General features: G+C 64.7%; 54 protein-coding genes and 1 tRNA gene (1 of these 55 only partly in view). 27 read left to right on the forward strand and 28 right to left on the reverse strand.

Annotated elements, in window-relative coordinates; genetic code table 11:
• Positions 1-463: 463 nt before the first annotated feature.
• Both msrQ and msrP read right to left on the reverse strand, forming a co-directional pair.
• Entirely contained in the window at positions 464-1,060 is a 597-nt protein-coding gene (msrQ, locus tag CLN94_RS08795) for a protein-methionine-sulfoxide reductase heme-binding subunit MsrQ (RefSeq protein ID WP_096433305.1), read from the reverse strand.
• Positions 1,060-1,983 (reverse strand): protein-methionine-sulfoxide reductase catalytic subunit MsrP, encoded by a 924-nt coding sequence (gene msrP / locus CLN94_RS08800; protein WP_096433307.1) that lies wholly within the window; start codon positions 1,981-1,983, stop codon positions 1,060-1,062. Before msrP ends, msrQ begins: the two co-directional genes overlap by 1 nt.
• 161 nt (positions 1,984-2,144) lie before the next feature.
• On the opposite strand from msrP, the gene CLN94_RS08805 reads away from it, so the two are divergent.
• Both CLN94_RS08805 and CLN94_RS08810 read left to right on the forward strand, forming a co-directional pair.
• Entirely contained in the window at positions 2,145-2,591 is a 447-nt protein-coding gene (locus CLN94_RS08805; RefSeq protein ID WP_096433309.1) for a DUF302 domain-containing protein, read from the forward strand.
• A gap of 184 nt (positions 2,592-2,775) precedes the next feature.
• On the forward strand, positions 2,776-3,261 hold the full coding sequence (locus CLN94_RS08810) for a fasciclin domain-containing protein (RefSeq protein ID WP_096433311.1): 486 nt from the start codon (positions 2,776-2,778) through the stop codon (positions 3,259-3,261).
• 34 nt (positions 3,262-3,295) lie between these two features.
• Here CLN94_RS08810 and CLN94_RS08815 read toward each other — a convergent pair whose 3' ends face one another.
• Entirely contained in the window at positions 3,296-3,802 is a 507-nt protein-coding gene (locus CLN94_RS08815) for an ion channel (protein ID WP_096433660.1), read from the reverse strand.
• A 106-nt stretch (positions 3,803-3,908) separates the two neighbouring features.
• On the opposite strand from CLN94_RS08815, the gene smpB reads away from it, so the two are divergent.
• The 3 genes from smpB to CLN94_RS08830 all read left to right on the forward strand — a co-directional run bounded on the left by smpB (position 3,909) and on the right by CLN94_RS08830 (position 6,519).
• Positions 3,909-4,382, forward strand: coding sequence for an SsrA-binding protein SmpB (smpB, locus tag CLN94_RS08820; RefSeq protein WP_096433662.1), 474 nt, complete (start codon positions 3,909-3,911; stop codon positions 4,380-4,382).
• Positions 4,383-4,486: 104 nt separating this feature from the next.
• The gene (gene sseA / locus CLN94_RS08825; RefSeq protein WP_096433313.1) at positions 4,487-5,338 is read left to right on the forward strand and encodes a 3-mercaptopyruvate sulfurtransferase; all 852 of its coding nucleotides are present in this window, start codon (positions 4,487-4,489) and stop codon (positions 5,336-5,338) included.
• On the forward strand, positions 5,338-6,519 hold the full coding sequence (locus CLN94_RS08830) for an amino acid aminotransferase (RefSeq protein WP_096433664.1): 1,182 nt from the start codon (positions 5,338-5,340) through the stop codon (positions 6,517-6,519). The genes sseA and CLN94_RS08830 overlap by 1 nt, the downstream gene beginning before the upstream one ends.
• Positions 6,520-6,653: 134 nt before the next feature.
• Here CLN94_RS08830 and CLN94_RS08835 read toward each other — a convergent pair whose 3' ends face one another.
• Together CLN94_RS08835 and CLN94_RS08840 are read right to left on the reverse strand one after the other, a co-directional pair.
• Entirely contained in the window at positions 6,654-8,000 is a 1,347-nt protein-coding gene (locus CLN94_RS08835; protein WP_096433315.1) for an ammonium transporter, read from the reverse strand.
• Positions 8,001-8,022: 22 nt separating this feature from the next.
• Entirely contained in the window at positions 8,023-8,361 is a 339-nt protein-coding gene (locus CLN94_RS08840; protein WP_096433317.1) for a P-II family nitrogen regulator, read from the reverse strand.
• Between the two features lie 266 nt (positions 8,362-8,627).
• On the opposite strand from CLN94_RS08840, the gene CLN94_RS08845 reads away from it, so the two are divergent.
• Complete coding sequence (locus CLN94_RS08845) at positions 8,628-10,889, forward strand: transglycosylase domain-containing protein (protein WP_096433319.1); 2,262 nt, start codon at positions 8,628-8,630, stop codon at positions 10,887-10,889.
• Between the two features lie 46 nt (positions 10,890-10,935).
• Here CLN94_RS08845 and CLN94_RS08850 read toward each other — a convergent pair whose 3' ends face one another.
• Positions 10,936-11,544, reverse strand: a complete 609-nt coding sequence (locus tag CLN94_RS08850) for an MlaC/ttg2D family ABC transporter substrate-binding protein (protein WP_096433321.1) — start codon at positions 11,542-11,544, stop codon at positions 10,936-10,938.
• A complete protein-coding gene (locus CLN94_RS08855) occupies positions 11,534-12,289 on the reverse strand; it encodes an MlaA family lipoprotein (protein ID WP_096433323.1) in 756 nt (251 codons plus the stop codon). The genes CLN94_RS08850 and CLN94_RS08855 overlap by 11 nt, the downstream gene beginning before the upstream one ends.
• Before the next feature lie 196 nt (positions 12,290-12,485).
• Between CLN94_RS08855 and CLN94_RS08860 the strand changes: the two genes are divergently transcribed.
• Positions 12,486-14,237 (forward strand): type I secretion system permease/ATPase, encoded by a 1,752-nt coding sequence (locus tag CLN94_RS08860; protein WP_096433325.1) that lies wholly within the window; start codon positions 12,486-12,488, stop codon positions 14,235-14,237.
• On the forward strand, positions 14,234-15,553 hold the full coding sequence (locus tag CLN94_RS08865; protein WP_096433327.1) for an HlyD family type I secretion periplasmic adaptor subunit: 1,320 nt from the start codon (positions 14,234-14,236) through the stop codon (positions 15,551-15,553). The genes CLN94_RS08860 and CLN94_RS08865 overlap by 4 nt, the downstream gene beginning before the upstream one ends.
• On the opposite strand, the gene CLN94_RS08870 is transcribed toward CLN94_RS08865, so the two are convergent.
• On the reverse strand, positions 15,554-16,732 hold the full coding sequence (locus CLN94_RS08870; RefSeq protein ID WP_096433329.1) for a lytic murein transglycosylase: 1,179 nt from the start codon (positions 16,730-16,732) through the stop codon (positions 15,554-15,556). It abuts the gene before it with no gap.
• A 210-nt stretch (positions 16,733-16,942) separates the two neighbouring features.
• Here CLN94_RS08870 and CLN94_RS08875 point away from each other — a divergent pair, with 210 nt between their 5' ends.
• A complete protein-coding gene (locus CLN94_RS08875; protein WP_096433331.1) occupies positions 16,943-17,290 on the forward strand; it encodes a hypothetical protein in 348 nt (115 codons plus the stop codon).
• A 3-nt stretch (positions 17,291-17,293) separates the two neighbouring features.
• Here the strand turns inward: CLN94_RS08875 and CLN94_RS08880 are convergent, their stop codons facing one another.
• Together CLN94_RS08880 and CLN94_RS08885 are read right to left on the reverse strand one after the other, a co-directional pair.
• Positions 17,294-17,854 carry a L,D-transpeptidase family protein gene (locus CLN94_RS08880; protein ID WP_096433333.1) on the reverse strand — a complete coding sequence of 187 codons (561 nt, stop codon included), beginning with the start codon at positions 17,852-17,854 and terminating at the stop codon, positions 17,294-17,296.
• Positions 17,851-19,047 (reverse strand): MalY/PatB family protein, encoded by a 1,197-nt coding sequence (locus CLN94_RS08885; RefSeq protein WP_096433335.1) that lies wholly within the window; start codon positions 19,045-19,047, stop codon positions 17,851-17,853. The genes CLN94_RS08880 and CLN94_RS08885 overlap by 4 nt, the downstream gene beginning before the upstream one ends.
• A 130-nt stretch (positions 19,048-19,177) precedes the next feature.
• On the opposite strand from CLN94_RS08885, the gene def (CLN94_RS08890) reads away from it, so the two are divergent.
• The 7 genes from def (CLN94_RS08890) to CLN94_RS08915 all read left to right on the forward strand — a co-directional run bounded on the left by def (CLN94_RS08890) (position 19,178) and on the right by CLN94_RS08915 (position 22,834).
• A complete protein-coding gene (gene def / locus CLN94_RS08890; RefSeq protein WP_096433337.1) occupies positions 19,178-19,708 on the forward strand; it encodes a peptide deformylase in 531 nt (176 codons plus the stop codon).
• On the forward strand, positions 19,708-20,220 hold the full coding sequence (def, locus tag CLN94_RS08895; protein ID WP_096433339.1) for a peptide deformylase: 513 nt from the start codon (positions 19,708-19,710) through the stop codon (positions 20,218-20,220). Before def (CLN94_RS08890) ends, def (CLN94_RS08895) begins: the two co-directional genes overlap by 1 nt.
• Positions 20,220-21,116, forward strand: coding sequence for a methionyl-tRNA formyltransferase (fmt, locus tag CLN94_RS08900; RefSeq protein ID WP_096433341.1), 897 nt, complete (start codon positions 20,220-20,222; stop codon positions 21,114-21,116). Before def (CLN94_RS08895) ends, fmt begins: the two co-directional genes overlap by 1 nt.
• A 103-nt stretch (positions 21,117-21,219) precedes the next feature.
• On the forward strand, positions 21,220-21,459 hold the full coding sequence (locus CLN94_RS08905; RefSeq protein WP_096433343.1) for a GlsB/YeaQ/YmgE family stress response membrane protein: 240 nt from the start codon (positions 21,220-21,222) through the stop codon (positions 21,457-21,459).
• 3 nt (positions 21,460-21,462) lie between these two features.
• Positions 21,463-21,624 (forward strand): hypothetical protein, encoded by a 162-nt coding sequence (locus CLN94_RS13995; RefSeq protein ID WP_179300276.1) that lies wholly within the window; start codon positions 21,463-21,465, stop codon positions 21,622-21,624.
• Between the two features lie 56 nt (positions 21,625-21,680).
• Complete coding sequence (locus CLN94_RS08910) at positions 21,681-22,562, forward strand: SPFH domain-containing protein (RefSeq protein WP_096433345.1); 882 nt, start codon at positions 21,681-21,683, stop codon at positions 22,560-22,562.
• On the forward strand, positions 22,559-22,834 hold the full coding sequence (locus tag CLN94_RS08915; protein ID WP_342744542.1) for an NfeD family protein: 276 nt from the start codon (positions 22,559-22,561) through the stop codon (positions 22,832-22,834). The genes CLN94_RS08910 and CLN94_RS08915 overlap by 4 nt, the downstream gene beginning before the upstream one ends.
• A gap of 13 nt (positions 22,835-22,847) precedes the next feature.
• Here CLN94_RS08915 and pyrF read toward each other — a convergent pair whose 3' ends face one another.
• The gene (gene pyrF / locus CLN94_RS08920; protein WP_096433668.1) at positions 22,848-23,558 is read right to left on the reverse strand and encodes an orotidine-5'-phosphate decarboxylase; all 711 of its coding nucleotides are present in this window, start codon (positions 23,556-23,558) and stop codon (positions 22,848-22,850) included.
• A 221-nt stretch (positions 23,559-23,779) separates the two neighbouring features.
• On the opposite strand from pyrF, the gene clpB reads away from it, so the two are divergent.
• Positions 23,780-26,395: an ATP-dependent chaperone ClpB gene (gene clpB, locus CLN94_RS08925; protein ID WP_096433347.1), complete on the forward strand. Its 2,616-nt coding sequence runs from the start codon at positions 23,780-23,782 to the stop codon at positions 26,393-26,395.
• Positions 26,396-26,570: 175 nt separating this feature from the next.
• The gene (locus CLN94_RS08930) at positions 26,571-27,839 is read left to right on the forward strand and encodes a DNA polymerase IV (RefSeq protein WP_096433349.1); all 1,269 of its coding nucleotides are present in this window, start codon (positions 26,571-26,573) and stop codon (positions 27,837-27,839) included.
• On the opposite strand, the gene CLN94_RS08935 is transcribed toward CLN94_RS08930, so the two are convergent.
• Positions 27,840-28,706: an N-formylglutamate amidohydrolase gene (locus tag CLN94_RS08935; RefSeq protein ID WP_096433351.1), complete on the reverse strand. Its 867-nt coding sequence runs from the start codon at positions 28,704-28,706 to the stop codon at positions 27,840-27,842.
• 148 nt (positions 28,707-28,854) lie between these two features.
• Here CLN94_RS08935 and CLN94_RS08940 point away from each other — a divergent pair.
• From CLN94_RS08940 to CLN94_RS08950, 3 genes are all read left to right on the forward strand, one after another.
• Positions 28,855-28,929, forward strand: a tRNA-Val gene (locus tag CLN94_RS08940).
• 76 nt (positions 28,930-29,005) lie between these two features.
• Positions 29,006-29,131 carry a type B 50S ribosomal protein L36 gene (gene ykgO / locus CLN94_RS08945; protein WP_096433353.1) on the forward strand — a complete coding sequence of 42 codons (126 nt, stop codon included), beginning with the start codon at positions 29,006-29,008 and terminating at the stop codon, positions 29,129-29,131.
• A 213-nt stretch (positions 29,132-29,344) separates the two neighbouring features.
• Positions 29,345-31,123, forward strand: a complete 1,779-nt coding sequence (locus CLN94_RS08950; RefSeq protein WP_096433355.1) for a PHA/PHB synthase family protein — start codon at positions 29,345-29,347, stop codon at positions 31,121-31,123.
• Between the two features lie 103 nt (positions 31,124-31,226).
• On the opposite strand, the gene CLN94_RS08955 is transcribed toward CLN94_RS08950, so the two are convergent.
• The 8 genes from CLN94_RS08955 to CLN94_RS08990 form a co-directional block, all read right to left on the reverse strand.
• Positions 31,227-32,447: a phenylacetate--CoA ligase family protein gene (locus tag CLN94_RS08955; protein ID WP_096433357.1), complete on the reverse strand. Its 1,221-nt coding sequence runs from the start codon at positions 32,445-32,447 to the stop codon at positions 31,227-31,229.
• 87 nt (positions 32,448-32,534) lie between these two features.
• A complete protein-coding gene (locus tag CLN94_RS08960) occupies positions 32,535-33,365 on the reverse strand; it encodes an ABC transporter ATP-binding protein (protein ID WP_096433359.1) in 831 nt (276 codons plus the stop codon).
• Between the two features lie 57 nt (positions 33,366-33,422).
• On the reverse strand, positions 33,423-34,709 hold the full coding sequence (locus CLN94_RS08965) for an ABC transporter substrate-binding protein (protein ID WP_096433361.1): 1,287 nt from the start codon (positions 34,707-34,709) through the stop codon (positions 33,423-33,425).
• A gap of 75 nt (positions 34,710-34,784) precedes the next feature.
• Complete coding sequence (locus tag CLN94_RS08970) at positions 34,785-35,861, reverse strand: branched-chain amino acid ABC transporter permease (protein WP_096433363.1); 1,077 nt, start codon at positions 35,859-35,861, stop codon at positions 34,785-34,787.
• Positions 35,862-35,907: 46 nt separating this feature from the next.
• Positions 35,908-36,087 (reverse strand): hypothetical protein, encoded by a 180-nt coding sequence (locus tag CLN94_RS08975; protein WP_096433365.1) that lies wholly within the window; start codon positions 36,085-36,087, stop codon positions 35,908-35,910.
• A 201-nt stretch (positions 36,088-36,288) separates the two neighbouring features.
• Entirely contained in the window at positions 36,289-37,275 is a 987-nt protein-coding gene (locus CLN94_RS08980; RefSeq protein ID WP_096433367.1) for a branched-chain amino acid ABC transporter permease, read from the reverse strand.
• Between the two features lie 59 nt (positions 37,276-37,334).
• Positions 37,335-38,156, reverse strand: a complete 822-nt coding sequence (locus CLN94_RS08985) for an ABC transporter ATP-binding protein (RefSeq protein WP_096433369.1) — start codon at positions 38,154-38,156, stop codon at positions 37,335-37,337.
• Positions 38,153-40,318 carry an AMP-binding protein gene (locus CLN94_RS08990; RefSeq protein WP_245845161.1) on the reverse strand — a complete coding sequence of 722 codons (2,166 nt, stop codon included), beginning with the start codon at positions 40,316-40,318 and terminating at the stop codon, positions 38,153-38,155. Before CLN94_RS08990 ends, CLN94_RS08985 begins: the two co-directional genes overlap by 4 nt.
• Positions 40,319-40,513: 195 nt before the next feature.
• On the opposite strand from CLN94_RS08990, the gene CLN94_RS08995 reads away from it, so the two are divergent.
• Positions 40,514-42,418, forward strand: coding sequence for a hybrid sensor histidine kinase/response regulator (locus CLN94_RS08995; RefSeq protein ID WP_096433373.1), 1,905 nt, complete (start codon positions 40,514-40,516; stop codon positions 42,416-42,418).
• Positions 42,415-43,128, forward strand: coding sequence for a response regulator transcription factor (locus tag CLN94_RS09000; RefSeq protein ID WP_096433375.1), 714 nt, complete (start codon positions 42,415-42,417; stop codon positions 43,126-43,128). Before CLN94_RS08995 ends, CLN94_RS09000 begins: the two co-directional genes overlap by 4 nt.
• A 3-nt stretch (positions 43,129-43,131) precedes the next feature.
• On the opposite strand, the gene CLN94_RS09005 is transcribed toward CLN94_RS09000, so the two are convergent.
• The 3 genes from CLN94_RS09005 to CLN94_RS09015 form a co-directional block, all read right to left on the reverse strand.
• Complete coding sequence (locus tag CLN94_RS09005; RefSeq protein WP_096433377.1) at positions 43,132-43,782, reverse strand: RluA family pseudouridine synthase; 651 nt, start codon at positions 43,780-43,782, stop codon at positions 43,132-43,134.
• 36 nt (positions 43,783-43,818) lie between these two features.
• Positions 43,819-44,271, reverse strand: a complete 453-nt coding sequence (locus CLN94_RS09010; RefSeq protein WP_096433379.1) for a GAF domain-containing protein — start codon at positions 44,269-44,271, stop codon at positions 43,819-43,821.
• Between the two features lie 67 nt (positions 44,272-44,338).
• Positions 44,339-45,517 carry a thiolase family protein gene (locus tag CLN94_RS09015; protein ID WP_096433381.1) on the reverse strand — a complete coding sequence of 393 codons (1,179 nt, stop codon included), beginning with the start codon at positions 45,515-45,517 and terminating at the stop codon, positions 44,339-44,341.
• 91 nt (positions 45,518-45,608) lie between these two features.
• Here CLN94_RS09015 and CLN94_RS09020 point away from each other — a divergent pair, with 91 nt between their 5' ends.
• Positions 45,609-45,956, forward strand: a complete 348-nt coding sequence (locus CLN94_RS09020; protein ID WP_096433383.1) for an STAS domain-containing protein — start codon at positions 45,609-45,611, stop codon at positions 45,954-45,956.
• Positions 45,946-46,437, forward strand: coding sequence for an ATP-binding protein (locus CLN94_RS09025; RefSeq protein WP_096433385.1), 492 nt, complete (start codon positions 45,946-45,948; stop codon positions 46,435-46,437). The genes CLN94_RS09020 and CLN94_RS09025 overlap by 11 nt, the downstream gene beginning before the upstream one ends.
• A 7-nt stretch (positions 46,438-46,444) precedes the next feature.
• Here the strand turns inward: CLN94_RS09025 and hspQ are convergent, their stop codons facing one another.
• The gene (hspQ, locus tag CLN94_RS09030; protein ID WP_096433387.1) at positions 46,445-46,771 is read right to left on the reverse strand and encodes a heat shock protein HspQ; all 327 of its coding nucleotides are present in this window, start codon (positions 46,769-46,771) and stop codon (positions 46,445-46,447) included.
• Positions 46,772-46,941: 170 nt separating this feature from the next.
• Between hspQ and CLN94_RS09035 the strand changes: the two genes are divergently transcribed.
• A complete protein-coding gene (locus CLN94_RS09035) occupies positions 46,942-47,535 on the forward strand; it encodes a transglycosylase SLT domain-containing protein (protein ID WP_096433389.1) in 594 nt (197 codons plus the stop codon).
• Between the two features lie 4 nt (positions 47,536-47,539).
• Here CLN94_RS09035 and CLN94_RS09040 read toward each other — a convergent pair whose 3' ends face one another.
• From CLN94_RS09040 to CLN94_RS09055, 4 genes are all read right to left on the reverse strand, one after another.
• On the reverse strand, positions 47,540-48,139 hold the full coding sequence (locus CLN94_RS09040) for a LolA family protein (RefSeq protein ID WP_096433391.1): 600 nt from the start codon (positions 48,137-48,139) through the stop codon (positions 47,540-47,542).
• Positions 48,140-48,222: 83 nt separating this feature from the next.
• Positions 48,223-51,276: a DNA translocase FtsK gene (locus tag CLN94_RS09045; RefSeq protein WP_096433393.1), complete on the reverse strand. Its 3,054-nt coding sequence runs from the start codon at positions 51,274-51,276 to the stop codon at positions 48,223-48,225.
• A 12-nt stretch (positions 51,277-51,288) separates the two neighbouring features.
• A complete protein-coding gene (locus CLN94_RS09050; RefSeq protein WP_096433395.1) occupies positions 51,289-52,467 on the reverse strand; it encodes an aminotransferase class I/II-fold pyridoxal phosphate-dependent enzyme in 1,179 nt (392 codons plus the stop codon).
• Between the two features lie 121 nt (positions 52,468-52,588).
• On the reverse strand, positions 52,589-53,908 hold the full coding sequence (locus CLN94_RS09055) for an amidase (protein WP_096433397.1): 1,320 nt from the start codon (positions 53,906-53,908) through the stop codon (positions 52,589-52,591).
• 92 nt (positions 53,909-54,000) lie between these two features.
• Here CLN94_RS09055 and CLN94_RS09060 point away from each other — a divergent pair, with 92 nt between their 5' ends.
• Positions 54,001-54,819: the 5' portion of an FAD-dependent monooxygenase gene (locus CLN94_RS09060; RefSeq protein WP_096433399.1), read on the forward strand. 408 nt of this gene lie beyond the right edge of the window; 819 of the gene's 1,227 nt are visible here — the first part of the coding sequence; the start codon lies at positions 54,001-54,003; the stop codon falls past the right edge of the window.

Genomic DNA, 54,819 nt, shown 5'->3' on the forward strand with positions numbered 1-54,819 from the left:
AACCGCCAAACAGTGAAGCTGACACTCTCATCATCGCCGAAGCTAGAGAGCCGATATGCGTCGGCTGTGTCGAATGACCAAACCGCCCACATATCTCTTCAGATATCTATCAATGTCAAAGAGCGCGGAGACAAAATCAACTAGCGTCGCCTCATCCTTGGGGCGATACCAGCCAACCTCGTATCCAATTTTGTTTTGCTTTCCAGTGCCTTGCGGCTCTTTCCGGCGCCCCGTTGCGGTGTGTTCCGCTTCGGTGAGGCGGTATTTACGGATCGACGCCGGGGTCCGCAAGAGCCTTTTTGAAAAAACTTGCGCTTTTTTCCGAAACCGCACCGAAACCCCTTATTTCATTGACGGCGGCGGAGGCACTTTTCTGCACGCGCCAAGTGATTTTGCGACTGCAGAAAGAATCTTTCGCAAATCACCCGATTCAACGAAAGGAAGTTAGGCGCATGCCCCTGGGTCAGCCCCGAAACGGGCGGAATCGCAGCGCCATCAGCCCCGCAAACACCCCCGCCCAGAGCCAGCCCTCGGGCGTGATGACCTTCATTTGCCACAGGTAGTGCAGCACGCCGAAGCCCACGGCCGGGTAGACCAGCCAATGCAGCCGCCGCCAGTTGCGCCCGAGTCGACGCACCGAAGCATTGTTCGATGTCAGCGCCAGCGGCAGCAACAGCACGGCCCCGGTCATCCCGAAATACAGATAGGAGCGCTTGATCAGGTCGCGCACGGCCTGCTCCCACAACAGGCCCATATCCAGGATGATCCAGGCCAGCATGTGCAGCACGATATAGAAGAACGCGATCAGCCCCACCGCGCGGCGATAGCGGATCAGGTTCAGCCCCGCGATCCGGCGCAAGGGCGTGATCGCCAGCCCGCCGATCAGGAACCAGAGCGCAATCTTGCCCAGTCGATGCTCGATCTCTTTCACCGGGTCGATGCCGATCCCGCCCGAGACCGTCAGCCAGATCACCCAAGCCAGCGGGATCAGCCCCGCCAGATAGACCCAGCCGGGCGGCACCCGGCGCAAGGAGCTGTTCAACGGCGCGACCAGTTGCATCAGTAGAACTTCGCGAGGTCCATGCCCGCGTAAAGCCCAGCCACCTCCTCGGCATACCCGTTGAACATCAGGGTCGGCTCACGCTTGGCGAAAAGCCCGCCGCCGATGCGCCGCTCGCTGGCCTGCGACCAGCGCGGGTGATCGACCTCGGGGTTCACATTGGCATAGAACCCGTATTCGCGCGGCTGCAGCGATTTCCAGGTGGTGACCGGCTCGCTCTCGGTCAGGGTGATCTTCACGATGCTCTTGATCGACTTGAACCCGTATTTCCACGGAACCACCAGACGGATCGGCGCACCGTTCTGCTTGGGCATCTCTTCGCCATAAAGACCTGTGGCCAGAATCGTCAGCGGATGCATCGCCTCGTCCAGCCGCAACCCCTCGACATAGGGCCAATCGATGCCGCTCGCGCGCTGACCCGGCATTTCCTCGGGGCGATGAAGCGTCTCGAAGGCCACGTATTTCGCGGAGGGCGCCACGCCGACCCGGTTCAGAAGCGCGCCAAGCTCGAAGCCGATCCAGGGCACGACCATCCCCCAGGCCTCGACACAGCGGAAGCGATAGATCCGCTCTTCCAGCGTCACGGGTTTCAGGATGTCGTCCAGCGGATAGGTTCCCGGCCGCTCGACCAGCCCGCCGATCTCGATCGACCAAGGATCGATGGTCAGCGCGCCGGCATGTTTGCGCGGGTCGGACTTATCCCAGCCGAACTCATAGAAGTTGTTATAGCCGGTGATATCATCGAAGCTGTTGGGCGGCGCATCGGTGGAATAGCGCGAGGGCTGCGCGGCGATCTTGGCCTGCGCGGGCCAGGCAACCCCCGCCAGACCGGCCGCTGCAGCCGAGGCAATCAGCTGCCGGCGGTTCAGGAAATCGGCTTTCGGGGTGACCTCGGACCAGCCGAGCATTTTCGTGGCGCGCATTGCATCCTCCTGTCGTCTGAAAAAACCTAGCGCATCGGGCGCGGCTTTCTCCTCACAATACGTTCAGAAGGGCGCATGCGTTACATCTTAACTTTTGAATGTATTTGCGGCATGGTGACGCCGAGGCGGCTCGGGAAGCCGTGAGGGAGAGGATAGCGATTATGAAACTGTTGCTGGGGGCCGCCGCCGCGGCCATGATTTTGGCCGGGGCCACGCAGGCGCAAGAGGCGCACAGCTGGACGGTCGAGGATGATTTCGAGAACATCACCTTTGCCGTGGAAAGCGCGATTATGGACGCGGGTCTGGTAATCGACCACACCAGCCACACCGGCGAGATGCTCGAGCGCACCAAGGAAGACGTGGGTGGCACGCGCACGATCTTTACCGCCGCCGATATCTTTTCCTTCTGCTCGGCCAAGGTCTCGCGCGCGGTGATGGAAGCCAACCCCGAGAACGTGCAGTTCTGCCCCTACACGATCTTCATCTATGAACGCCCCGAGACGCCCGGCCAGATCACCGTCGGCTTCCGCGACTACCCGGAAGGCGAGATGGACATGGTCGAAGATCTGCTGGGCGGCATCGTGAAAGAGGCGCTTGGCGTCGAATAAGCGCCCGTCCAAACCGGTTTCGGACACATTTTTTTGAGTGGAAATTCTGGCCGCGCTTGGCTTAGCGCGGCCTTTTCCATGGTCAAGAACGCTCTACGAGGTTGTGAAGCTGGACGAATTTTCCGGTCTTCCCAGATGACGTTCACCGCCCGAGCGGCGGCGCAACGAAACCAGGGAGAAGAGAATGATCCGCAGAACCTTCATGATGCTGAGCACCGTGGCCCTTGCGTCGGGCTTTGCGCTGAGCGCGCAGGCCGAGACCAAGGATATCGTCGACACCGCCGTCGGCGCGGGCAGCTTCGGGACGCTTGTCGCGGCGGTCGAGGCGGCCGGGCTGGTCGAAACGCTGAAGGGCGAAGGCCCGTTCACGGTGTTCGCCCCGACCGACGATGCCTTTGCCGCCCTGCCCGCCGGTACCGTCGATGACCTGCTCAAGCCCGAGAACAAGGACAAGCTCGTCGCGGTGCTGACCTATCACGTGGTTCCGGGCAAGGTGATGTCGGGTGACCTGAGCAACGGCATGATGGCAACGACCGTTCAGGGCAGCGACGTCACCATCATGACCGAGGGCGGCGTCAAGGTGAACGAGGCCAATGTCATCACCGCCGATGTCGCGGCCTCGAACGGGGTGATCCATGTGATCGACCAGGTGATCCTGCCGCCGATGTGACGCGTGCGAAGGGCCGTGCCGCGCGCGGCCCTTACTAGCCCTGCGCGTCCGCCGTCGCAGCCGTATGCGCGGCGACGCGCGCGGCTTCTTCCACGGCAAGCCTGTGCAGACGGCGCGCCTCGATCTGGTTCAGCCGCACATGGCGCAGCGCCTCGACCATGATCGCGGTCAGAAGGCCGATGTTCAAAAGCCCGTTCGCCGCTGCCATCCCTCCGAGGATGCGCCATTCATGCGTCAGCAGGATGTCGCCATAGCCGAGCGTCGTGTAGGCCACGAGCGAGAAATATACCGCTCCCTCCATCGTGATGAAAATCCCGAGGGTGCGAAAACAGAAGGCCCAGATCCAGACCCCGGCCGTTACCAGAAACAACGCGGTGAGCGCGGTCACCAGCATCACCACGATTTGCTTCGGACGATGGGGCTCGCGCACGAGCCAGGGCTGAATGCGCGCGAACACGCTTTCCATACCCCAGGCCGCCAGCCCCGCGATGATGATATTGATCACCATCATCAACGAGCCGATCCCGATCTGAACGAACATCTGATGTGCTTCCATGTTCTAGCGGGTAAATTGCCGCCGCATTTCGGTCAAGCGCGCTGTCGCCGCACTGGACAGGCGCATGTGGCTCGCCTATCTCGGGGCCATCATGGCCAAGAATTCCGATCCCAACTCCAAGCTGATCGCCGAAAACCGGCAGGCGCGCTATCACTACGCCATCGAGGACACGCTCGAGGCGGGGGTCGTGCTCATGGGCTCCGAGGTGAAATCGCTGCGCACCGGCCAGACCAATATCGCCGAAAGCTATGCCTCGATCGAGGAGGGCGAGCTGTGGCTGATCAACGCCTATATCGCGACTTACCTGCAGGCCGCGCATTTCGGCCACGAGGAACGCCGCAAGCGCAAGCTTCTGGTCTCAAAACGCGAGCTGAGCCGGCTGTGGAACGCGGTCGGGCGCGACGGCATGACGATCGTGCCGCTCAAGATGTATTTCAACGATAAGGGGCGGGTGAAGCTCCTGATCGGGCTGGCCAAGGGCAAGAAGCTTGCCGACAAGCGCGCCACCGAAGCCAAACGCGACTGGGACCGCCAGAAGCAGCGGCTTATGAAACAGAACTACTAAGCCCGTTTTTCAAGGCTTTTGACACTCCTCACGCCCCATCTGCCCTTGCACCCTTTCCCCCCGAGAGGCTAAGAAAAATGCGATCAGAAAGAGGCGTGAACACCATGGACGATCCGAAAACTCTCGTTTCCACCGACTGGCTCGCAGCGCATATCAAGGACCCCGATCTGCGCATCATCGACGGATCGTGGTTCTTGCCGCAGATGGGCCGCGATGCGAAGGCCGATTACGACAAGGCGCATATCCCCGGCGCGCGGTTCTTCGACATCGACGAGATTTCCGACAACCGCTCCGAGCTGCCGCACATGGCCGCCCCGGTCGAGAAGTTCATCTCGCGGATGCGCGCGATGGGCATCGGCGATGGCCACCAGATCGTGGTCTATGACCAGATGGGCGTGTTCTCGGCGCCGCGCGTGTGGTGGAACTTCCGCCTGATGGGCAAGACCGACATCGCGGTGCTCGATGGCGGCCTGCCGAAGTGGATCGCCGAGGGCCGCGAGATCGAAGACCTGCCGCCGATGATGCGTGATCGTCATATCACCGTGCAGCGCCAGGCGAATCTGGTGAAGGACGTCACGCAAGTCGCCCATGCCTCGAAGCTGGGCGATTACGAGATCATCGACGCGCGCGCGCATGGCCGCTTCATCGGCGAAGAGGAAGAGCCGCGCCCGAATCTGCGCAAAGGCCATATCCCGGGCTCCAAGAACGTGCCGTGGATGACCCTTGTGAATGACAACAACACGATGAAATCCCCCGAAGAGCTGCGCGCCGTCTTTGCGGCTGCCGGGGTCGATCTGTCGAAACCCGCGATTACCACCTGCGGCTCGGGCGTGAATGCCTGCATGCTGGCCCTCGCGCTTGAGCGTGCAGGCAATGACAACTGGTCCGTCTATGACGGGGCATGGGCCGAGTGGGGCATGTTCAACGACCTTCGCGTCGCAACCGGAGAAGCATGATGCTCAACAATCTCAAGCCGCAGGCGCCGGACAAGATCCTTGCGCTGATGGGTGAATTCCGCGCCGACCCGCGCGACACCAAGATCGACCTCGGCGTCGGTGTCTACAAGGACGCCGAAGGCCGCACTCCGATCATGCGTGCGATCCACGCGGCCGAGAAACAGATGTGGGATCAGGAAACCACCAAGACCTATGCCGGTCTGGCGGGCCAGCCCGAATTCCACGCCGCAATGGCGGAAATGGTGCTGGGCGCGGCCTATCCGGCCGATCGCCTGTCGTGCCTCTCGACCGTGGGCGGCACCGGTGCGTGCCGCATGGGCTTCGAGCTCGCGCGCATGGCCAATCCGGGCTGCACGGTCTGGGCGTCGGACCCGACCTGGCCGAACCACCTCTCGATCCTGAACTTCATGGGTCAGGCCTGGAAACCCTATCGCTATTTCGACAACGCCACCCGCGCCGTCGATTTCGACGCGATGATGGCAGATCTGGCCGCGGTGAAAGCGGGCGATATCGTGCTGCTGCACGGCTGCTGCCACAACCCGACCGGCGCCAACCTGACGCTGGAGCAATGGGGCGTGGTCGCGGACCTGTTCGAAAAGACCGGCGCGATCCCGATGATCGACCTCGCCTATCAGGGCTTTGGCGACGGGCTTGAGGAAGACGCGGCGGGCACCCGCCTGATCGCTTCGCGCCTGCCCGAAGTGCTGATCGCGGCGTCCTGCTCGAAGAACTTCGGCATCTACCGCGAACGCACCGGCTGCCTGATGGTGCTGGGCGATGCGGCCACGCAACCGGTGACGCAGGGCACGCTGGCCTTCCTCAACCGTCAGACCTACTCCTTCCCGCCCTATCACGGGCAGGCGCTGGTCACCCGTGTGCTGACCGACAAGGCGCTGCGCGCCGAGTGGGAAGCCGAGCTGGAAGAGGTCCGCGGCGGCATGCTGCGTCTGCGCCAGCAACTGGCCGACGAGCTGCGCAAGCTGTCCAACTCGGACCGTTTCGATTTCGTCGCCACCCACCGCGGGATGTTCTCGCGCATCGGCGCCTCGCCCGAGCAGGTCGAGACGATGAAGCAGAACAACGCGATCTACATGGTCGGCGACTCGCGGCTGAACATCGCGGGGCTGAACGACAAGACCGTGCCGCTTCTGGCGCAGGCGATCATCGACGCCGGCGTCTGAGCCGCCCCCACAGAAACAGCGAAACGGCGGCCCTCGGGCCGCCGTTTTCTTTTGCGCCAACAGATTCCCGGCCGCGCCACAACGAAAAAGGCCCGGGGTTTCCCCCGGGCCTTCCGATCAACCGCAATTCAGGATCAGACCTTGAATTCCGGATAGGCTTCCATGCCGAGCTCGGCTTTGTCGAGGCCCATCATCTCGTCTTCCTGCGGAGCGCGGATGCCCATGACCACTTTCAGGGCCATCCAGACCACCAGCGAGACGGTGAAGGTGAAGGCGCCGACGATCACGATCGAGACGATCTGGCCGTAGAAGGTCGCATCCGAGTTGGTCAGCGGAACCGCCAGCGTACCCCAGATACCGCAGATCAGGTGAACCGGGATCGCACCCACGACGTCATCGATCTTGATCTTGTCGAGGAAGGGCACCGCGAAGACCACGATCACGCCACCCAGGCCACCGATCAGCGTCGCAACACCGATCCCGGGGGTCAGCGGCTCAGCGGTGATCGACACGAGGCCGGCCAGCGCGCCGTTGAGCACCATGGTAAGGTCGGGCTTCTTGTAGAGCAGCTGGGTCATGATCAGCGCGGCGATCGCACCACCAGCAGCAGCGGCGTTGGTGTTCACGAAGATGCGCGAGATATCAGCGGCGTCACCGATCGAGCCCATGGCGAGCTGCGAGGCGCCGTTGAAGCCGAACCAGCCGAGCCACAGGATGAAGGTACCCAGCGTGGCGAGGGTCAGGTTCGAACCCGGCATCGGGTTGACGCGGCCGTCCTTGTATTTGCCCAGACGCGGGCCGAGGACCAGCACACCAGCCAGAGCAGCCCAGCCACCGGTCGAGTGCACGACGGTCGAACCGGCGAAGTCGAGGAAGCCGAACTGGCTGTCGAGGAAGCCGCCGCCCCATTTCCACGAACCGACGATCGGGTAGATGATCGAGGTCAGGATCGTGGTGAAGATCAGGAACGGCCAGAGCTTGATGCGCTCGGCCAGCGTGCCCGAAACGATCGAGGCGGTGGTGGCGCAGAACATCACCTGGAAGAAGAAGTCCGAACCGGTCGAAGCGTAGGAATAGTCGTCCACCGCATCGGCACCGACGCCAACAGCTTCCAGAACGGCCAGCGCGAAGGCGCCAAGGTAACCGCCGGTTTCATCGGCACCGATGGTCCAGTTGCCCAGCGGGTACATCAGGTTGTAGCCGATGAGGTAGTACATGGTGCAGGCGATCGCGAAGAGGATCACGTTCTTGAGCAGCTGCATCGTGACGTTCTTGGAACGCACGAGGCCCGCTTCGAGCATGGCGAAACCAGCCGCCATCCAGAACACCAGGAAGCCGCCGATCAGGAACAGCAGCGTGTTGAGGATCCAGGCCACATCGGTCGGAACCGCAGCCGGCACTTCGGCGTCCTGCGCGAAGACCGGGAGGGCAGCGGCGGTCAGAACCGCAGCGAGGCCCGTGATTTTCGAGAGGTTTTTCATCTTGATCAGTCCTGTCCCTATCTCACAGAGCTTCGTCGCCGGCTTCACCGGTGCGCACGCGCACGGCCTGGCCCACGTCGAGAACGAAGATTTTGCCGTCGCCGATCTTGTCGGTCTTGGCGGTTTTGAGGATCGTGTCGACAACTTCATCGGCGAGGCCGTCGGCAACGACGATCTCAAGCTTCACTTTCGGCACGAAGTTCACGGCGTATTCAGCGCCGCGATAGATCTCGGTGTGGCCCGACTGCGCGCCGAAGCCTTTGATTTCCGTCACCATCATGCCGCGAACGCCGATGGCGGTGAGCGCCTCGCGCACCTCCTCGAGCTTGAACGGCTTGATTGCAGCAATAATGAGTTTCACCTGTCATCCCTTCCTTGTCTGACATCCGGCGAGCCCCTCGGGGCCGCGACATGGAGACAGAAGGCGCAGGCGGGGCCTTCGGGACAAGTTCAGGCGAAGCTGCGATGCAGCATTTTGCGCCATACCTGCCCAAAAATTATACAAATTGTGCAACTCGTCTAATTTTTGGGCGATTGGAAAAGAGAATCATCACCGCAATGTGCTCCACAACGAAGGGGGCGCGGTGTAGATTGGCCGGAACAAGAACACAGGCACCGGACCAACTCATGGCAGGATCAGGACGGCCGCGCGGGCCCCTCGTTGCGGACAAACGCTATTCCGCAAGCAAACCTGCGGCACCCAAGAAACCTCGCGCAAACACCTCCACCAAGCGCAAGCGTAGCGGCAAGCGCCCGCCGAGCGGGCGCGGCCCGATCCGGCGCGTCCTGTTCGGAACGCTGGGTTTCGTCGCGCGCGTGCTTTGGGGAATCGGCTGGCGGTTCGGGTTGGCGATTGCGCTGATCGTGGGGCTTGCGACCTTCTATTTCTATTCGCAACTGCCCGATGTCACGGCGCTGCTCGACGGGCGCCACCGTGGCTCGGTCACGATGATCGACACCGACGGCAAGGTCTTTGCCTGGCGCGGCGAGACCTTCGGCGGCCAGATCACCGCCGAGAATGTCTCGGAGCATCTGCGCGACGCGGTGATCGCTGCCGAGGACAAGCGATTCTACGGGCATTTCGGGGTCAGCCCGCGCGGCATCGCCTCGGCGATGCGGATCAACCTTGCCGCCGGGCGCGGCCCGTTCTCGGGCAATGGCGGCTCGACGCTGACGCAACAGGTCGCCAAGCTGCTCTGCCTTGGCGTCGAATATGACCCCAAACGCTGGAAGACCGAAGCCGCCTATGAAAACGACTGCCGTTCGGGCGGGGTGAAGCGCAAGATCAAGGAAGTGCCCTACGCGCTGGCGATGGAGCTGAAATACTCCAAGGACGACATCCTGACGATTTACCTGAACCGCGCCTATCTGGGCGCAGGCGCTCGGGGCTTCGAGGCCGCGGCGCAACGCTATTTCGGGATCTCGGCGGCAAATCTGAACCCGGCGCAAGCGGCAATGCTCGCCGGGCTCCTGCCCGCGCCGTCTTATTACGCGCCGACCAACAACCTGCAACGCAGCCAGGACCGCGCCGCGACGGTGGTCAAGCTGATGCATGAGCAAGGCTACCTGAGCGCGGCCGAGCGCGACTATGCCTGGCAACACCCGGCGACCTTGTCGGAGGCGGCGCAGAAACGCGCCGGCGGCTATTTCGCCGACTGGATCATGGATGCCGCCCCCGATTTCCTGACCACCGAGACCACCGAAGACGTGATCATCCGCACCACGCTCGACCAGCGCATCCAGAGCGCGGCCGAAGAGGCGATGCAGTCGATCTTTGCGGCCAAGGTCAAGGAAGGCTCCGAGGCCGAGGCCGCGATCGTGGTGATGTCGGCCGATGGCGCGGTACGCGCGATGGTGGGCGGGCGCGCGACCAAGGTCACCGGCGCCTTCAACCACGCGACGATGGCGCGGCGCCAGACCGGCTCGACCTTCAAGCCCTTTGTCTATGCCGCCGCGCTCGACATGGGTTACACGCCCGACGACATCGTCGAGGATGCGCCGCTGACGATCAACGTGCCGGGCTCCGGCCCGTGGTCGCCGAAAAACTACACGCGCGAATATCGCGGCCCGATCACCCTGACCGAGGCGCTGACCCATTCGGTCAACACCGCGACCGTGCGGGTCTCGGAGGCCGTCGGGCGCGAGGCGGTGCGCAAGGTCGCCGAGGATTTCGGCTTTGCCGAAGATCTGGCCGAGGGGCCCGCGTTGGCCCTGGGCGTGTCCGAATCTACGCTTCTGCAGATGACCGGCGCCTATGCGGGCATCCTGAATGGCGGCTCTTCGGTCAAACCCTACGGCATGACCGAGCTGCGCCTGAAGGGCGATAGCGAGGCCCTGTTTGGGGTGTCTGGCGGGCTGGGCGAGCGGGTGATTTCCGAGAAAGCCGCGCGCGAGCTGGTCTACATGATGCATTCCGTGGTGCAGAACGGCTCGGGCCGGCGCGCGAACCTGCCCGACCGGCAGGTGGCGGGCAAGACCGGCACCACTCAGGCCGCGCGGGATGCCTGGTTCATCGGCTTTACCGCCGATTACGTGGTCGGCGTCTGGATGGGCTATGACGACAACCGCCCGCTGAGCGGCGTGACCGGCGGCGGCCTGCCCGCCGACATCTGGCGCGAGACCATGCTGCGGGTCGAAGCAGGCCTGCCGGCAAGCCCCCTGCCGATGGCGCAGCCCTCGGACTGGCGCCCTGACACGCCTTTCTGGGGCTCTGACAGCACTCCGCCTGCAGGCCCCGATCTTGGCCCGGGCAATCGCAAGTCCGACTGGTCGCGCCCGATCGAAGAGGTACGGCCGAAAAAGGACAAGAAAGACAAGAAACGCGACGAGCCCGATCTGGCCGAGCGCATCCTGATGGAAGTCCTCGGCTCGATCCTGAGCAAGAACTGAAAAGGCGGGCCACCTGGCCCGCCTTTTACTTTCTGAAGCCGGGAGCTCAGCCGGCGGTCTTCATATCCTGGATCAGCGCGTCGATATTGCCGCGGCGGCGGTCCAACATCGCCCCGATCTCGGTGCGCTCGGCCGCCAAGAGGTTCACCCCCTCGATGATCAGGTTGAAGAACCGGTCCTGCCCCGATTTGTCCGAGACATGCCAGAGCACCTCGAAAGGCGCCTGCCCCTTGAAGATCGCGGTGGATTTCACCTCGTAGAAGGTTTTCACGGGCTTCGCCCCCACCACCTCGAAGCGCGCGCCGATGAACTCGCGGAACCGCTTGCCGTATTTGCGCGACAGATAGCCTTGGAACGCCTTGGTAAAGGCCGCCATCTGCGCGGCGCTGGCCTGACGCGCGGCTACGCCCAGCGCCGAGCGCGCGATGATCGGCACATCGCCGTATTTGATAAAGATCCGCTCAAAGTCGGAATAAAGCGCGGGTCCCGTCTTGCCCGAGGCAATCGCCCGGTTCACGTCATCGACCGCCTTGATGATCAGTGCGCGCGCCTGCGAATCGTTCAGCGCGAGCGCGGGAAGCGGCATGGCAGCGGCCATCCCCCCGGCAACGGCAGAGATCATCAGGTTTCGGCGGGACAACAGATCATTCGGCATAGGGGTCCTCGTAGGGATCGAACAGTTCGGCCTCGGTGGCCGCATCTCCGCCAAGCTCGAAGCGGCGGTTTTGCAGATAGAGCAGACGGCTCTGCGCATAACTATCCGCGCTGTCGTAAAGAATGGAATTCACAGTCGCGGCATAGCGTTTGCGATCGACCGAGCGGGCGGCGATCCGCAAGGCGAGAATGGCGGCCTTTTCCTCGCCATTGGCCAGAAGCAACGCCGGATCGATCAGCAGGTCGACGAAACGGCCCACTGCATCGCGCTCGGTCGAGGGGCCGATCACGGGCAGCTCGACATAATTGCCCTCACCCACGCCCCAGACATGCAGCGTTTCGCCGAAATCGGTGGTTTCCTCGGTCAGACCGAACCAATGCCCGGCCGGGTCAAAGATGCCGCCGATGCCCAGCGTCGTATTGATCGCGAAACGCAGAGTGTTCTTGGCGGCGGGCTCGGGGCGCAGTTGCAGCGTCGAGTTCACCACCATGCGCGGCAGGCCGAGATTGTTGCGAAGGTTCGACACCGCTTGCCCGATCGGACCGGGCGGGCCGCCAGAACCCTCCTTGAACATCGCCTGATCGAGACGCTTGTTCATGTCATGGGTTTCGCGGTTTTCGGCCTCGTAGGGGTCATGGATCTCGCCCGGCGCAGGCAGTTTCGCCGCGCAGCCCGCCAGCACAACCGCCGCCAGCACAAAAGCAGACGCGGCACCGCGCCCGATGCTGTTGCCCAAAGCCGACATTCATCCCCCAGACACACTCTTGCCATCCCAACGGGATGACAGGCGGCAAAAATTCGATCACAACCCTATGGATAAGAAATAGGCTTTTGACCCTCAAAGAACAAGGCTCCGCCCGCCGCGCAGGCCGCGGTTGCGCGAGGTACGATATTAACCTCTTTATGATTAGAAACGCGACAACAGGGCCATTGAGACGCGGATGACGCACCACCCCGATCAACAAACTGGCGCGCGCGAGCTGCGCGCGGCGCATCGTCCCTTGCGGGGATTGGTGCTGTCGGCGGCCCTGTTTTCGGCCTTCGTCAACCTGCTGATGCTGACCGGCCCGCTGTTCATGCTGCAGGTCTACGACCGGGTTCTGTCGTCGCGCGCGCTGGAAACGCTGACCGCGCTGTTCCTGCTGGTGGTGTTCCTGTTCGTGATCATGGGGCTGCTGGATGGTGCGCGGGCGCGGGTGATGTCGCGCATCGCCGCCGCGCTGCAGGCCCGACTTGAGGGGCGGGTGTTCTCGGCGGTGCTGCGGCGCAGCTCCGCCCTGCCCGGAGACCGGCTTGCCGCAACCGGGATGCGTGACCTGGAGGCGGTGCAGAAATTCGTGGCCTCCCCCGCATTGATCGCCTGCCTCGACCTACCCTTTACGCCTTTGTTCCTTGGAGCGATCTTTGTGTTCCACCCGTGGCTCGGCGTGCTGGCGCTGACCGGCGGCGCAATTCTGGTCGCCGTCACCCTGATCAATCAGCGCATGACCCAGGCCAGCGTCCTGCAAGCCGCGCAGGCGGATATTGCCGCGAATCGCCTCAGCGACCAGCTCCGCGACGAGGCCGAGCTGATCCAGGCGCTCGGGATGCGCGACGCGAGCTTTGCGCGCTGGCTCCTGGCGCGCGAGGCGGCCTCGGGCGCGGGCCTGACCGCCAGCGATCTGGGCTCCAGCTTTTCGGTCGGCTCAAAGACCTTCCGGATGATGCTGCAATCGGCGATGCTGGCGCTTGGCGCCTGGCTCGTGCTGCGCGCCGAGCTGAGCCCCGGCGCGATGATCGCGGCTTCGATCCTGATGGGCCGCGCGCTGGCCCCGGTCGAGCAGGTGATCGCGGGCTGGCCGCTTCTGGGTCGGGCGCGCGCCTCTTGGGGAAGGCTTGCGCTCTTGCTTGGTGCGACCCCGCCCGAAGCGCCGCGCACCGCACTGCCGCGGCCCCGCGCACACCTTGAGGCCAAGCAACTCTCGATCGCGCCTCCGGGGCAAAAAGTGGCAAGCCTGCGAGGGCTGAGCTTCACGCTCGAACCGGGCACGGCGATGGGTGTGATCGGCCCCTCCGGCGCCGGGAAATCGACGCTCGCGCGTGCGATCTGCGGGGTCTGGCCGCCAGCGGCGGGCTGGATTCGCCTCGATGGCGCGACGCTCGACCAATATGAACCCGATGTGCGCGGCCAGTTGATCGGCTACCTGCCGCAGCGCGTCACACTGTTTGACGGAACCATCGCCGAGAATATCGCGCGGCTTGCCGCCGCCCCCGATGCCGAGGCTGTCGTCGAAGCGGCGAAACGCGCCGCCGCGCATCAGATGATTCTCGATCTGCCCGAAGGCTATGACACGCGCGTCACGCAATCGGGTGGGCGGCTTTCGGGCGGGCAGATCCAGCGCATCGGCCTTGCCCGCGCGCTTTACGGCAACCCGGTTCTGCTGGTGCTTGATGAGCCGAACGCCAATCTCGACAATGAAGGATCGCAGGCGATGAACGCGGCGATCCGCGCGATGAAGGCCTCGGGCGGCGCAGTGATGATCATGGCGCACCGGCCAGCCGCGATTGCCGAATGCGATAGCGTGATGGTGCTCGACAACGGCGTCTGCCGGGCGTTGGGGCCGCGCGATCAGGTGCTCAAGGCGGTGCTGGCGAATGCGCAGGAGATTGGCCGCGGCCCGCAGGGGCGGATCCAGCCCGGAGGTGTGGCATGACCGGCCCGTCCTCACCCAAGCGCCAGGCCAGCCCCTCCGCCCGCGGCGCGGTCACGCTTGGCCTTGCGGCCATCGCGGTGCTGATCTTCGGCTTCGGGCTCTGGGCGGCGTTCAGCTCGATATCGGGCGCTGTCGTGGCTTCGGGCCAGGTCGAGGTCGAGCAGAATCGCCAGATCGTGCAGCACCCCGATGGCGGCGTCATCGCCGAGATTCTCGTGAAGGATGGCGATCTGGTGGAAGCCGGCGACCTGCTCTTGCGGCTGGACGGGACGCTGCTGCGCTCGGAACTGACCATCGTCGAGAGCCAGTTTTTCGAGCTGCTGGCGCGGCGTGGGCGGCTTGAGGCCGAGCGTGACGATGCCGAAGAAACGCGCTTCCCCGCCGAGCTGGCCGAAACCGCCGCCTCCGATCCGGCCATTGCCCAACTGATGGAGGGGCAGCGCAACCTGTTCGCGGCGCGGCGCGAGACGATGCAGAAATCGCTCGATCAACTGGCTGAGCGGCGCCTACAGACCGAGCGTCAGATCGAAGGCATCGGCGCGCAACTGGCCGCGCTCTCGACGCAGGTCGACCTGATCCGGCGCGAGCTGGCCGACCAGCGCAAGCTCTTTGAACGTGGGCTGGCGCAGGCCGGGCGCGTGCTGGCGCTTGAGCGCGAAGAAGCGGCGCTGGCGGGCCAGATCGGCGAGTTGACGGCGGCGCGCGCACAATCCGAGGCGCGGCTGACCGAAATCGCGATCGAGGCACTGCGGCTTGCCTCGCAGCGTCGCGAAGAGGCCGAGACCGAGCTGCGCAACACCGGCTACCGCGAGTTGGAACTGGCCGAACGCCGCCGCGCGCTGAGCGAACAGATCGACCGGCTCGACATTCGCGCGCCGGTTTCGGGGCTGGTGCATGCGATGGCGGTCACCACGCCGCGCTCGGTGATCCGGGCGGCCGATCCGGTGCTCTACCTGATCCCGCAGGATCGCCCGCTGGTGATCTCTGCGCGGATCCCGCCGATCCATATCGACGAGGTGGCGATCGGCCTGCCCGTCACGCTGCGTTTTTCGGCGTTTTCGGCGCGCACCACCCCCGAGCTGTTCGGGCAGGTCAGCCGGATCTCGGCCGATGCGCTGCTGGACGAGGCGACGCGCGCGGCCTATTTCCGCGCCGAAGTGGTCCTGAAGGCCGGGGAAACCGACAAGCTCGCGCCGCTGCAACTGGTGCCCGGCATGCCCGCCGAAGTCTATATCCGCACCGCCGAGCGCAGCCCGCTCAGCTATCTGCTCAAGCCGTTTACCGATTACTTCAACCGCGCCTTCCGCGAGAACTGATCAGAGCCGCCCAAGCAGCGTTGGCGTCGGCCAGGCATCCGCCGGCAGGCCAAGGCGCTTTTGCTCCTTCTGCACGGCGGCGCGGGTCTTTTCGCCCAGGATGCCGTCGATCTTGCCCACGTCATGGCCGCGCTGCGCCAGTTTCTTTTGCAGCGCCATCATCTGCTTGCCGCTCAGCCCCGGCTCGGGCTTGCCCGGGTTGAAGGGCGGCGCGCCTTCGAGCCGGGTCGCGAAATAGGCCGCCGAGGTCACGTAGACAAAGCTCTTGTTCCACTCGAACAGCACGTGGAAATTCGGATAGACCATGAAGGCCGGCCCCTTGCGCCCCATTGGCAACAGAACCGAGCCCTTGAGCCCAGGCGCCAGACGCCCGTTCCGCGCACGCACCCCCATCGCTTCCCAGTCGCGGGTCGACAGGGCGGTTTCCAGCCCGGTCTGCGACCAGTCCATCCGTTCGGGCACGACGATCTCTTGCAGCCAGGGCTCGCCCGCGCGCCAGCCCAGCCCGCGCAGCATCTTGGCCCCCGACATCAGCGCATCCGCCGACGATCCGCGCAGATCGACATGGCCGTCGCCATCGCCGTCGGTGCCGTTGCGCAAGATATCCTCGGGCAGCATCTGCACCTGCCCGATTTCGCCCGCCCAGGCGCCCTTGTTGCGCTGCGGGTCGAAGTCGCCGCGCTTGAACAGCTCGGCGGCGGCGATCACTTGCGGGCGAAACAGCTCGGGGCGGCGGCAATCATGCGCCAGCGTCACCAGCGCGTCGCGCGTATTGAAATCGCCCTGAAACCCGCCGAAATCGGTTTCCAGCCCCCAGAAGGCCACGATCACCCCACGCGAGACGCCAAAATTCCGCTCGACCGCATCGAGGGTGCGCGCGTGGCTTTTGATCTTCGCCGCGCCGACCTTGAGCCGGTTCTGGCTGATGATGCGATTGGCGAATTCGATGAAGGGTTTCTGGAACACGCCCTGCGCCCGATCCGCCTTGAGCACGCGCTGATCCTGCCGGACGCCTGCGAAAAACGCATCCGCCTGCTTTGCCGAAAGGCCCCGCGCCATCACCTCTTTCTTGAGGCCGCGCACGAAGGCGTTGAAATCGCCCCCACAGTCGCGGGCCAGCGCCGCATGCGGCAGCGCCATCAGGCAGGACAAGAGAACAGGCAGGGCAAAACGGCGCATCGGAGGCTCCTTCACAAGATACGTCGCGAGGCTAGCCTGCCCCACTGCGCGCGGCAACCAGCCTCGCCACCGTGCAGCCGCAGCGTAACCCGTTGTAATAACGCAACTTTGCTGCGCCGCCGCAAAGGTTTTACGCAGGCTTCACTTGATTTTCATCTGAGCGGACGCAGGATCAGGGCTTGGGAGATCACTCTGGGGGGAGCCACGGCCATGGAATTCATTCCCAAGGACATTGTTCAGGCGCTGCGCGATGCAGAGGCCCGCGGGCAGGCGCGCCGCTCGCGGCTGCGGATCGTGTCGGGCACGGACAGCTGGCCCGTGCTGCGGCGCTGGCGCGGCGGAGTCGCGCTGGATGCCGAGCTTGTGACCCATCTGCGCGGGCTGGTCGAGCTGCATGAAGGCAGCCGCCATATCGCCACGCTGCTGATCGTGGCCTCGGAGGTCGAGGGCGGTGAGCTGATCTGCACCGTCAAGCGCGAGACCCGGGTCACTGACCGCGCAGCGCTTGACTTCGTGCGTGCACCCGATGCGCCGATCGGCTACCTGCCGTCGACCTGAGGCTCAGGGGCGGATTTCCACAACCGCCCCGATCGGCGTGGCCGCGAACAACTCGGCAATCTCGGCATCCGCCAGCGCGATGCAGCCCGCCGTCCAGTCATGGCCCAGCGTCAGACCCTCCGGCAATTGGTTCGGCTGACCGTGCAGAAAGATGTCTCCGCCCGGGCTGACGCCCTGCGCGGCGGCGCGCGCCCGGTCCTCGGGCTGCGGATAATCGAGACCCAGCGACAGGTGATAGGCCGAGCCCGCATTGCGCCGGTCGATGCGAAACACCCCCTCGGGCGTGCGGCCGTCCCCTTCCTGCAGCTTGTCTCCCTGCGGCGAAAACCCCAACCGGATGCGATAGACCCTCATCAGTCGGTCGCCTTCGAACACCTGCATCCGACGCGCGGATTTCTCGACCAGAATTCGGCTGACCGGCCCGGTCAGGGGCTGGGATTGCGTGGGCGGCAACTCCAGTTCAGGCAAGCCCGGATATGGCCGGAACGGCACCACCACCAGCAATCCGCAAATCAGCACCGCCAGCGTGAGCGCCGAAAACAGCCGCGCCAGCGCCCGGATCATTGCAGATCGGCAAAGGCCGCGCGCAACCGCTCTACAGCCTCGATGACACGGGCGCGCGGCGTGGCAATGTTGAAGCGCAGGTAATTCTCGCCGCCAAGTCCGAAGGTCACGCCGTGGTTGGCCGCAATCTTTGCCTCTTTCTCGACACGCGCGATGAATTCGGCGGGCAACATGCCGGTGCCGGTGAAATCGACCCAGGCCAGATAGGTCGCCTCAAGCGGCATCGAGCGCAGGCCGGGGATCGCATTGACCGCCTCGTCGAAAATCTGGCGGTTGCCATCAAGATACGCATTCAGCGCATCGACCCAGGCCGCACCCTCGGGCGAATAGGCCGCCGTCGCCATCGCAATCCCGAAGGAGTTGGGCGAGATCCCCAGCGCCGCCATCCGCGCCCCGAATTTCGCCCGCAGATCCGGGTCGGCGAGGATCACATTGCCCGAATGGCTGCCCGCGATGTTGAAGGTCTTGGTGGTGGCGCTCATCATCACCACAGGCTGATCGGGCACGGCCACCGGGAACGGGATGTGGCGCTGGCCCGGCATCACCAGATCGTGGTGGATTTCGTCAGAGACCAGCACGAGGTCATGGCGCCGACAGAACGCGGCCACGGCGCGCAGCTCATCCGCGCTCCAGACCCGCCCGCCCGGGTTATGCGGTGAACACAGGACCAGCATCTTGGCCGATCCGTCCATCTGCGCGTCCCAGGCATCGAAATCCATCTGATAGCGCCCGTCTTCAAGCACCAGCGGGCATTCCACCACCTTGCGCCCCGCAGCGCGGATGACCCGCGCAAACGCATGATAGACCGGCGTCATCAGCACCACGCCCTCGCCGGGCTGCGTGAAGGCATCGACACAGAGCGCCGTACCGTTGACCAGCCCGTGCGTGGTAAAGATCCAATGCGGCTCGATCTCCCAGCCGTGGCGGTTCTTCATCCACCAGCCGATTGCCGCGCGATAGGCGTCTTCGTCGCCCCAATAGCCATAGACCCCGTGATCGAGCATCCCCTGCAGCGCCTGCTGCACACAGGCCGGCGGACGGAAATCCATATCGGCCACCCACATCGCGATCCCGTCCTGCGGCGCGACGCCATAGACTTTCTCCATCTCGTCCCATTTCGCGGAATGGGTGCCGACTCGGTCGATGACCTCGTCGAAATCGGGAATGGCGGCAAACTCGGGCTTCACGGTCATCTGGCGATCCTGTCTCGGTTATTGTGCGCATCCAATCAGCCCCGGCGGACCGATGCAAATACGGAATTGTCTATGGCACAATCCCCTGCGCCCATTGCGCGAAGCGGGGCTTTCGCCTACATCACCGGGCATGAGCATTCGACCGATCCTGATCCATCCCGACCCGCGGCTGAAGAAACTCTGCGAGCCGGTCTCCGAGCTGAACGACGAGATCCGCAAGCTCGCCGATGACATGCTGGCGACGATGTATGACGCGCCCGGCGTCGGCCTCGCCGCGCCGCAGGTTGGCGTGCTCAAGCGCGTCTTCGTGATGGATTGCGTCAAGGAAAAGGATGCCGCCCCCGAGCCGATGGTGCTGATCAACCCCGAGATCACCTGGGCCTCGGAAGAGACCAATGTCTACGAAGAGGGCTGCCTCTCGATCCCCGAACAATATGCCGAGGTGACCCGCCCGAAAGAGGTGCGGATGCAGTGGCTCGGCCTCGACGGGCAGATCCATCAGGAACAGTTCGACGGGCTCTGGGCGACCTGCGCGCAGCATGAGTTCGACCACCTCAACGGCAAGCTCTTCATTGATTATCTCGGCGCGATGAAGCGCTCGATGATCACCCGTAAGATGGAAAAGCTCAAACGTGAGCGTGCCCGCACCAAGGAGGCCTGATGGCCACCCGCCCCTTCATTCCCTACGAAGACCGCCGCCTGCACACAGCCGCCGAGCCGGTCACCGCGATCACCGAAACCGTGCGGATGATCTGGGACGACATGATCGAGACGATGGAGGCGATGCCCGGCGTGGGCCTTGCCGCGCCGCAGATCGGGATCATGATGCGCCTCGCCGTGGTCGATGCTTCGGAAAAGCGCGGCCAGGCCGTGCGCATGGCCAACCCCGAGGTGATCCATGCCTCGGTGCAGATGCGCAAGCATGACGAGGCCTCGCCCAACCTGCCCGGCGTCTGGGCCACGATCGAGCGCCCGCGCGCCGTCACCGTGCGCTTCCTGAACGATCAGGGCGCGGTGGAAGAGCGCGATTTCGTCGGCCTCTGGGCGACCAGCGTTCAGCACCAGATCGACCATCTGAACGGCAAGACCTATCTCGACCATCTCAGCCCGCTGCGCCGCAAGATGCTGGTGCAGAAGTCGAAAAAGGGCTCGGGGCAAAAAGGGAGCCGCTGATGCGCGTGATTTTCATGGGCACGCCCGATTTCTCGGTGCCGGTGCTCGAAGCTCTGGCCACGCAGCACGAGGTCGTCGCCGTCTACTCACAGCCGCCGCGCCCCGCCGGCCGCGGCAAGAAAGAACGCCCCTCGCCGGTGCATGCCAAAGCGCTTGAGCTCAGCCTGCCGGTGCGCACGCCGCTGAATTTCAAAGCCGACGCCGACCGCGCCGATCTGGCGGCCTTGCAGGCCGATGTCGCCGTGGTCGTGGCCTATGGGCTGATCCTGCCGCAAGCGGTTCTGGATGCGCCGAAACACGGCTGCCTCAATATCCACGCCTCTCTCCTGCCGCGCTGGCGTGGTGCGGCCCCCATCCACCGCGCGATCATGGCGGGCGACGCGAAAACCGGCATCTGCATCATGCAGATGGAGGCGGGGCTCGACACCGGTCCGGTGCTCTTGCGCCAGACCACGCCGATCGAGGCCACCGAAACCACCGGCGAACTACACGACCGCCTCTCGGAAATGGGCGCCGCGCTGATCCTCAAGGCGCTCGACGGGGTCGAGACGCTGCCCCGCACGCCTCAACCCGAAGAGGGCGTCACCTACGCCCACAAGATCGACAAGGCCGAGGCCCGGATCGACTGGTCGCGCCCCGCATCCGAGCTGATCCACCAGATCAACGGGCTCTCGCCCTTCCCGGGCGCCTGGTGCGAGATCGCGGGCGAGCGGGTCAAACTCCTGCGCGCGGCCCCCGCCGAAGGCAGTGGCGCCCCCGGAGAGGTGCTCGGCGGCTTCACCCTCGCCTGCGGCACCGGCGCGCTGGCAATCCTCGACGCGCAGCGTGAGGGCAAACGCCCGATGCCCGCCGCCGAAATCCTCAAGGGCCTGAACCTGCCCGAGACCCTCTCCTGATTTCATCGAGTCCGAAATACTCCGGGGGAGGCCGCAGGCCGGGGGCAGCGCCCCCTTTCCTTCCCCCGCCCGAAGGCGCATCATCCTCCCAAAGGAGCGCATCATGAACATCATCGCCCTGATCGTGATCGGCCTCGCTGCGGGCTTCCTCGCCACGCGGCTGATGAAGATCGAAACCGACATTCCCACCACCATGGCGATCGGCATCGCTGGCGCGCTGGTCGGCGGCTTCGTGCTGCGCGGCCTCTTCATGATGTCCGGCTGGATCGGCGGCTTGATCGGCGCGGTGCTCGGCTCGATGGCGCTGATCTGGCTCTGGCGCCGCTTTGGCCCGAGGTTGTAACCGATGCTCGGCCTGATTTTCGGCGCCGCGACCGCCGCGACGACCCGTCTCTTCGGGCTGGCGCTCACGCTCGCGATCTTTCTGTTTTCACGCCCGGGCGGCTGGGCCGTCGTGGTCGTGGCCACGCTGATCGGCTGGAAATTTCTGAACCAGAGCCCTGATTGAGCCTTTCCATCCCCGCCAGTCCCCCCAATATTGAGGGGAATGATGGGGAGTAAGTCATGATTTCTGAATTTATCGGCGGCAACGCGGTCCTTCTGGCGCTTGCCGGTTTTGTCATCCTCTCGATTTTCCTCGGCGTGCGGATCGTCTCGCAATCCGAGAAGCACGTGGTCGAACGCTTTGGGCGCCTGCGCGTCGTGCTCGGCCCCGGCATCAACTTCATCGTGCCCTTCCTCGATGTCGTGCGCCACAAGATCTCGATCCTCGAACGCCAGCTGCCCAACGCGATGCAAGACGCGATCACCGCCGACAACGTGCTGGTGAAGGTCGAAACCTCGGTCTTCTACCGCATCACCGAGCCGGAAAAGACGGTCTACCGGATTCGCGATGTCGATGCCGCGATCGCCACCACCGTCGCCGGGATCGTGCGCTCCGAGATCGGCATGATGGAGTTGGACGAGGTGCAATCGAACCGCGCCCAGCTGATCGCCAAGGTGCGCGAGCAGGTCGCGGCGATGGTCGATGACTGGGGCATCGAAGTGACCCGCGCCGAGATCCTCGACGTGAACCTCGACGAGGCGACGCGGGCGGCGATGCTGCAACAGCTCAATGCCGAACGCGCCCGCCGTGCGCAGGTCACCGAGGCCGAGGGCAAGAAGCGTGCCGTCGAGCTGGCCGCCGATGGCGAACTGTATGCCGCCGAGCAGGAAGCCAAGGCGAAACGCGTTCTGGCCGAGGCAGAGGCCTATTCGACGCAAGTTATCGCCGAGGCGATCGCCAAGAACGGGCTTGAGGCCGCGCAATACCAGATTGCGATGAAACAGGTCGAGGCGCTCTCGGATGTGGCGCAGGGCAATGGCAAGCAGACGGTTCTCTTGCCCGCCGCCGCGCTGGATGCATTCACCGATGCCTTCACGCTCCTGCGCGGAGGTGCGAAATGATCCTCTGGCAAGAACCCTGGGTCTGGATCGTGGCCGGTGTCGTTCTGGCCGGGCTGGAGATGCTCCTGCCGGGCTTCATCCTGCTGGGTTTTGCGGTTGGCGCGGTCGTGGTTGGCGTGCTGATCTGGGCGGGGCTTCTGGGCGGCTCGCTCGCCCCGATGCTGTTTGTCTTTGCGGTGTTCTCGCTGATCGCCTGGATCGGGCTGCGCCGTTTTGTCGGCGTGCAGAGCAGTCAGACCAAGGTCTGGGACACCGACATCAACGAAAACTGAGGCGCAGCGCGCCTCAGATGCCCGCGATCTCGTGCAGGATCGCCTGCGCCGCCGCGCGCGGATCTTCGGCCTGCCAGATCGGGCGCCCCACCACGAGGTGATCCGCCCCCGCCTGCAGTGCCGACGCCGGCGTTTCCACCCGCTTCTGATCGCCCAGCGCCGCGCCTGCGGGGCGCACGCCCGGCGTCACGATCAGCTTGCCCTCGGCCTCGGGCAGTGCGCGGATCATCTCGGCCTCGCGCGGGCTGGCGATGACGCCATCGGCGCCCGCCGCAAAGGCCCGACCCGCGCGTTCCGTCACCAGATCGGCGATCGCGCCCTCGCGGATCAGCGCCCCGTCCAGATCGGCACGATCGAGCGAGGTCAGGATCGTCACCGCGAGGATCTTGAGGTCTTTCCCGGCAGCCCCCTCTTTCGCGGCCTTCACCACGTAGGGGTCGCCATGCACGGTCAGGAAATCGAGGTCATATTGCGCGATCCCGCGCACCGCTTTTTCCACCGTCGCGCCGATGTCGAAGAATTTCATGTCGAGGAAGATGCGCTTGCCCATCTCTTGCTTGAGCTCATTGGCCAGCGCCAGCCCGCCCCCCGTCAGCATCCCCAGACCGATCTTGTAGAACGACACGCTGTCGCCCAGTTTCTCGACCAGATCGAGCCCGGCAAGCGCGTTGGGCACATCAAGGGCAAGGATCAGGCGGTCATCGGCGGGCAGAAATTCAGACATCGGCGGCTCCTTTGGCATCCCCTCCCTTTGCACATCTTGGGGGTGGCGCGTCAAGGCCAGCGGGCAATGCCGCGACGGGGAGAAAGCGCCCATTTTGCCGCGGCATTTCCTCTTGAACCGCCCGCCCCGCCTCCCCATCTCGGTCTCAAGACCCGGCCAGCGATCCCGTGCCTTTCGAGGGCGGCGCAATTTTCCGGGGGCTTAGAAAAAGGAGAGAACCGATGAACATGGAGAAGTTCACGGAGCGGTCGCGCGGTTTCCTTCAGGCCGCTCAGACCATCGCGATGCGCGAAGGCCACCAGCAAGTGGTGCCCGAACATCTGCTGAAGGCACTCATGGATGACGATCAGGGTCTCTCGGCCAACCTGATCCGCCGCGCGGGCGGCGAGCCGCAACGCGTGGTCGAGGCGGTCGAGGCGGCCGTGGCGAAACTGCCCAAGGTTTCGGGCGGTGCCGGGCAGGTCTATATCGACCAAAGCGTCGTGCGCGTGCTCGACGAGGCCGAGAAGATCGCGAAAAAGGCAGGCGACAGTTTCGTGCCGGTTGAACGCATCCTGACCGCGCTTTCGGTAGTGAACACCCGCGCCAAGGACGCGCTGGATGCCGGTGCCGTCACCGCGATGAAGCTCAACACCGCGATCAACGATATCCGCAAGGGCCGCACCGCCGATTCGGCCAGCGCCGAGGACACGATGGAAGCCCTGAAAAAATACGCCCGCGACCTGACCGAGGCCGCCGAGGAGGGCAAGATCGACCCGATCATCGGGCGCGACGATGAAATTCGCCGCACGATGCAGGTGTTGTCGCGCCGCACGAAAAACAACCCGGTGCTGATCGGGGAACCGGGCGTCGGCAAAACCGCGATCGCCGAGGGCCTTGCCCTGCGCATCATCAACGGCGACGTGCCCGAGAGCCTGCGCAACAAGAAACTCCTGGCGCTCGACATGGGCGCGCTGATTGCTGGCGCGAAATACCGCGGCGAATTCGAGGAACGCCTGAAGGCGATCCTGAAGGAGATCGAGGCCGCGGCCGGCGAAATCATCCTCTTCATCGACGAGATGCACACTCTGGTCGGCGCGGGCAAATCGGACGGCGCGATGGATGCGGCGAACCTCATCAAACCGGCGCTCGCGCGCGGTGAGCTGCATTGCGTCGGCGCCACCACGCTTGATGAATACCGCAAATATGTCGAGAAAGACGCGGCGCTGGCACGCCGGTTCCAGCCGGTGATGGTCGAGGAGCCGACCGTCGAAGACACGATCTCGATCCTGCGCGGCATCAAGGAGAAATACGAACTGCACCACGGCGTGCGCATCTCCGACTCGGCGCTGGTGGCGGCGGCGACGCTCTCGCATCGCTACATCACCGACCGCTTCCTGCCCGACAAGGCGATCGACCTTGTCGACGAGGCCGCGTCGCGGCTGCGCATGGAGGTCGATTCGAAGCCCGAAGAGCTCGATGCGCTCGATCGTCAGATCCTGCAGATGCAGATCGAGGCCGAGGCGCTGAAGAAGGAAGACGATGCGGCCTCGAAGGACCGGCTGGAAACGCTGGAACGCGATCTGGCCGACCAGCAGCAGCGCGCCGCCGAGATGACGGCGAAATGGCAGGCCGAGCGCGACAAGCTCGAATCCGACCGCACCGTGAAGGAACAGCTCGATCAGGCCCGCGCCCAGCTCGATCAGGCCAAGCGCGAGGGCGATTTTGCCCGCGCCGGCGAGCTGCAATACGGCCGCATCCCGGCGCTGGAAAAACAGCTCGCCGAGATCGAGGGCAGCGATACCGAGATGATGGTCGAAGAGGCCGTCCGCCCCGAGCAGATCGCCGAGGTGGTCGAACGCTGGACCGGCATCCCGACCTCGAAGATGCTCGAAGGCGAACGCGAGAAACTCCTAAAAATGGAGGAAGAACTGCATCGTCGCGTGATCGGGCAGGATGCCGCGATCAAGGCGGTGTCGAACGCGGTGCGCCGTGCCCGCGCCGGGCTGAACGACGAAAACCGTCCGCTGGGCAGCTTCCTGTTCCTCGGCCCGACCGGCGTCGGGAAAACCGAGCTGACCAAGGCGGTGGCCGAATATCTCTTTGACGACGACACCGCGATGGTGCGCATCGACATGTCGGAATTCATGGAGAAACACGCGGTCGCCCGGCTGATCGGCGCGCCTCCGGGCTATGTCGGCTATGACGAAGGCGGTTTGCTGACCGAAGCCGTGCGGCGCCGGCCCTATCAGGTCGTGCTCTTCGACGAGGTCGAAAAGGCGCATCCGGATGTGTTCAACGTGCTGTTGCAGGTGCTCGATGATGGGGTACTGACCGACGGTCAGGGCCGCACCGTGGACTTCAAGCAGACGCTGATCGTGCTGACCTCGAACCTTGGGAGCCAGGCGCTGAGCCAACTGCCCGAGGGCGCGGATTCGGGTCAGGCCCGCGCCGAGGTGATGGAGGCCGTGCGCCACCATTTCCGGCCCGAGTTCCTGAACCGTCTCGACGAGACGATCATCTTCGATCGCCTCAACCGTGACAACATGGACGGGATCGTCACGATCCAGCTGCGCCGGTTGGAGAAACGCCTTGCCGCGCGCAAGATCGCGCTTGATCTCGACGAGGCCGCGAAACTCTGGCTCGCCGACGAGGGCTACGACCCGGTGTTCGGGGCGCGTCCGCTCAAGCGGGTGATCCAGCGCGCGCTGCAAGACCCGCTGGCCGAGCTGATCCTCGGCGGCGAGGTCAAGGACGGTGAGACCGTCAAGGTCAGCGCCGGGCCCGACGGGCTGATCGTGGGCAGCCGCACCTCGGCCAGCACCCGCGAAAAACCCGCGGACGCCGCTGTGCACTAACCACAGAGAGGGGGGCTTTCTGCCCCCCTCTTGCCCTTTGCGGGCAATTCACCCCCCGAGAGTATTTCCCGCTCAGTGAAAGCCCTTTCATCGAGCTTCAAATACTCCGGGGGAGGCCGCAGGCCGGGGGCGGAGCCCCCTCGCGCGGGGCGAACCGGTGGATTAGGATCGCGCCATGCCTGCTCTTTGCCGAGATTGCCTGACCTGCTTCGAGGACGCGCCGCCGCGCTGTCCTGCCTGCGGGCGCGCGCGAATCCTCGCCCATCCCGAGCTGTTCTCGCTGCCCATCGCGCATCTCGATTGCGACAGCTTCTATGCCACGGTCGAGAAACGCGACAATCCCGAGTTGGCCGCGAAACCGCTGATCGTGGGCGGGGGCACGCGGGGCGTGGTGACGACCTGCTGCTATATCGCGCGGATTTCCGGCGTGCGTTCTGCCATGCCGATGTTTCAGGCGAAGAAGCTCTGTCCGGATGCGGTGATCGTGCCGCCGCGCATCGACTATTACGCGCAGGTTTCACGCCAGATCCGCGAGCGGATGCAGGCGCTGACGCCGCTGATTGAGCCGCTCTCGCTTGACGAGGCGTTTCTGGACCTGTCGGGCACGGAAAAGCTGCATCACGCGCCGCCCGCCTTGCAGATGGCGCGGCTGGTGCGTGCGATTGAGGAGGAAATCGGCGTCACCGCCTCGGTCGGGCTCTCGCATAACAAGTTCCTCGCCAAGATCGCCTCGGATCTCGACAAGCCGCGCGGATTCTCGGTGATCGGGCGCGGCGATACCGAGGCATTTTTGCGCGACAAACCCGTGTCGATTCTTTGGGGCGTGGGGTCGGCCACACGCGCGGCGCTGGGGCGCTCGGGGTTGCGCACGCTGGCCGATATCCGGCGCCTCAGCCGCGACGAGATGCTAAAACGTTTTGGCGGCCAGGGCGCGCGGCTCTGGCATCTGGCGCATGGCGAGGACACGCGCCGCGTCAACCCGAACGAACCGATCAAATCGGTGTCGAACGAGACGACCTTTAACCAGGACATCGCCGATCGCGAGGCGCTGCTCGGGCATCTGTGGCACATGGCCGAAAAAGTCTCGGGGCGGATGAAAGCCAAGGGGCTGGCGGGGCGCGTCGTCACGCTCAAGCTGCGGCGGGCTGATTTTTCGGCGCTGTCGCGGCAGATGACGCTGGAAGAGCCGAGCCAACTGGCCGACACGCTGTTTCGCGAGGGGCGCGCGCTGTTGGCGGGCGTGCCCGAGGCAGGGCCGTTCCGTCTGATCGGGATCGGCTATTCGGTGCTGACGCCGGCGGACGGGCGCGACCCGGTCGGCGACCTGCTCGACCCGCAGGCCCCGCGCCGCGCGGGCGCCGAGCGGGCGGCGGATGCGATCCGGGCGCGGTTCGGCCCCGATGCGATCCGCACCGGGCGCGGGCTTGGCCAGAAGAAACCCTGATTACTCTGCGGCGAGCTGCTGTCCGGGCGTTGCGGCACGGCACAGGCGCGCGGCGACCCGGTCGATCCGGTGCACGAATTGCGCGAAATCGGCGCGCGGGCGCAGGCTCGCCTCTTCCATGTAGAGGCTGCGGTCGATCTCGACCTGAACGACATGACGATTCGCCTCGGGCAGGCCGTAGCGCTCGGAAATGAAGGCCCCGGCAAAAGGCGCGTTCAGCGCAACGCGAAACCCTTCCTGACGGAACGCTTCGGCAACCGCAGCGGTGACCGCAGGGCTCGCGGCCTTGCCATGGCGATCGCCCAGAACGATCTCGGGCCGCGCGGCGCCAAGCCCCGACAACGCCTCGCTGGGCATGGAATGCACGTCGATCAGGACGGCGCGACCGAATTGCGCGCGGGTCTCGGCCAGAAGCCTGTCGAGCCGCGCGTGATAGGGGCGCCAGATCGCGGCGATCCGCGCCTCGGCCTCGGCCAGGGGCATCTTGCCGCGATAAATCGCGCGGCCACCCGAGACGACCCGCGGGATGACCCCAAGGCCCGCCGCCACCCGCGCACTGCGCACACCCCGGCCCAGCCCGTGAATCACCGCCGGATCCAGTTCGGTCTCGGCGCGGTTCAGGTCGACATAGGCGCGCGGATAGCGCGCCGCGAGCAAAGGCGCGCCATGCTCGGCCACCCCCGCCAGCAAGCGATCGACATAGGCATCCTCGGAGGAGCGCAGGGCGATCTCGTCGAGAACCGAGGCCTCTGTGAAGACGCGCGGATAGTCCGCCCCGGAATGCGGCGAACCAAAGACCAGCGCAGCGCTTTGCCGCGTCGGCAGGCTCAGGGTATAAGGCAACAAGTTCGCGGCGGGGGCGGGCATGGAGCTTCCTCGGCAATTGCCGCAGCTTACACGAGTTTTTTCCGCTCAAAACCCTCTTGAAAGCCGCCCCGACTCCTTTTATAGACCCCCGAACCGAAGCGGTTCTTGCCTTTCGCGCGTGCGATCGGAAAAGATTCGAACGGTCAGTGGGCGGTTAGCTCAGCGGTAGAGCACTACGTTGACATCGTAGTGGCCACTGGTTCGATCCCAGTACCGCCCACCATTCAATTCGCCGCCCCCGGCTTGCGCGGGGGCATTGTTTTTCAAGGCGCACGCGCGCCGCGACTAGGAGAAAGACCATGAAGGTCCGCAACTCGCTCCGCTCGCTCAAGCAGCGTCATCGCGATTGCCAGATCGTGCGCCGCAAGGGCCGCGTCTACGTGATCAACAAGACGCAGCGTCGCTTCAAAGCCCGTCAGGGCTGAGGCTGACCGAGCAGTAAAAGAAAAGGCCGCCGAGCAATGCTCAGGCGGCCTTTTCTTTGGGCCTCGCTGCTCAGGATTGAGGCGAATGCATCCGGCGTCAGCCCCGCACCGGCAAAAATATGCCGCAACGCAGCGTCAATCTGATTTACGTCAACGTCCTGTTACCATCTGCTGTATAACGTGTCGGGAAAACGCATAATTTGCGAGGCCCGCATGAACGCCGTGACTGACAAGACCCAACGGAATCGCCCGATGGCGATTCCCGCCGCTCCGATCAACGAAAACCCGAACCCGCATCCGCATCGCAATATCGACCGCACGTTGCGTGCGGGGCTCGCGAAACTGACGGGCGGGATTTCACCCTATGCGACGAGCTCCTCGGTCGCAAACTGGGCGCTGCATCTCGTGCGTGCGCCCGGTCGCCAGATGGAACTGGCGGAAAAGGCCGTGGCCAGCTCGGCCAAGCTCTGGTCCTATGCGCTGCAGCCGGGGTCGGCCCCGCCGTTCAAGGCGCCCGATTACGATCATCGTTTCCGCCATCCCGACTGGGCTTCCGCGCCGTTCAACGTCTGGTCACAGGCGTTCCTCGCCACGCTCGACTGGTGGGAAGATGCGACCCATGACATCCCGGGCCTCGATCATCACAGCGCCGAGCGCGTGCATTTCATGGCGCGTCAGGCGCTTGACGTGGCCTCGCCCTCGAACTTCCCGCTGACCAACCCCGAGATCATCGCGCGGCTGAAGTCGACCAATGGCCAGGCGCTGATGGACGGGGCGGCGATGATGTTCGCCGATATCGTCGAGATCGCCAGCCACGAGCCGCCCCCCGCCCCCGAGGGCTTCAAGGTCGGCCATGACATCGCCTGCACGCCGGGCAAGGTGATCTATCGCAACGAGCTGTTCGAACTGATCCAATACGCGCCGCAGACCGAGAAGGTGCAGGCCGAGCCGGTGCTGATCGTGCCGGCGTGGATCATGAAATACTACATTCTCGATCTCTCGCCGCAGAACTCGCTGATCAACTGGCTGGTCGGTCAGGGCCATACCGTCTTCGCGATCTCGTGGCGCAACCCGACGGCTGAGCAGGCCGAGCTGTCGCTGGAAGATTACCGCAAGCGCGGCGTGATGGAGGCGCTGGACGTCGTGTGCGACGTGGTGCCCGACACCAAGGTGCATACCGTGGGCTATTGCCTAGGCGGCACGATCCTCTCGATCGCGGCGGCAACGATGGCGCGCGACGGGGACGAACGGCTGGCGACGATCACGCTGCTGGCGGCACAGACCGATTTCACCGAGGCCGGTGAGATTCTGCTCTTCGTCGACGAAAGCCAGGTCGCCTTCCTCAGCGATATGATGTGGGAACAGGGCTACCTCGATCAGTCGCAGATGGCGGGCGCCTTCCGCGCGATCCGGGCAGAAGACCTCGTCTGGACCCGCGCCGTGCGCCGCTACCTGATGGGGATCGAAGAGATGCCCACCGACATGGGCGTCTGGAACGCCGATGCGACGCGCATGCCCGCGCGGATGCATGCGGAATACCTGCGCTCGCTGTTCCTTGAAAACCGCCTGACGGCGGGGCGTTTTGCGGTCGACGGGCGGGTGATCGCGCTGAAAGACATCAAGGTGCCGCTGTTCATCGTGGGCACCGAATCCGACCACATCGCGCCGTGGAAATCGGTCTACAAGACCAAGCTCTTCACCGATGGAGACCTGCATTTCGTGCTGACCAAGGGCGGCCACAATGGCGGGATCGTGTCGGAGCCGGGGCATGCCAAGCGCCATTACCGGATCGGGCACCGCCCCGCCGGCGCACGCTACATGGACCCCGACCATTGGCTGGAAACGCACCCGAAGAAAGAGGGGTCGTGGTGGACCGAATGGGACAAATGGCTCGGCATCCATTCGGGCGCGCAGGTGGCCCCGCCGAAACCGGGCGGCACCAAGCACCCGTCTCTGGGCGCGGCGCCCGGCTCCTACGTCATGCAACGGTAAGGGTGCAGGGGGCTCTGCCCCCTCGGCGCTCCGCGCCTCACCCCCGGAGTATTTTTCGCTCGATGAAGCGGGAGGTGGAAAGAGGGGCCGAGGCCCCTCTTTTTCAATCGTATTTGCGCTGATCTTCGATCACGAGCCCGTCGTTGGGCAGGCTGCCCGGCGCCAGAAGCTCGATCTTGCCCTTGAGCTTGAGCGCCGAGACAATACCCGCGCCGAAGCGATCCGCCTCGGTCGCCTCGGTCTCGATCTGCACGGTCATCGCGTCCATCTCGCCGTCGCGCGTCGCGATGACCCGGGCTTTCACGACCTCAGGATGGGCCGCAACGAAAGCCGCAACCTGCTCGGGGCGCACGAACATGCCCTTGATCTTGGCGGTCTGGTCAGCGCGCCCCATCCAGCCCTTGATCCGCATGTTGGTGCGGCCGCAGGGGCTTTCGCCCGCCATCACCGCCGACATGTCGCCGGTGGCAAAGCGCACCAGCGGATAATCGGGGTTGAGCGTGGTCACGACAACTTCGCCAACCTCACCCGCGGGAACAGGATCGCCGGTGCCGGGGCGCACGATCTCGACGATCACACCCTCGTCGACGATCATCCCCTCCATCGCGTCAGATTCATAGGCGACATTGCCCAGATCGGCAGTGGCGTAGCATTGCAGGCACTGGATGCCGCGATCGGCGTATTCCTTGCGAAGACTCGGGAACAGGGCGCCGCCCGAGACGGCGGCACGCGCGAAGGACAGGCCCTCGCCCATCTCCTCGGCCTTGTCGAGGATCACCTTGAGATAGTCCGGGGTGCCCGCATAGACGGTGCAGCCGATATCGACGGCGGCACGGACCTGAAGCTCGGTCTGACCGGTGCCGGCGGGCAGCACGGCCGCCCCCACCGCTCGCGCGCCGTTTTCAAAGATCATGCCGGCAGGCGTCAGGTGATAGCCAAAGCAGTTCTGAACGATATCGCCTTCGCCCACACCACAGGCATGGAGAAACCGCCCCAGCCGCCACCAATCCCGGCTGACATCACCCGGCTCATAGATCGGGCCAGGCGATTGGAAGATGTGGGCGAAGGCATGGGCGGGCTTCGTTGTCAGGCCGCCGAAGGGCGCAGCCGACTTCTGGGCCGCACCCAGATCCGATTTGCGCAGCACCGGCAGCTTTGCCAAGGCGGCGCGCGAGGTAATACTTGCCGGGTCGACATCGCCGAGATGGGCGCGCAGTCCCGGCGCGGTGAGCGCCCGTGCAATCACCTTCGGCAGATCCTGCGCCAGAGCCGCTTCGCGCGCATCCGCCGAGCGGGTTTCGAGATCGTCAAAGTAGCGCCCCATGGCTCGTCCCCTGTCTAAATCAGGCACACCGGCCCAGTGCCGCGACAGTTAATGCTGCGCAGCAATCGTTTCTTTTCAATAAGTTACTTACGCAAGCCAGCGCTTACGGCGACGGTAGCTGCGCACATCCCGGAAGCTCTTGCGGCCTTCGTCGGACATGCCCAGATAGAATTCCTTAACGTCAGGATTCTCGCGCAGCGCGGCGGCGGGCCCGTCCATCACGATCCGGCCGGATTCCATGATGTAGCCGTAATGCGCATAGCGCAGCGCGACGTTGGTGTTTTGCTCGGCGAGCAGGAAGGTCACGCCTTCGCCCTCGTTCACCGCTTTCACGATTTCGAAGATCTGCTCCACCAGCTGCGGCGCCAGACCCATCGAGGGTTCATCGAGCAGGATCGTTTCGGGGCGCGACATCAGTGCGCGGCCCATCGCGACCATCTGCTGCTCACCGCCCGAGGTGTAGCCCGCCTGCGATTTGCGGCGCTCTTTCAGACGCGGGAAATAGTTGTAGACCATCTCGAGGTCGCGCGCGATTTCGGCGCGGCCATCGGTGCGCGTGTAGGCACCGGTCAGCAGGTTGTCCTCGACGGTAAGGTGCTCGAAGCAGTGGCGCCCCTCCATCACCTGGATCACGCCCTTGCGGACCAGATCGGCGGGCGACATGTCCTGCACGCGCTCACCGCGATAGACGATATTGCCCTTGGTGACCTCGCCGCGTTCGGATTTCAGCAGGTTCGACACCGCCTTGAGCGTCGTCGTCTTGCCCGCACCGTTGCCGCCCAGAAGCGCGGTAATCCCACCCTTCGGCACCTGAAGGCTGACGCCTTTCAGCACGAGGATCACGTGGTTGTAGATCACCTCGATATTGTTGACCTCAAGCAGGGCTTCGGTCTGGTCTTGCGGGGTGGCATCAAGCATGGGTCACCTCTTGGCGTTGGGCCCGGCCCGAGGGCAGCCCCCGGGCCGGGAAACAGCTTAGTTGCAGCGTTCGGCGGTGTTGGTCTCGGCCGCGAAAGCCGCCGAGTCTTCAGCCACGAGCGCGTCGATCAGTTCGCCATCCGACTGGATCCAGTCCGAAGCAGCGTTCCACTTCTTGCCGGCCGCATCCCAGCTGAACAGCATGCCCGAGCCCGGGCCGCCGTGGTCGGCACAGGTCGCGGTGATCGGCTGCGCGAAGCCCGGCAGACCAAGCTCGGTCAGACGCTCTTCGGTCAGGTTCAGGTTCTCGAAGCCGTCACGCACTTGCTCCGGCGAAACCGCTGCGGCGCCGTGCATGGTCTGCGCGGTGCGGATCGCTTCCGAGATGATCATCGCCGCATACATGCCGCGCGAATAGAGCATGGTGCCGACCTGATCGCCCGCGCCCGCGCCCTTGCCCGCGTCGATGACGAATTTCTTCATGTCGTCATAGACCGGATAGTCCGCGCCGGTGCCGTGGAACGAAATCGTGGTGTAGCCGTTGGCCTTGTCGCCAGCCGGCGCCACGTCGTTTTCGGAGCCCGACCACCAGATGCCGACGAAGTTCTCCATCGGATACTTGATGTTCACGGCTTCCTGGATCGCGACCTGGTTCATCACGCCCCAGCCATACATGATGACATAGTCGGGCTTGTTGCGGCGGATCTGCAGCCACTGCGATTTCTGCTCCTGGCCGGGGTGATCGACCGGCAGCAGCTCGAGCTCATAGCCTTCTTTCTTGGCCAGTTCCTCGAGGGTGCGGATCGGCTCCTTGCCATAGGCGGAGTTGTGGTAGACCAGCGCGATCTTCTTGCCCGAGAGCGAGCCACCCGCCTTTTCGGCGAGGTATTTCACGATGATCGAGGCGCCGTCCCAGTAGTTCGCCGGGTAGTTGAACACCCATTCGAACACCTTGCCGTTGGCGGCCGAGGTGCGGCCGTAGCCCGGGGTGTACAGCACGTGATGGTCGGCGGTGACCTTCGGGATCAGCTGATAGGTGATGCCCGTCGAGAGCGGGTTGTAGACCAGAGCGCCGTCCGATTTGGTGGCCTCGTAGCACTCCACACCCTTCTCGGTGTTGTAGGCGGTCTCGCATTCCGGAACGACGACCTTCTCGCCGCCGATGCCGCCGTCACGCTCGTTGAGCAGCGTCATGTAGTCGGCAAAGCCATCCGCATAGGGGATGCCGTTCGCGGCATAGGGCCCGGTGCGGTAGCTCAGGTTCGGGACGACCAGTTCGGCCATCGCCGGGGCGGCGGTCGCGGTGATCGCGGCGGCCACGAGTGCAGCAAAGGTTTTCTTCATAGGGTTCTCCTCCCAGGAACGATTGGTGGTGTCGGCCGGATTTTTCCGGTCTTGGATATTGGGCGGCCTGCCCGCTTAGTGCGGGAAGGGCCAGAGCCGAAGTTTTTCTTTCGCGACGCGCCACAGTTGCGCGAGGCCATGCGGTTCCGCGATCAGGAAGATCACGATCAGCGCGCCCACGATCATCAGTTCGATATGGGCGGCAAGGTCAGTGGGCCAGCCGAGCGTGCCGACCAGCACGTTCTTCAGGAGCACCGGCAGGAGCACCAGGAAGGCCGCACCGGCGAAGCTACCGAAGATCGAGCCCAGACCGCCGATGATCACCATGAACAGGATCAGGAACGATTTCTGGATGCCGAAGGCCTCGCCCACCTCCGCCGCGCCGAGATAGACCGCGAAGAACAGCGCGCCCGCGATGCCCACGAAGAAGGAGCTGACCGCGAAGGCCGAAATCTTGGTGGTCAGCGGGTTCACCCCGATGATCTCGGCGGCGATGTCCATGTCGCGAATGGCCATCCATTTGCGCCCGATGGTGCCGCGCGTCAGGTTGCGGGCGATCAGCGCGACGATGGTCAGCATCACAAGGCAGAACAGGTATTTCGCCGTGGCCGAGGTCTGGGCGCCAGTGACGAAGACGCCAAAGACCGTCCGGTCGGGCGCGTTGATCTGCCCCGAGGCCGAGTAGTTGTAGAACCACGGCACCTTGTTGAACAGCCAGACCAGGAAGAACTGCGCCGCCAGCGTCGCCACCGCGAGGTAGAAACCCTTGATACGCAGCGACGGCAGGCCGAACAGAACCCCCACGACGGCGGTGATGCCACCGGCCAGCAACACATGGATGAAGACCGAGACTTCGGGGAAGGCGGTCATCAGCTTGTAGACGGCATAGGCGCCCACAGCCATGAAGCCGCCGGTCCCGAGGCTCACCTGCCCGGCATAGCCGACCAGCACGTTCAGCCCGATGGCCGCGATCGAATAGATCAGGAAGGGCACCAGAACGGCGCTGGCCCAGTAGTCATTCACGAAGAACGGAATGACCCCGTAGGCGATCGCCAGAACCGCGTAGAAGCGCAGACGGTCGAACTTGATCGGAAACGTCTGGCTGTCCAGGCGATAGGACGTTTTGAAATCACCAGCCTCGCGGTAGAACATCAGTTCCTCCCCCCTTTATCGGTGCGGGGGAAGGAGCGTTCCCCCGTCAGCAGCCGCGCCGGATCCTGAGCCAGGACCAGAGCCCCGCCCCGGCGCCCATCGCCGCCAGCAACATGTTGAACGTCTGAAGCGAGCCCGGCTCGCTTGCCGGCGCCGCAAGGGCGATCCAGCCGAAGGCGAGCGCCGCCCCCCATCCGATGGTAAAGACCATTGCGCAGGTTTTCATGACCGAAGGGCCTCCCGTTCCCTTGTGCGGCCAGTGCGGGCCGCTGCGGTTCCTTGGCGTCGCGACCCGGGCCTCCCAACCCGATCATGGCCGCAACCGCGTCAGAATGTCGCAGCGCCTCTGCGCAATCAAGAGAAATGTTAGCGCCCATCAGAGCCTCGCGCGGTGCGATATTGTGCAGCGTCTGTTGCATGCCCATCCTCACACCCGCTCGATGATCTTTTCGCCGAACAGGCCTTGCGGACGGAACACGAGGAACACCAGCGCCAGCACATAGGCGAACCAGTTTTCCGTTGCGCCCCCGATCAGTGGCCCGGCGAAGAACTCAAAGAGTTTCTCGCCCACACCGATGATCAGACCGCCGACGATGGCACCCGGGATCGAGGTAAAGCCCCCCAGCATCAGCACCGGCAGCGCCTTGAGCGCGATCAGCGAGAGCGAGAACTGAACCCCCGACTTGGAGCCCCACATGATGCCGGCAACCAGCGCCACGAAGCCCGCGATCGACCAGACCAGAACCCAGATGAAGCGCAGCGAGATCCCGACCGACAGAGCGGCCTGGTGGTCGTCGGCCACGGCGCGCAGCGCGCGGCCCTGCTTGGAGTACTGGCTGAACAGCGTCAGCGCCGTCACCAGCATCACCGCCACCACGGTGGCCACGATATCGAGGTTGTCGACGAAGAAACCATAGCCCAGAGCCTTGTCCGTGACCGACTCAAGGGTCTCGTTGATGCCCTGCGGCAGGCCAACATCGAGCGTCTTGATATCGGCGCCCCACATCACATCCCCGAAGCCTTCGAGGAAATAGGCCATGCCGATCGTCGCCATGAACAGGATGATCGGCTCCTGGTTCACGAGATGCTTGAGCACCAGTTTCTCGATGATGATCGCAAGACCGACCATGACCAGAGCGGTCAGCAGGATCGCCAGCAGCGCGGGCACCTTCCAGCCGAATTCGGTGACATGCAGCCCCGTAACGGCGTTGATCAGATGCGCGAAGGGCACCTGGCCTTCCTGAATGCCGACCAGCGTCAGCGCCGCGAACAGCGCAAGCACACCCTGCGAGTAGTTGAAGATGCCCGAGGCCTTGAAGATCAGCACGAAGCCCAGAGCCACCAGCGAATACATCACCCCGGCCATCAGGCCGTTCGCGGTGACTTCCAACGCGAAGAGAAGTTGATCAGGCATGGCGGGCCTCCTTCTGGAACGGGCTCGTCGGTTTCAGGCAAGTCAGTTGGGATGCGAACTTAGTCATGGGCGACCCCCAGATAGGCGTCGATCACATCCTGGTTGTTGCGCACCTCGTCGGGCGGGCCGTCACCGATCTTGCGACCGTAGTCCATCACCACGACGCGGTCGGACAGATCCATCACCACGCCCATATCGTGTTCGATCAGCACGGTGGTGGTGCCGAACTCGTCGTTCACATCAAGGATGAAGCGGCACATGTCCTCTTTTTCCTCGACGTTCATCCCGGCCATCGGCTCGTCGAGCAGCAGGATGCTCGGCTCCGCCGCCAGCGCGCGGGCCAACTCGACCCGCTTTTTCAGGCCGTAGGGCAGGCGCCCCACCGGCGTCTTGCGGATGTTCTGGATTTCCAGGAAGTCGATGATCTTCTCGACCTTGGCGCGATGCTCGTCCTCTTCCTTCGCAGCGCCGGTGAACCACCAGCCCGCCTGCGCGAAGAGGCCTTTTTTCATCTTGGTCAGGCGGCCCGTCATGATGTTGTCGAGCACCGACATCCCGTCAAACAGCGCGATGTTCTGGAAGGTGCGGGCGATGCCCATCTGCGCGACCTTGTAGGGGCGCATCTGCGGGCGCCGCGCGCCGCGATACCAGACTTCGCCCTCGGTCGGGATGTAGAAGCCCGAGATCACGTTCAGCATCGAGGATTTCCCCGCGCCGTTCGGGCCGATGATCGCGCGGATCTCGCCTTCGCGGATGTCGAAGGAGATATCGCTGATCGCGGTCACGCCCCCGAATTTGAGCGTGATGTTCTTCAGCTCCATCACGACCCCGCCGATCTTGCGGCCGTCGGCGGTCATATAGCCATCGGTCATGTCGTTCATTCCGCGGCCTCCGGGGTCTTGGTGGTTTCACCGAACACGCGGGCATCGGCGATGCTCAGCGTGGCCTTGATCGAGCCTTTGCGACCGTCTTCGTAGGTCACTTCGGTCTCGGTGTAGATGCTGTCGCGCCCGTCATAGAGCGCCTCGATCAGATCGGCGAATTTCTCGGCGACGATATTGCGGCGCACCTTGCGGGTGCGGGTCATCTCGCCGTCGTCGGCATCCAGTTCCTTGTGCAGGATCAGGAAGCGGTGGATCTGGCAGCCCGACAGCATCGGGTCCTGCGCGACGCTCTCGTTCACCTCTTCGACATGCTTGCGGATCATGTCGTAGACGCGCGGATGGCCGGCAAGCTCCTGATAGGAGGCATAGGCGATGTTGTTGCGTTCCGCCCAGTTGCCGACCGCGTTCAGGTCGATGTTGATGAACGCGGTGCAACGGTCTTTGTTCGCGCCAAAGACAACAGCCTCGAGGATGTTGGGGTAGAACTTGAGTTTGTTTTCCACGTATTTGGGAGCGAACAGCCGCCCGTCAGCCAGCTTGCCCACGTCCTTGGCGCGATCGATGATGCGCAGGTGCCCCGAGCCTTCCTCGAAGAAGCCTGCGTCCCCGGTCGCCACCCAGCCCTCGGGGTCCTTGGTCGAGGCGGTGCTGTCGGGGTTGTTGTAATATTCGACGAAGGTGCCGGGGCTGCGGTAATAGACCTCGCCATTATCGCCGATCTTCAACTCGACGCCCGGGCTCGGCACGCCGACCGTGTCGGAGCGCACTTCGCCATCGGGCTGCTGGGTGATGAACACGCTCGCCTCGGTCTGGCCGTAGAGCTGTTTCAGGTTGATCCCCAGCGAACGATAGAAGTCGAAGATCTCGGGGCCGATCGCCTCGCCGGCGGTATAGGCCACGCGGATGCGGCTCAGCCCGAGCGTGTTCTTGAGCGGCCCGTAGACCAGAACTTCACCGGTGCGATAGGTGAAATAGTCACGCAGCGGCTGCGGATAGATATTGAGCAGCGGGCCGCGCGCCTTGAAGTGCTCGCGCGTGTGGATCGGGTGGCGCAGCTTGACCAGCGCCAGACGGATCGCGTTCTCGACCAGCGTCTCGATCGCGAAGCCGATGCCCATCATGAAGCGATAGGCCCAGCGGACACGGCGGCGCAGCGTCGGCTTGGAGCGCTTGGTGCGCAGCTTCGGCATGCCATAGGTCTCGCCCTTGGTCTTGGCGAAATCCATGAAATACTTGAACAGCCCGTGCTTGAGGTCGCCCGCGTCTTCCATGCGGATCATCACCTGCGTGAGCTGGCCTTCGAAAACCCGCGGCGGCGCGAAGAAATAGGTCGGGCCGATTTCGCGCAGGTCGGTCATCATCGTGGCAGCCGATTCCGGGCAGTTCACGGTAAAGCCCGACCACATCGCCTGGCCGACCGAGAAGATGAAGTCGCCAACCCAGGCCATCGGCAGATAGGCGAGAACTTCTTCGCCCTGCGCGAGATGGTCGAACTCGGCCGAGTTCTTGGCGGTCTCGATGATGTTGCGGTTCGACAGAACCACACCCTTGGGCTTGCCGGTGGTGCCCGAGGTATACAGCATCACGCAGGTCGAGTCGTAATCGAGCTCGGCGATGCGCGCCTCGATCTCGGCCTCGAAGCGGTAGTGGCCCGCGCGGCCCTCGGCCTGGATGTCTTCGAGCGCGTTCATGCGGGAATGGTCGTATTTCCGCATGCCGCGACGGTCGGTATACAGCACGTGCTGGATCGACTGGATGCGGTCCTCGATCTCGACGACCTTGTCGACCTGCTCTTGATCGCCGCAGACGACAAAGCGCGCGCCGCAATGCTCAAGCACATAGGCCATCTCTTCGGCCACGGCGTCCTGATAAAGCGGCACCGGGACCGCGCCGCACATCTGTGCGGCAACCATGGCCCAGTAATGCCGCGGACGGTTCCGGCCGATGATCGCGATATGATCGCCACGCTCGACGCCGACCGACAGGAAGCCCATCGCCATGGCGCGAATCTCTTCATTCGCCTCGGCCCAGGTCCAGCTCTGCCAGATCCCGAATTCTTTTTCCCGATACGCCGGAAGGCCTCCGAAACGCTGAACGTTCCGGGCCAGAAGCGCGGGAATCGACTGCAGGTCTTTGCCTGCCGCGATTGCGTCTGCCAATGTTTCCTCCCTCGCGCCTTTTTGCGGCGCCAACCGCCTTGGGGCGATTCCTCTGTCGCCCATTGCGTCACGGGAGCAAGGTCGACGTCAAACATTTCCTGATTTTTTCGAGAATGTTACGAATTCTAACAGTGCGATTATACCCTTTGCCCGGCCCTGCCGGGGTGCTAGCGATAGGCCGGGAGGCACGGAAAAATGGGCAGCGAAGAGACACGCGAAAGGCTGACGCAGGCCGGGCTGAACCTGATCCAGCAGGCGATTTCGATCTTCGACAGCGACCTGCGGCTGGCCGTCTCCAACCGCCAGTATCAGGTGATGTTCGATCTGCCCGAAGCGCTGACGCGGACCGGTACGTCCTTCGAAGAGACGGTCCGATTTCTTGTCCAGCGCGGTGAATACGGCCCCGTCGCCGATATCGAGAAGGCGGTGCACGACCGCGTGAATCAGGCCCGTGCCTTTCAGGCCCATTACATGGAGCGCACGCGCACCAACGGCCGCACCATCGCGGTCGAGGGCGCGCCCCTGCCGCAGGGCGGCTGGGTCACCGTTTATACCGACATCACCGGCACCAAGCGGCAGGAGGCTCTGCTGCGCGCCCGCTCCGAGGAACTCTCGAGCCAGGTTCTGGATCATGCCGAGGCACTGGCGAGCGCGAACCGCGCGCTGGCTGCAACCAATGCCGCACTCGAAGAGGCCAAGGCCGAGCTGACCGCGATCGAGGCGCGCACCCGTCTCGTGACCGAAATGATGCCCGCCCATATCGCCCATATCGACCGCAACTTCATCTATACGTTCTCAAACCGGCGGCTGTCGTCGATCATGCCGGGTTCGGCCTCGGATGCGGTAGGCCAGCACGGCATCACGGCGCTCGGCGCCAATACTTTTGCCAAGATCGAGCCCGGGTTTTCCAAAGCGCTCGCGGGCGAAGCAAGTGTGCTTGAAATCACGCATGAGCCCTCGGGGCGGCGCATCCGCATCGCGCTCACGCCCGAGCGCATGCCTGACGGCCGGGTGACGGGCGTGTTCATCCTGTCCACCGACGTGACGCATGAAACCCAGGCCCGCGCGGCTCTGGCGCAGGCCTCACGGCGCGAACTGGCCGCAAAGTTAAGCTCCGGGCTCGCGCATGATTTCGCCAACCTCCTGACGATCATCATGGGAGTGCAGGGCCGGATCGAGCGGATGGAGAGCCTGCCCGACGAGGTGCGCGAGGCGACCCGCTCGACGCTGGCGGCGGCGCGGCGTGGGGGCATGCTGCTCGATCGTCTGGCCGCGATTTCCGGCAAGCGCGAGTTGCGCCCACAGGCGGTGGAAATCACGCCGCTGCTCGAGGATCTCGCCTCGATGGCACGTCCGACGCTGGGCGATGCGGTGGCGCTGGACATGCGGCTCGCGGGGCTTGAGGCGCCGATGCTGATCGATCCGGGCCCGCTGCAGGATTCGGTCTTGAACCTTCTTTTGAACGCGCGCGACGCGATGGCGCCCAAAGGCGGGCGGATCGTGCTGGAAGCGCATCCGGTTCAGGACACATGGCTTGAAATCGCGGTGAGCGACGAGGGCCCCGGCTTTTCCAACGAGGCGCTTGAACATGCGCTCGATCCGTTCTTCACCACCAAGGGCGGCGAGGGCTCGGGGCTCGGGCTCTCGATGGTCTATGACCAGACCAAGCTCGCCGGCGGCACGATGCGGCTGGAAAACACCGACACCGGCGCGCGGGTGGTGCTGCGTCTGCCGTTGCGGCTGGCGAAAGGCGCGCGCCCGATGATGGTGCTCCTGGTCGAGGATAATGACGAGATCCGCGCCAATGTGCGCGACATGCTGACCGACCTTGGCCATTCCGTGATCGAGACGGCGACGCTGGCCGAGGCGCGCGTTCTGGCGCAGCTGACCGACATCGGGATGGTGCTCTCGGATATTCAGCTGGCCGGCGAAGGCACCGGCGTCGAGCTCGCGCAAGAATTGGCAGGCCGCCTGCCGACCCTGTTGATGACATCGCTGCCGCCCGGCGACAGGTTGCGCGCCTCCGCGCCCTGCCCGGTGCTGCAAAAACCCTTCACGAAGGGCGAGCTTGCCGCCCTCTTGTCCGGACTTCAGCCATGACCCACTCGACCCCGCCCCATGTCGCCATCCTCGATGACGAGCCCGAAATCCGCCGGATGCTGGCCGATGCGCTCGAAGAGGCAGGCTTCCGCACCACCTGCTATGGCCGCGCGACCGAGTTCGAGGCCGGGCTGAAGCGCACCGCGCCCGATGTCTGCCTGGTCGATCTGGGCCTGCCGGACCGTGACGGGCTGGCGGTGGTGCATCGGCTGGCACTAGAATCAGGGGCGGCGATCATCATCATCTCGGGGCGCGCGCAGGTGCAGGACCGGGTGACCGGGCTTGAGCTCGGCGCCGACGATTACATCATCAAGCCCTTCGATCCCGCCGAGGTCGTGGCCCGTATTCGGGCCCGGCTGCGTAAAGGGCGCGTGGAAACCGGCGCCAGTTCGCAGGTCGCGCATTTCGCGGGCTGGCGGGCGCATTTCGATCGCTACGTGCTGGTCGACGAGACCGGCACCGAGACGCCCTTCAGCCATGCCGAAGGCGAGGTGCTGCGGCTGTTCCTCGATAGCCCGAACCGGCTGATCACCCGCGCGCAGATGCAAGAGGCGCTGGGCGGCGCGGCGGGAGAGAGCTTTGACCGGGCGATGGATGTGCGGATCTCGCGGCTGCGCACGAAACTCGGCGAAGACCCCAAGAACCCCCGCCTGATCAAGACGATCTATGGCGCGGGTTATATTTTCCTGGGCGAGGTGCGCTGGGCCTGAGGTCTAGAACGGGCAGGGCGCGGAGAAGCTCAGGTGCCGCCCGCCGTCGGGATGGCGAAAGCGCAGGCTCTCGGCATGGAGCATCAGGCGCGGATAGTCGCGCCGCGCCCCCTCGGCATAGAGCGGATCGCCAAGGATCGGGTGCCCAAGCTCCATCATATGCACCCGCAGCTGATGCGAGCGCCCGGTGACCGGCATCAGCCGCACACGGGTGTTGCCGTCTTCATGGCGCATCACGCGCCAGTCGGTTTGCGCGGGGCGGCCCTGTTCGTGGTTCACATGCTGGCGCGGGCGGTTCGGCCAATCGACACAAAGCGGCAGGTCGACGCGCCCTTCTTTCTGCGCAAGCACCCCCGCCAAAAGCGCCTGATAGACCTTTTTCGTCTGCCGGTTCTCGAATTGCAGGCCAAGGTGGCGCTGCGCATGGGGCGTGAGCGCGAAGACCATCACCCCCGAGGTATCGGTATCGAGCCGATGCACCAGGAGCACCTCGGGGTGAACCGCGCGCAGCCGCGCGATCAGGCAATCGGCCTTGTCCGGCCCCTTGCCCGGCACCGACAACAGCCCCGCCTGTTTGTCGACCACGAGAATCTCGTGATCGGCATGCAGGATCCGCGGCGGATCGGAAGGCGGGGTATAGACGTAATCGCTCATGGCGCCGAGATGGCCCGCGCGGGCGCGCCGGTCAAGTCAGAGATCGGCGAAAACCGCTGCGAGGATCGTTTCAAGCCGCGTCGCATCCTCGGCGGTGAAGGCGTCGGGTTGGTTACTGTCGATATCGAGCACCCCGATCAGCCCGCGCCGCGCAAAGACCGGGATCACCAGTTCGGAACGCGTGCTGGAGGAACAGGCGATATGGTCGGAGAAGGCCTCGACATCGGGGACAAGCTGGGTGCGGCCTTCGCGCGCGGCGGCGCCGCAGACCCCGCGTGAGAACGGGATCACGAGGCAGCCGTGCCCGCCCTGATAGGGGCCGATCTTGAGCACGCCGGGGCTTGTCACGCGGTAGAAGCCCGTCCAGTCGAAGCGGTCATCGGCGTGATGGATTTCACAGGCGAGCGTCGCCATCAGCGCGACCTCGTCGGTCTCGCCGTGGGTGAGCGCCGCGATAGTGGCGGCGAGCGTGTCGTAATTCACAGGCATGCGCAGGTCCTTGGCCGAGGACGGGGGCGCCGCCCCCGACCCCGGGATATTTAGAGCAAAATGAAGATCAGGGGAGCTCGATCGCGATGGCCGTGCCCTCGCCGCCGCCGATGCAGATCGCCGCGACCCCGCGCTTGAGCCCGCGCGCTTCGAGCGCGTGCAGGAGCGTGACAAGGATGCGCGCGCCCGAGGCGCCGATCGGGTGACCCAGCGCGCAGGCGCCACCGTTCACGTTCACCTTGTCATGCGGGATGCCGAGCTTCTTCATGAAGGCCATGGGCACGACGGCGAAGGCTTCGTTGACCTCCCACAGATCGACATCCTCGACGGACCAGCCCAGCCGCGCGAGCAGCTTTTCGGCTGCCGGAACCGGCGCGGTGGGAAAGTCGGCGGGCGCCTGTGCGTGGCTGGCGTGGCCAAGGATGCGGGCGCGGATCGGCAGGCCCTCGTCCGTGGCGACCTCTTCGGCGGCCACCACGAGCGCTGCCGCGCCATCCGAGATCGAGGACGAGTTCGCCGCCGTCACCGTGCCGCCCTTGCGGAAGGCGGGTTTGAGCTGCGGGATCTTGTCGGGGCGGGCGTTGCCGGGTTGCTCGTCTTCGGTGACCTCGACCTCGCCCTTGCGGGTGGCGACGGCAACCGGGGTGATCTCGGTGGCGAACCCGCCTGATTTCTGCGCTTCAAGCGCACGCGACAGAGAGGCCAGCGCATAGGCATCCTGCTCTTCACGGGTGAAGCCGAAGGCCTCGGCGCAATCCTCGGCAAAGGTGCCCATCAGGCGGCCCTTGTCATAGGCGTCCTCGAGCCCGTCGAGGAACATGTGATCGACGACCTGCGCATGGCCAAGCCGCGCCCCGCCACGCATCTTCGGCAGGAGGTAAGGCGCGTTGGTCATGCTCTCCATGCCGCCTGCGACCATCACTCCGGTCGAGCCGGTGGCGATCTGATCATAGGCCATCATCACGGCTTTCATCCCCGAGCCGCACATCTTGTTCAGCGTCGTCGCCGGCACGGACTGTCCCAGCCCGCCCGCGAATCCCGCCTGGCGCGCGGGGGCCTGCCCCTGGCCCGCAGGCAGCACGCAGCCCATCAGGTTTTCTTCGATCCGCTCGGGTGCCACGCCGCCCCAGGCCAAGGCCGCGCGGATCGCGGCTCCGCCCAGATCGGCCGCGGTGACCGTGTTGAACACGCCCTGCATCCCCCCCATCGGCGTGCGCGCCGCCGACACGATGACAACATTTCTCATGGTTTCCTCCCTCATAAACACGATCGCTGGATACCGATTGGTAAGCTTTGCCCCGTAGCCTGCGGTCAAACGACCTTCGCAGGAGCGAGCCATGAACCTTTCCGCAGAAACCCGGTCCGGGGTGCTGATCGTCCATGTCGAAGAAGAGCGACTCGATGCGGCGATTGCAATTCGTTTCAAGGATCAGATCCGGGAACTGACAAGTTCCGCTACGTCACGCGTGGTTCTCGACCTGTCGCAGGTGACCTTTCTCGACAGCTCGGGGCTGGGCGCTCTGGTCGCGATCATGAAGGCACTGGCGCCACTGCGGCAGCTGGAATTGGCGGGGCTGACACCGAATGTGGAAAAGGTATTTCGCCTGACCCGGATGGATTCGGTATTCCCTATTCACGGTGACCTGTCGCAGTTGGCATCCGGAGACATTCGCCATGCGGGCTGAGCGCGCGCAGGCCGGGTCAGCTTCGCCAGATGCGGCAGAGGGCCGTATCTTTCACACGAGCTTTCCAGCCAGGCCGCAGGCCGTGCGCGAGGCGCTTCGGGCGGCGGTTGCGCGCTTTGCGCGGCTGATGAGTGCGGACGAGGCTGGCACGTTCGAACTGATCCTGGCCGAGATCCTCAACAATGTGGTGGAGCACAGCTATCAGGATGCCGACGAGGGCACGGTGACCCTGTCGATCGTGCAGGATCGGCGCGGGCTCAGTTGCTCGATCAGCGATGACGGCGTGCCGCTTCCGGAAGATTGCCTGCGCCGGGTTCTGCCGGACGATCCGGGCAGACCGCAACCGGGAAACCTGCCTGAAGGCGGGTTTGGTTGGTTCCTGATTCATGATCTGGCGGAAGAGCTTGGCTATCAGCGCGATGCGAATCGGAACTTGCTGGCGTTTCGCCTGCCGCTTTGCCCCCAAAAGGAGAACGCGTGACGAGATCTTAGTTCAGCTGAAACTGCAGCGGGTAGCGACCGTCTTCGAAATCCCCGAACAGGTCATGCAGATCGGGATGCTCGACCGGTTCGCCCGAATAATCCGCCATCAGGTTCTGCTCGGAGACATAGGCCACGTAGTAGCTGTTATCGTTCTCCGCCAGCAGGTGGTAGAAGGGCTGATCCTTGGAAGGGCGGCTGTCTTCGGGGATGGCTTCGTACCATTCCTGCGTGTTGGAAAACATGGCATCCACATCGAAAACCACGCCACGGAAGGGATGCTTCCGGTGGCGGACAACTTGTCCAATGTGATATTTCGCGTTTGCGGAGTGCATGCGGCCTCCTTCCTCTTTTATTTCTAACCCCTTAGGTGGCGCGCTGTCCATATTTTGCCACAATTGGCCAGGAAACAGTCTGTGAACCATGGCCCAACAGTCTCGCCATCCGGGCATTGTGATTTCCCTTCCGGGCAATTTCGCGTAAGATGCCTGCAAACAAAGCTTGAATGAGCAGAGCAGTGAAATCGACAGTCTTTAAATTGGCCCTCGTGCTGGTTCTTGCCGCATGCGGTGGAGGTGGAGGCAAAGCGCCCCGCAACCTCGACAATGCCTGCGCCCTCGCCCGCGAAAAGCCCGCCTATTTCAGCGCCATGAAGCGCACGGAGCGCAAATGGGGCATTCCCGTGCATGTGCAGATGGCGACAATCCATCAGGAATCGCGCTTTATCAGCAATGCCAAGACCCCGCATCGCTTCGCCCTGGGCGTGATCCCGCTGGGGCGGCAATCCTCGGCCTACGGCTATTCGCAGGCGCTTGACGCCACCTGGGACGAATACCGCCGCGAGACGCGCAACTACGGCGCCAAGCGAAACCGCTTCAACGATGCTGCGGATTTCATGGGCTGGTACATGGACGGCTCGACCGAGAAGCTGGGCATTTCCAAAGGCGATGCACGCAGCCAATACCTTGCCTATCACGAGGGGCGCAGCGGGTTCGCGCGCGGATCGCACCAGTCGAAAGGCTGGCTGATGGCGGTTGCGGATCGCGTGGCGGCCCGCGCCGAGACCTATCGCCAGCAACTGGCAGGCTGCCGGCGCTGATCCGTCATTCGCGGGCGATGATCTCGTTCTGGATCGAGAACATCGCCGAGCCCAGCTCGACGCCCTCGCGCAGATCGCCAAGGATCACGGTGGTCTTTGACCCGCCCTCGTCCGAAATCACCCACTGGCGCAGCTGCGTCGGTGCGGCGGTGAAGACCAGTTGAATATTGCCGTATTCCGGGTGCTCCGGGTCCTGCGCGGTGACAATGGTCTTGGCCCCATCCTCACGGTGATCTGTCACCATCCGCGCGCGTTCCAGATCGACCTTGTCGGCAAGGATCAGGCTCAGCGGCGTTTTCGACAGCGGGTATTGCTCGGGCCCGGTGTTCGATTTCGGATCGAAAATCGCGACCTGCCCGCCCCCGGCCATCACCAGCGTCTTGTCAGGCGGGGCGTATTCGAACCGCACCCGCCCCGGGCGCTTGATGAACAGCGTCCCCGTCGAGATCGTCCCGTCGGCATTCACCTGCGTGAAGTCCGCCTCGGCGGTCTGCATCGCGTTCAGGTAGCGCGAGATCTCTTTCAGCGGCACCGCATCGGCGAAAGCCGGGGCCGCCAAGATGAGCGCCAGAGCCGGCGCAAGGGCGAAGCGAAGTGTTTTCATGGCGCCAATCTACGCGCTTTGCGGGCAGAAAAAAGCCCTGCGCGATCACATCGGCAGGGCTTTCATTCACGCTTTCGCGGGGGTCATTGCTCGGGCACGAGGATCTCGCGCTTGCCGACGTGGTTGGCCGAGGACACGACACCTTCGTCCTCCATCTGCTCGACCAGACGCGCGGCTTTGTTATAGCCGATGCCCAGTTTGCGCTGGATATAGGAGGTCGAGCATTTGCGGTCCTTGACCACGATCGCGACCGCCTGATCGTAAAGCGCATCCTCGCCATTGGTGTTGCCGCCCGTGTTCAGGCCCAGCACCGCGTCGATATCGGCTTCCTTGTCTTCGTCCGGCCCCTCGACCACGCCCGACATATATTCGGGTGGCCCGAAGCTCTTGAGATGGGTGACGATTTCCTCGACCTCTTCATCCGAGACGAAGGGGCCGTGGCAGCGTGTGATCTTGCCGCCACCCGCCATGTAAAGCATGTCGCCCATGCCCAGAAGCTGCTCGGCGCCCATCTCGCCCAGGATCGTGCGGCTGTCGATTTTCGACGTCACCTGGAACGAAATCCGGGTCGGGAAGTTCGCCTTGATCGTGCCGGTGATGACATCGACCGAGGGGCGCTGCGTGGCCATGATCAGGTGGATGCCCGAGGCGCGCGCCATCTGCGCAAGACGCTGGATGCAGGCCTCGATCTCCTTGCCGGCGACCATCATCAGGTCGGCCATCTCGTCGACGATGACGACGATATAGGGGAAGGGCTGCGGCTGGAATTCCTCGGTCTCAAAGATCGGCTCGCCGGTCTCCTCGTCGAAACCGGTCTGCACGGTGCGCTTGAACATCTCGCCCTTGGCGAGGCTTTCCTTCACGCGGCCGTTGTAGCCCTCAATGTTGCGCACGCCCATCTTGGACATCTTGCGATAGCGCTCTTCCATCTCGGCCACGACCCATTTCAGGGCAACGACCGCCTTTTTCGGGTCGGTCACGACCGGGCTGAGCAGGTGCGGGATGCCGTCGTAAACCGACAGTTCCAACATCTTGGGGTCGATCATGATCAAGCGGCATTCCTCGGGCGAGAGCTTGTAGAGCAGCGACAGGATCATCGTGTTGATCGCCACCGACTTGCCCGAACCCGTGGTGCCCGCGATCAAGAGGTGGGGCATCTTGGCGAGGTTCGCCACCATCGGCTCGCCGCCGATGTCCTTGCCCAGCGCCAGCGGCAGGCGCATGCCGCTATCGCCGAAGTCGCGCGCCGAGAGGATCTCGCGCAGGACAACCTTTTCGCGATGCGCATTGGGCAGCTCGATCCCGATCACCGAGCGGCCCGGCACCGTCGAGACACGCGCCGAAAGCGCCGACATCGAGCGCGCGATGTCATCGGCAAGGCCGATCACGCGGCTCGCCTTGAGCCCCGGCGCGGGTTCGAGTTCATACATCGTGACGACCGGGCCCGGACGGACCGAGACGATCTCGCCCTTGACGCCGTAATCATCAAGCACGTTTTCCAGCATCCGCGCGTTTTCCTCCAGCGCCTCGTCGGACAGCTGGTGACGCTCGATCGAGACCGGGTTGGTCAGGAGCGACAGCGGCGGCGGTTCATAGGCCGGGTGCGGCTTGGGCTCGAAGGCAAGACGCGGCTGCGCCTCTTCCATCGCGCGTTTCGAGGGCGCGACCGGCTTTTTCTGCGGCATCACCACACGGCCCGCAGCGGGCTTCTGGATCACTTGCCGGTTCAGCTCGACGCGCGGCGGCGCGGCCGGGATTTCGTAATCCTCGGGCGCGTATTCGTCATAGGCCTCGTCGAAATCATCCGCCTCCTCGGCGAAGACGTTGAACTCCTCGCCCTCCATCGAGAGATCGACCTCGAAAGGCTCGAACTCGGGCGCGGCCTGCCACATCGACGGCTCCTCTGCCAGAAGCGGCGCAGGTGCAGGTGCGGGCGTAGGCGCAAACGCCGCGGCGTGATGATGCGCCGCCTGCAACGGGGGTTCGGCGCGGAACATCGGCGGCGCCATCGGCGCGGGGGCCGGTTTCGGACCGCGCGCAAGGCGCTTTGCAACGGCGGCCAGCACCGAGGGCAAGGCATCGCTTTCGGGCGCGGCGGGCTGCGCGGGGGCCGGATGCGCGGCCACCATCTGCGGTTCTACGCGCGGTTGCTGGCGGCTTTGCACCGCCTGATGGATGCGCGCGCGGATGCGCTCTTCCGAGGGCGCATGGGTATCGGCCATCCAGGCGGGGGTTTCGGCCTCGATCAGCTCGGGCTCGATCGGTGCGAATTCTTCTTCGGCCTGCGCCGGGCGGATGATGCGCGCCAGCATCGAGGGGCGCTCTGCCTGCAGCATCGGCTCGGCCGAAGCATGAGGCCAGGCGCTACGCTGCGCGGCCTCTTGCTGCGCCTGCCAAACCGCCCATTCCTCGGCCTGCGCGGCCTTTTCAGCGCGGCGCTGGCGCTGATGCTCGGCGGCACTGCGCGCGGCGCGCACCGAAGCGGACGCGCTCTTGCCCAGCACTGTCATCAGGCTGGCATAGGCGGCGACCGTGCCCAGCATCAGGAACCGCGCGATCGCGCGCAGCTCGGTCCGGTCGAACCCAAGCGCAAAGATGCTTGCGGCAAGGGTCAGAAGCGCAAAAACGATGGTCAGCAGCTTCAGCCCGAGGCTGCCCGAGACCGGCGAAATCCCAAGGATCGAGCCCGCGATCATATCGCCGAAATGGCCGCCCAGCCCATAGGCCTGCCCCCAATCCTCGCCCGGCACCAGAAGCGCGGCGTAAACGGCGGCGACGACAACGGCGATCGGCAGGAAGGTCGCGCGGCCCATCGCACGCTCTTCGCCCCGATGCAGCATGAAGCGCAGACCCCAGCCGATCAGCCCGACCGGCAGCAGCCACGCACCCTGCCCCACAATCACGATCAGCGGCGAGGCGATGCCCGCCCCGATCCGGCCCAGCCAGTTCGCGACGGGTTCCTCCGAGGCGGCCATCCAGCTCGGATCCTCGGGCGTGTAGCTGGCCAGCATCATCGCCGCCAGCACACCGATCACCACAAGGACCGCGCCCATCAGCTCGCGGCCGCGCCGTTCCAGCGCCGCCTGCGTGTTCTGGTCGAGAAGCGGGTCACGCTGCCTTACCTGATAGGATGCCATCTCTCACTGCCCTCACACATAGATGCAGTCGCGAAGCGTAATCAGCCCGCGCTGCGTTTCTTCTTTTGGGGCGACCAGGGCCACCCGAATATACCCCTTGCCGGGGTTTTCACCGTTCACGTCCCGCGCGAGATAGGCGCCGGGCAGGACCCGCACGCCGGTTTCGCGCCAAAGCTTCAACGCCGCCGCCTCGCCATCATCGACCGGCAGCCACAGGAAGAACCCACCCTCGGGCAGGCCAAAGCCCTGAAGGCCCGAAAATACCTCGGCGGCGATTTCGTATTTCTCGGCATAAAGCGCACGGTTCGCCTCGACATGGGCCTCGTCGGCCCAGACCCGCGCCGAAACCGCCTGAAGCGGCAGCGGCAGGGGTGCACCGGCATAGGCGCGCAGCTGGCGGATCTGGCGGACATTCTCCGGCCCCGACGCCACGAAGCCCGAGCGCAGCCCCGGCAGGTTCGAGCGTTTCGAGAGCGAATGGAACACCGCGACCCGCTCGGGATCATGACCCTCGGCAGCGGCAACCTCGAGCGCGCCGGGCGGCGGCTCCGTGCGCCAGATCTCGGAATAGCATTCGTCGGCAAAGACGATGAAATCGTGCTTTTCGGCCAGCGCCAGCAACTCGGCCAGATAATCGCGCGGTGCAACCGCGCCCTGCGGATTGGACGGCGAGCAGAGATAGGCGATCGTCACGCGATCGAGCACCTCGGGCGGCAGGCTCGCGTAATCGGGCAGGAAATTCGTCTCGGCGCGCGCAGGCACAAAGATGGGCTCGGCGCCCACGGTCGCGGCGGCCACGGCATAGACCTGATAGAACGGGTTCGGGATCAGGATCGCCGGGCGCTTGCCGTTCTTGGTTTCGGGGCAAAGCGCGATCGCGGCATTGAACAGCCCCTCACGCGTGCCGTTCAGCGCCATGATCCGGTCAGGCCCGACTTCGACGCCATAGCGCCGCCCGATCCAGCCCGAAATCGCGCCCAGCAACGCCGCAGAGCCCTCATTCGTGGGATATTTGCCGAAATCCACAAGGTTTTCCGCCAGCACCTGCCCGACGAAATCGGGCATGGCATGGCGCGGCTCGCCGATGGTCATGGCGATGGGTTCGCCGCCGGGAGCATGCGAATCCAACAGCGTCCGCAGACGCGGGAATGCGTATTCGGGCAGGTTCGAAAACCGCTCGGGATAAACCATCGGTGCCTCATATGCCGGGGTCATTTCGCCCCGTTGTTTTGCATAACGTTACCGAAGCGCTCCGGTTTCGTCCAGAAAAAGCGATGAATCCCGGGGCCTTGCCGCGCCGAATTGTTGCATTTCAGCCAAGAGCGGCCTCGGCGGCGACGCCAAGGCGCAGCAACCGGTCCTCGGCCATGGGTGCGGCCATCAGGCTGATCCCGGTCATCGGAACGCCGGTCGGCAGGGTCAGCGCGCAAAGCCCGAGCACGTTCGCGATCCGCGTGTTACGCAGCGCCAGCAGGTTCTCGGTCTCGAAATAATGCCGATCGGTCAGGAGCCGCGTCGCATCGGGCGGCAGGATCGGCGCGGTCGGAACCAGCACCGCATCGAAGCCCGCCGTCGCCTCCAGCCAGGCCGCGCGGAACCGCGCGAGATCGTCCCAGGCCTTGACGTAATCGGCCGCAAGAACCTGCGCGCCGCCACGGAACCGTTCAAGGATCAGCGGATACATTTTCTCGGGCGCCGCCTCGATCACGTCCTTCCAGAGCCCATAGGCCTCGGGCGCGAACAACACGCCTGAGAGCGCCAGCGCGGGCGTCACCATGGCCAGCGCGCGCCGCTCGATCCGGGCGCCGGCGGCCTCCAGCAACTTCACGGCGGCCTCGAAGCCAGCGACAGGCTCGGCGCGGGCGCCCTCGAAGGGCAGGCCTTCCAGCACCAGAAGCCGCACGCCCGCAAGGGTCGCATCGCGCAGATCTGGGCAGCGGCGGCCCTCCATCGCAGCCAGCAGATGGGCGCAATCCTCGACGTTGCGCGCAAGCGGCCCCACCGTGTCGAAACGCTTGCACAGCGGCACGACGCCGCGCAGCGATAGCCGCCCATGCGTCGTCTTCAGCCCGACAAGATCGTTCCAGGCGGAGGGGATGCGCACTGATCCACCCGTGTCCGAGCCGATCGCCGCCGCCGCGAGCCCCTTGGCCACCGACAAGGCCGCGCCCGAAGACGAGCCGCCGGGCGCAAGGCGCGGATCATGCGCATTGGGCGGCGTCGCAGTCGAGGGGTTCACACCCAGCCCGGAAAAGGCCAGCTCGGTCATATGGGTCTTGCCAAGACAGATCGTGCCGGCAAGCGCGGCGGCCTCGAGCACCTCGGCATCGCGGCCGGGTACCCGGCCTTCAAGCAGGCGCGATCCGGATTCGGTCGCGACGCCCGCCGTATCGAACAGGTCCTTCCACGACAGCGCAACGCCATCCAGCGGCCCGCGGCGCACACCCTGGCGCGCCCGCGTCCGCGCGGCCTCGGCCTCGGCCCGCGCGCGTTCGGGCGTGAGCCGCGCATAGATCCGCGCGCCTTCGGCGTCGGCGGCCTCCAGATAGGCCTCAGTCAGCTCGACCGGGTCAAGCTGCCCCGCCGCAATCAACCGCCCCTGTTCCGCCGCTCCGAGCTTGCACGCGTCCATCGCACCCTCCGTTTTCTCCAGAGCTAGCGAAGGGGTAAAGATCTGACAATGGCGCAAGTTTACAATCGCGCCCAGCGCGCCATATTGGCGGCATGAAACATGATTCCGATGTGATCGTCGCGGGCGGTGGGCTGAACGGCCCCGCCCTGGCCTTGGCCCTTGCGCAAGCGGGGCTGAGCGTGACCGTGGTCGATGCCACCCCCGCGCGCCAGCGCGCGGCCGATGAGTTCGACGGGCGCGCCTATGCGCTGGCGGTCGCCTCGCAGAAATTGCTGGCGGCGATTGGCGTCTGGCCCGCGCTGGCCACCGACGCGCAACCGATGATGGATGTGAAGGCCGCCGATGGCCGCCCGGGCGAAGGCGCCGCGCCGTTCTTCCTGCATTTCGACGCGCGCGAGCTGGACCAGCCCCCCGTCGGTTACATGCTCGAAGACCGTTTCCTCTATCGCGCCTTCCTCGAAGCGATGCAGGGCGAGCCGCGGATCACGCTGATCCATGACACCTCGGTCACCGCACAAGAAGAAGCGCCCGGCGGCATCGTCGTGACACTTTCTGATGGGCGCAAGCTGGCCGCGCAGCTGCTGGTGGGCGCCGACGGGCGTCGCTCGGGCGTGGCTGAACGCGCGGGCATCAGCCGTGAGGGCTGGGATTACGGGCAGACCGCGCTGGTCGCCGCCATCGCTCATGAAAAGCCGCATGAGGGCGTGGCCTATCAGTATTTCATGACCTCCGGGCCGCTCGCGATCCTGCCGCTCAAGGGCAATCGCTCGTCGATCGTCTGGAGCGAGACGCGCGAGCGCGCGGCCGCGATTGCCGCGCTGGATGACGCGGATTTCCTTGAGGTTCTGCGCCCGCGCTTTGGCGATTTTCTGGGCGAGATCAGCCTTGCCGGGCCGCGCTTCAGCTATCCG

The organism is Pseudothioclava arenosa (assembly GCF_002358085.1).
In the GTDB taxonomy this organism is placed as follows: domain Bacteria; phylum Pseudomonadota; class Alphaproteobacteria; order Rhodobacterales; family Rhodobacteraceae; genus Pseudothioclava; species Pseudothioclava arenosa.

Excerpts from the sequence above, each read along its gene's own strand:
- pyrF (WP_096433668.1), bottom strand. The coding sequence starts at position 23,558 with ATGTCTGAATTTCTGCCCGCCGATGACCGCCTGATCCTTGCCCTTGAT.
- CLN94_RS08810 (WP_096433311.1), top strand. The coding sequence starts at position 2,776 with ATGATCCGCAGAACCTTCATGATGCTGAGCACCGTGGCCCTTGCGTCG.
- def (WP_096433339.1), top strand. The coding sequence starts at position 19,708 with ATGGCCACCCGCCCCTTCATTCCCTACGAAGACCGCCGCCTGCACACA.
- CLN94_RS08870 (WP_096433329.1), bottom strand. The coding sequence starts at position 16,732 with ATGCGCCGTTTTGCCCTGCCTGTTCTCTTGTCCTGCCTGATGGCGCTG.
- CLN94_RS08935 (WP_096433351.1), bottom strand. The coding sequence starts at position 28,706 with ATGCCCGCCCCCGCCGCGAACTTGTTGCCTTATACCCTGAGCCTGCCG.
- sseA (WP_096433313.1), top strand. The coding sequence starts at position 4,487 with ATGGACGATCCGAAAACTCTCGTTTCCACCGACTGGCTCGCAGCGCAT.
- smpB (WP_096433662.1), top strand. The coding sequence starts at position 3,909 with ATGGCCAAGAATTCCGATCCCAACTCCAAGCTGATCGCCGAAAACCGG.
- CLN94_RS08985 (WP_096433369.1), bottom strand. The coding sequence starts at position 38,156 with ATGAACGACATGACCGATGGCTATATGACCGCCGACGGCCGCAAGATC.
- CLN94_RS08885 (WP_096433335.1), bottom strand. The coding sequence starts at position 19,047 with ATGACCGTGAAGCCCGAGTTTGCCGCCATTCCCGATTTCGACGAGGTC.
- CLN94_RS08975 (WP_096433365.1), bottom strand. The coding sequence starts at position 36,087 with ATGAAAACCTGCGCAATGGTCTTTACCATCGGATGGGGGGCGGCGCTC.
- CLN94_RS08905 (WP_096433343.1), top strand. The coding sequence starts at position 21,220 with ATGAACATCATCGCCCTGATCGTGATCGGCCTCGCTGCGGGCTTCCTC.
- CLN94_RS09040 (WP_096433391.1), bottom strand. The coding sequence starts at position 48,139 with ATGAAAACACTTCGCTTCGCCCTTGCGCCGGCTCTGGCGCTCATCTTG.
- CLN94_RS08915 (WP_342744542.1), top strand. The coding sequence starts at position 22,559 with ATGATCCTCTGGCAAGAACCCTGGGTCTGGATCGTGGCCGGTGTCGTT.
- hspQ (WP_096433387.1), bottom strand. The coding sequence starts at position 46,771 with ATGCACTCCGCAAACGCGAAATATCACATTGGACAAGTTGTCCGCCAC.
- fmt (WP_096433341.1), top strand. The coding sequence starts at position 20,220 with ATGCGCGTGATTTTCATGGGCACGCCCGATTTCTCGGTGCCGGTGCTC.
- CLN94_RS08865 (WP_096433327.1), top strand. The coding sequence starts at position 14,234 with ATGACCGGCCCGTCCTCACCCAAGCGCCAGGCCAGCCCCTCCGCCCGC.
- CLN94_RS08845 (WP_096433319.1), top strand. The coding sequence starts at position 8,628 with ATGGCAGGATCAGGACGGCCGCGCGGGCCCCTCGTTGCGGACAAACGC.
- def (WP_096433337.1), top strand. The coding sequence starts at position 19,178 with ATGAGCATTCGACCGATCCTGATCCATCCCGACCCGCGGCTGAAGAAA.
- CLN94_RS08910 (WP_096433345.1), top strand. The coding sequence starts at position 21,681 with ATGATTTCTGAATTTATCGGCGGCAACGCGGTCCTTCTGGCGCTTGCC.
- msrQ (WP_096433305.1), bottom strand. The coding sequence starts at position 1,060 with ATGCAACTGGTCGCGCCGTTGAACAGCTCCTTGCGCCGGGTGCCGCCC.
- CLN94_RS09000 (WP_096433375.1), top strand. The coding sequence starts at position 42,415 with ATGACCCACTCGACCCCGCCCCATGTCGCCATCCTCGATGACGAGCCC.
- CLN94_RS08805 (WP_096433309.1), top strand. The coding sequence starts at position 2,145 with ATGAAACTGTTGCTGGGGGCCGCCGCCGCGGCCATGATTTTGGCCGGG.
- CLN94_RS08995 (WP_096433373.1), top strand. The coding sequence starts at position 40,514 with ATGGGCAGCGAAGAGACACGCGAAAGGCTGACGCAGGCCGGGCTGAAC.
- CLN94_RS08815 (WP_096433660.1), bottom strand. The coding sequence starts at position 3,802 with ATGTTCGTTCAGATCGGGATCGGCTCGTTGATGATGGTGATCAATATC.
- CLN94_RS09010 (WP_096433379.1), bottom strand. The coding sequence starts at position 44,271 with ATGCCTGTGAATTACGACACGCTCGCCGCCACTATCGCGGCGCTCACC.
- CLN94_RS08850 (WP_096433321.1), bottom strand. The coding sequence starts at position 11,544 with ATGCCGAATGATCTGTTGTCCCGCCGAAACCTGATGATCTCTGCCGTT.
- ykgO (WP_096433353.1), top strand. The coding sequence starts at position 29,006 with ATGAAGGTCCGCAACTCGCTCCGCTCGCTCAAGCAGCGTCATCGCGAT.
- CLN94_RS08855 (WP_096433323.1), bottom strand. The coding sequence starts at position 12,289 with ATGTCGGCTTTGGGCAACAGCATCGGGCGCGGTGCCGCGTCTGCTTTT.
- CLN94_RS08980 (WP_096433367.1), bottom strand. The coding sequence starts at position 37,275 with ATGCCTGATCAACTTCTCTTCGCGTTGGAAGTCACCGCGAACGGCCTG.
- CLN94_RS08955 (WP_096433357.1), bottom strand. The coding sequence starts at position 32,447 with ATGGGGCGCTACTTTGACGATCTCGAAACCCGCTCGGCGGATGCGCGC.
- CLN94_RS09035 (WP_096433389.1), top strand. The coding sequence starts at position 46,942 with ATGAGCAGAGCAGTGAAATCGACAGTCTTTAAATTGGCCCTCGTGCTG.
- CLN94_RS09005 (WP_096433377.1), bottom strand. The coding sequence starts at position 43,782 with ATGAGCGATTACGTCTATACCCCGCCTTCCGATCCGCCGCGGATCCTG.
- CLN94_RS08880 (WP_096433333.1), bottom strand. The coding sequence starts at position 17,854 with ATGATCCGGGCGCTGGCGCGGCTGTTTTCGGCGCTCACGCTGGCGGTG.
- CLN94_RS08835 (WP_096433315.1), bottom strand. The coding sequence starts at position 8,000 with ATGAAAAACCTCTCGAAAATCACGGGCCTCGCTGCGGTTCTGACCGCC.
- clpB (WP_096433347.1), top strand. The coding sequence starts at position 23,780 with ATGAACATGGAGAAGTTCACGGAGCGGTCGCGCGGTTTCCTTCAGGCC.
- CLN94_RS08970 (WP_096433363.1), bottom strand. The coding sequence starts at position 35,861 with ATGTTCTACCGCGAGGCTGGTGATTTCAAAACGTCCTATCGCCTGGAC.
- CLN94_RS08830 (WP_096433664.1), top strand. The coding sequence starts at position 5,338 with ATGCTCAACAATCTCAAGCCGCAGGCGCCGGACAAGATCCTTGCGCTG.
- CLN94_RS09055 (WP_096433397.1), bottom strand. The coding sequence starts at position 53,908 with ATGGACGCGTGCAAGCTCGGAGCGGCGGAACAGGGGCGGTTGATTGCG.
- CLN94_RS08875 (WP_096433331.1), top strand. The coding sequence starts at position 16,943 with ATGGAATTCATTCCCAAGGACATTGTTCAGGCGCTGCGCGATGCAGAG.
- CLN94_RS08965 (WP_096433361.1), bottom strand. The coding sequence starts at position 34,709 with ATGAAGAAAACCTTTGCTGCACTCGTGGCCGCCGCGATCACCGCGACC.
- CLN94_RS08930 (WP_096433349.1), top strand. The coding sequence starts at position 26,571 with ATGCCTGCTCTTTGCCGAGATTGCCTGACCTGCTTCGAGGACGCGCCG.
- CLN94_RS08950 (WP_096433355.1), top strand. The coding sequence starts at position 29,345 with ATGAACGCCGTGACTGACAAGACCCAACGGAATCGCCCGATGGCGATT.
- CLN94_RS08860 (WP_096433325.1), top strand. The coding sequence starts at position 12,486 with ATGACGCACCACCCCGATCAACAAACTGGCGCGCGCGAGCTGCGCGCG.
- CLN94_RS09015 (WP_096433381.1), bottom strand. The coding sequence starts at position 45,517 with ATGAGAAATGTTGTCATCGTGTCGGCGGCGCGCACGCCGATGGGGGGG.
- CLN94_RS13995 (WP_179300276.1), top strand. The coding sequence starts at position 21,463 with ATGCTCGGCCTGATTTTCGGCGCCGCGACCGCCGCGACGACCCGTCTC.
- msrP (WP_096433307.1), bottom strand. The coding sequence starts at position 1,983 with ATGCGCGCCACGAAAATGCTCGGCTGGTCCGAGGTCACCCCGAAAGCC.
- CLN94_RS08960 (WP_096433359.1), bottom strand. The coding sequence starts at position 33,365 with ATGCTTGATGCCACCCCGCAAGACCAGACCGAAGCCCTGCTTGAGGTC.
- CLN94_RS09050 (WP_096433395.1), bottom strand. The coding sequence starts at position 52,467 with ATGGTTTATCCCGAGCGGTTTTCGAACCTGCCCGAATACGCATTCCCG.
- CLN94_RS09020 (WP_096433383.1), top strand. The coding sequence starts at position 45,609 with ATGAACCTTTCCGCAGAAACCCGGTCCGGGGTGCTGATCGTCCATGTC.
- CLN94_RS09045 (WP_096433393.1), bottom strand. The coding sequence starts at position 51,276 with ATGGCATCCTATCAGGTAAGGCAGCGTGACCCGCTTCTCGACCAGAAC.
- CLN94_RS09025 (WP_096433385.1), top strand. The coding sequence starts at position 45,946 with ATGCGGGCTGAGCGCGCGCAGGCCGGGTCAGCTTCGCCAGATGCGGCA.